We start from the raw sequence: 45,868 nt of genomic DNA on the forward strand, positions 1-45,868 counted from the left end.
AATTCTACAGACTTGTCAAGTGTTTTATGCAAAAAAAATGGGGGAATCAATAAAAATTAATGATACTAAAAATGAGTAATCACAGGAACTAGGGAGTTTCCGTGAAATCTCTAATTATAAGAGGGGGAATGTATGTGGAATCATTTACAAAACTAATATCTCAAATTGATGGATGGATATGGGGGATACCACTTATCGTTTTACTATTTGGAACACATTTATTTTTAACATTTAGGCTAAAATTCATTCAAAAATATATATTTAAGGCTATAAAAATTTCAGTAACAAAAGACGATTTTGGTGATGGAGATGTAAGTCAATTTAGTGCTTTAACAACTGCACTTGCGGCGACTATTGGAACTGGGAATATAGTCGGCGTTGCTACAGCGATTGGTCTTGGAGGTCCAGGTGCAGTTCTTTGGGTTTGGTTAACAGGAGTTTTTGGAATAGCTACAAAATATTCTGAATCTTTACTATCAGTTAAATACCGTGTTAAAACTAAGGACGGTAGTATGGCAGGTGGACCTATGTATGTTCTTGAACATGGACTTGGGCAGAAATGGGCAGGGGTATTATTTGCATTATTTACAAGCATAGCAGCTTTTGGTATTGGATGTATGGTACAAGCAAATTCTGTATCATCACTAGTATATGAAACATTTAAGGTGCCAACATGGATTACTGGACTTGTAATAGCTATATTAGTTGCGATCGTAATATTAGGTGGAATAAAGAAAATAGCTAAGGTTTGTGATATTTTAGTTCCATTCATGGCAATATTTTATGTCCTTGGATGTATTGTACTTCTTATATTGGGATATAAAACAATTGGAAGTACAATAGTATTTATATTCAAGGATGCATTTTCACCTCAAGCTGCAACTGGTGGATTTGCCGGGGCAGGAATTATGATGGCAATGAGATATGGTGTTTCAAGGGGGCTTTTCTCAAATGAATCAGGTCTTGGTAGTGCACCAATTGTTGCAGCTGCAGCAAAAACAAGAAATCCTGTTAAACAAGCTCTTGTTTCTTGCACAGGGACATTTTGGGACACAGTTGTTGTGTGTGCTATGACAGGTATAGTTATTGTAAATTCTGGTTTGTGGCGGGAGGGGTTAAAGGGCGCTGCGCTTACTAAAGGAGCATTTGAAGCAATACCTGTTATAGGGCCTATAATTTTAACAGTTGGACTTATTACATTTGTATTTTCAACTATATTAGGATGGTCATACTATGGAGAAAAGGCAATTGAATATTTACTCGGTAAAAAAGCAATTGTTCCTTATAAAATACTTTGGGTTATATTTGTTTTTGTTGGCTCAGTATTCTCACTTAATTTAGTTTGGGATTTAGCAGATTTGTTTAATGGATTAATGGCTATCCCAAATTTAATTGCTTTAATATTACTCAGTCCTGTAATTGTTAGTGAAACTAAGAAATATTTATGGGATGATAATCTTGATGGAATAGATAATGATCCAATAAAGGTAATCGATGATAAAGGGAAAGTTGTTAATGAAGAAGTGAAAAATATTCAAATGTAATCAAATTTTATATTTATAATAGAGAAGCTCCTAACATGCTAAATGATAGGAGCTTTTACAATTTAAATCAGTTAAAGTTTATTAAATGTTAACATGTAATAAGTTTTTAATAGAGATTATATATATATATTGTGATAAAATGTAATGTATCAGATTTGAGAGGGGATAAACATGAATTTAGTGAAAAAGATATTTCAAGATTGGATATTACCAATATTTGCAGCAATTATAATAGCATTTATTATAAATAAGGTTATTTTCTTTAATGTCACTGTTCCGACTGGGTCAATGCTGCCAACAATACATCTAAATGATAAGATTTTAGTAACAAGAGTTCATAACAAAGATAATCTTAAACTTGGAGATATAGTAGTATTTCACTCAGATGAACTAGGTGAAGATTTAATAAAGAGACTTATTGGGTTACCAAACGATTTAGTAGAAGTTAAAGAAGACGGATCTGTGTACATAAATAATAAAAAAATAGATCAAAGTTATGTAAAATATCCAGGTGGTAAAACAGGAAAATATAAAGTTCCGGCAGATTGCTACTTCTTTATGGGAGATAATAGAATTAATTCCTTGGATGCAAGATACTGGGATAAACCATTTATACCGGGAAAAGATATAATGGGTAAAGCAAGAATTGTAATTAGTCCTTTTAGCAGATTTGGCAAATTAAAATAATAAAATAGCAGAGTATAAATGCAAGTTTATATATTTGCTATTTTAATTTTTTGAAAATTCATTATAAACCAATTTATATTATAATTTGTTTTTTAGTAAACAATAATTTAATATAAAACACCCCTTAAAAAGCTATTGTAGAGGCTAACATAATCTTATAACATATTTGGTAAAAAACTATTAGTATTTTTTTGAGAATTAGGAAACAATATATATACATGACAAAATAATAAAACCGAATAAGAATATATTTGTACTTTCAAAAGTCACAATATAGTATTAAATTGACCACATAATTATGGTATTAAGTCATGAAAAATGAAGTAATGTGTAGATATTTAAGTAAGAAACCAATATAGTATGAAAATTTCGTAAAAAACAACAAGTTTTACATTTAGATATTTTTGTAACATATGGTATTATAAATTTAATTAAAATATAAAGGAGGTACATCTTATGGATAATAAATTGTCAAAAGGTGCATACGGTGGCGTATCTGGTAAAGACTACGTTCCTTATGTTTCTAGTGGTTCCAAATCTGGTGGAAACGTTGTCGTATTAATAATTGGTATTTTTTTAGCTGCTTTGTTCTCAGCGTCTACTGCCTATTCAGGTATGAAATCAGGGCTTACAGTTGCTGCTGGTATACCGGGTTCTATAATAGGATCAGCATTTATAGCTGCATTTGCTAAGCAAAAGGGTATACTTGGTAAAAATTTATTACAAGGTATGTCAAGTGGTGGAGAATCTGTCGCTAGTGGTATAATATTTGTTTTACCCGCAATTCTTTTAATAGGTGCTAAAGTTACTTTTCTCGAAGGTTTGGTTGTTGGTGTGGCTGGAGTTTTATTCGGTATAGGAATAGCTTCTCTTGTTCATAATTACTTAATGGTTGAAGAACATGGTAAATTAATGTACCCTGAATCAATGGCTATATCTGAAACACTTGTTGCTTCAGAAGGAGCTGGAGAAACAATGAAGTACATGGGAATTGGTTTTGGAATAGCAGGCATTATAACTGTTGTAACTAGTTCTTTTTTGAATGTAGCTAACAACGTTATAAGTTATGTGAATGAATCTTTTTACAAGTGGAAATTTGAAGTCGAAGTTAATCCTCTATTATTAGGTATAGGATTTATAGTTGGCATAGATGTTTCATTAACTATGTTTGCTGGTTCCATATTATCTAATTTCGGTATTATGCCTTTAATAGGATATTTCGTTAATCTTGGAAGAAACGGAGCAACCGTATGGAATGATCCTAGCGTTGCTATAAATGCTATGCAAGTTAAAGATATAGCAGGTAGTTATGTGAAATATATCGGTGCTGGCATGATGCTTTCTGGTGGTTTTATAGGCGCTATAAAGCTTATACCTACAATAGTAGCTTCTATAAAGGAAACTATGAATGCTAAGTCTTCAAATGGTACTGGTAGTTCATCTGCTGGAAATGTGATATTACTTAGTGGTATAGTAATAACTTTTATAGGAGGATTCATGATATCAGGTGGTAATATATTTATGGCAATAACCGCTTCTATTTTATCATTATTCTTATCGCTCTTATTTGCTATAGTTTCTGGTCGATTAACTGGTACTATAGGAACTTCAAATCTTCCTGTATCTGGCATGACTATAGCTTCTATAGTTATTGTAACATTGTTATTTGTTGTAATGGGATGGAAAAGCCCTGCAAACAACAAATCATTACTTTTATTTGGTACATTTATAGTTACTGTTATATCTGTAGCAGCTGGTTACTGTCAATCACAAAAGGTTACTTTTATAGTTGGTGGTGACAAAAATGAAATGCAGAAATACTTCGCTATAGCTGGTATAGTTGGTACTGTTGTAGTTATTGGTACTATATTATTACTTTCAACTAAACTTTCAATGACTGGAGATAACGTTCAGTTTGCATTGCCTCAAGCTAACTTAATGGCAACATTAACAGCTGGTATAATGTCGGGTGAATTACCTTGGGTTATGGTAATCACTGGCATTGTTATGGGAATTGTTTTATATATATTAAAGCTTCCTGTAATGACAATTGCTATAGGATTCTACTTACCGATAGCTACAAATTCTATAATATTAATAGGTGCATTAGTTCGTGTATTTATAGAGAAAACTTCTAAATCTAAAGAAGATAAAGAAGTTAAAATTGCTAATGGTATAGGATTATCGTCTGGTCTTGTTGCCGGTGGTTCAATACTCGGGCTTGTAGGTATAGTACTTCAAGTGACAGGTGTTTTAAAAGGAAATGGACCAAGTGGATTTTCTGCGTCTAATGGAATGGCATTCGTAATATTAGCAGTTCTAATAATTGCTACTATAATACCTATAATGAAAAGTAAGGTAAAAGATGCTAAAAAATAATGAAGATGTTTTAAATATAATATTTATAATTTTTGATGAATTAGAGTATGAAGTAGACAAAGAAAATATTGTTACTATACTTGAAAAACAAGATCATAAGATCCAAAGGTTCTTTAGGAAACTTAATTTCAAAATTCCAGAGTATAAAAAAACTTCTTTAGATGAATATGGAAGTTGTGTGTTTTTACAAATAGATGGCAAGAAAACTGTTAAAGATATTGGAGAAAATCTAGAAGCAAAGTATGGTGATAAAGCTCACCCACTTTATGAAAGATTATTGTTGTTCTTAAACCATATCAATGTTAATTGTCACTATATAGAAAAAACAAATTTTTAAACAAAAGATGGCGCTACATTGTAGCTGCCATCTTTTGTATTCAAAAAGCTTAGAATCAAGCAAGAAGACGTATAACTAATTAAATATACAGATAAATTGTGATTCTACTTTTAGGCTGCAAAAATAGACACAAAAACTATTTAATGTTATAATTTAACTACGGAATAAAACATTAGATTAAATAATAAATATAAAAATATAAGTTAAGAGCCGTTATGGCTCTTAACTGTTTTTAGGAGACATTTATATTTAATAATAAAAACAAAAAAATCTACTTTAATAGATTATTAAGAGAGGGGAAAGAATATGGAATTAAATAAATTAATTGATGACATGAAAGAGGATATTATTAAATCAACACAAGAAATTATAAAAATTAAAAGCGTAGAAAGTGAACCTAAACCTGGTATGCCATTTGGCGAGGGCGTAGCTAAATCATTAGAGTGTGCTTTAGGTGTTGCAAAGAGATTAGGACTTCATACAGTTAATGTAGATGGTTATGTAGGATATGCAGAATATGGCACGGGTGAAGATTATGTTTTAGCACTAGGCCATTTGGATATAGTTCCTGAAGGCGATGGATGGATTTACCCACCTTATGGCGCAGAAATTCATGATGGAAAAATGTATGGACGTGGAACTACGGATGATAAGGGACCAATAATGGCAACACTATTTGGTTTGAAAGCAATAAAAGATGCAAAATTACCTGTATCTAAGAGAATTAGAGTTTTGTTTGGTACTAATGAAGAAACAGGAAGCAAGGAACTTGATCATTACTTAGAAAAAGAAAAACCACCAGTTGCTGGTTTTACACCAGATGCTGATTATCCAATAATTAATGGAGAAAAAGGTATAACTATTTTTGATATTGTAAAAGATTTTAGTAACATCAAAAAAGGTGAAAACGTTATAAAATATATCAAAGGTGGTCAAGTTTCTAACATGGTACCTGATTATTGTGAAGCAGGAATTATTTCTACTAATGCGAATGTTATAGTTAAATTATTAAGGAATTTTATAAAAGATACCAATTATAAATTATCTGCAGTGGTTAATACAAATCTTATAATAATTAAATCTATAGGTGAAGCAGCTCATGGAAGTACACCAGAGTTTGGTAAAAATGCAATAATGCAATTATTACAATTTCTAGGAACCATAAATCTTGACTCAAATGATGCATCAGAATTAGTGAAATTTTTAAATGGAAATATAGGAATGCAGACGCATGGTGAGTCTTTTGGTGTTTGCCTTGAGGATAGTATTTCAGGAAAGTTATCATTTAATGTTGGAGTTATAAATATGGATAAGAATTCTGCTACGGTAACATTAAATTTAAGGTATCCAGTAACAAAAAAATTAGAAGATATGATGACTCCATTTAATGAAAAAATAAAAGGGACTGGATTAAGAGTGGAGAAATTTGTACATCAAGAGCCATTATATTTTCCACCAGATAGCCCAATTATAAAAACACTCCAAAAGGTATATACTGAGCAAACTGGAGAAAAAGCTACATTAGTATCTATAGGTGGTGGTACTTATGCTAAAGAAATGCCTAATATTGTAGCGTTTGGACCAATGTTTCCAGGAGAACCAGATACTATTCATAAACAAAATGAATATATTACAATAGATAATTTAATTAAGAATGCTAAAATATATGCTCATGCATTGTATGAACTCGCAAAATAAATATATTCTTTATTTTAAAGGAAATGTATCTTAGTAAATAATAAATAACCTTTAGACCTATGTCTTATAAAATAAGATGTAGGTTTTAGTGTTCTTATAATGCTGAATTTTATAAAACAAATTACTTATCTATTTACATAAAATCGTAGAATTAAGCTGGACATAGAGGTATAATAAAATATTATACTACAAGTAATTTATATTATATTGTATAAATAAGTTAAACAATATAAAAACTATAAAAAATATAGATTTTTAGCGAGGGATAATTATGAAAATACAAGATATTAAGATGGGTAAAATTAGTACTCCTTTGAAACATGGATATAATGTAGGAAAAAGAATACTTACATTTTCCGATGAAATAGTTATAAAAATGATTACAGATACAGGCGAAGTAGGCTATGGTAGTGCTGCGCCAACACCATTTATAACTGGAGAAACAGAAAACTCAATTATTGGAGCTATAAATTATATTAAACCTGAAATTATAGGCTTAGATATTGAAAATCTTGAAGAGATTATGAAGGTGCTTCATAGTTCTATTTATGGGAATAATAGTGCAAAAGCTGCTATTGATATAGCTATTTATGATTTGCTTTGTAAAAAATATGGAATTCCACTTTATAAATTTTTGGGAGGATATAAGACTTCACTAACTACAGATCTTACTATAGTAAATGATACAGTGGAGCAAATGGTAGAAAAATCTTTACAAGCTGTAATGGATGGGTATACTTGTTTAAAGGTAAAAGTAGGGAATCATGTAGATTTTGATATAGAGAAAATTAAGGCGGTTAGAAAAGCAGTCAGACGTGGAACAAAGATAAGGGTAGATGCTAATCAAGGTTGGAGACCTAAGGAAGCTGTAAGTATAATCAGAAAATTTGAAGATTTGGGGCTAGACATTGAGTTTGTCGAGCAGCCAGTTAATGCTTGGGATATAGATGGATTAAAATATGTTACAGATAATGTTGCAACAAAGATTCTTGCAGACGAAGCAGTTTTTGGACCATCAGATGCTTTTAAGATAATTGAAAAAAGAGCAGCGGATCTCATTAGCATAAAGCTTATGAAGTGTGGAGGCATTAATAATGCAATAAAGATATATAACATGGCAGAAAATATGGGTATAAGGTGTATGATGGGGTGTATGCTAGAAAATAGAATAGGAATAACCGCAGCAGCTAGTTTTGCAGCGTCAAAGTCAAATTTGGTTAAATCAGATTTAGACACTATGCTGTTTTTTGATAAGTGTGCAATAGTTGGTGGTGCATCTGTGGAAGGGAATGCTATAACTATTAACGATGCTCCAGGTCTTGGTATCTCAGATATCATTGGATGGAATGAAATTTTTTAGATAAGTGATGTAAGAACATGAAAATAAATATTATGATATTTATTATTTATTTTGGAGTTAATTATAACAAAAAAACAAGTGAATGAGGTGGTAGTTTTGAACAATAATGAATATGATGTAGATGATAATTCTGTGGAAATAGAATTAAAGAAGCAGCTAGAATTTAATATAGAAGAAGAAAAATTAAAGTCCATTGTTGATATCATTAGTGAAGAAATTTTAAAATATATTGAAAAGAGAAAAGAAATTACAAAATATATATTGGAATATAGAAAAAAAGTAATTGAAGACTATAGAGATGATGAAGATATGGTAATAGAGTATTTTGATCATGAGATATATGTGAAGGAAGAAGCGTTTAAAACTATTGATAGAAGACTTAAGGAGTTAACTGCACTTAAAAGTTCCCCTTATTTTGGAAGAATAGATTTTTCTGAAGAAGATTATGGTATAAATAAAATGTATGTAGGAAGATTCGGAGTTACTCCAGAAAATACTTATGAACCTTTAGTGGTGGATTGGAGAGCTCCAGTTGCATCTCTATTTTATACTGGGGCTTTAGGAGAAGCGTTTTATGATGCTCCCAAAGAAAAAGTAGCAGTGAATATTTTAGCTAAAAGGCAATATATCATAAAGAAAGAAAAGCTTACTGGAATGTTTGACTCAGCACTAGATATAAAGGATGAAATACTCCAAATGGTACTTAGTGGAAATGCAAATGAAAAGCTCAAAGATATAATAATGACAATACAAAAGGAACAGGATGATTTAATAAGACAACCAAGAACAAAAACTATTGTAGTTGATGGGGTCGCTGGTAGCGGTAAAACTACTATTGCGCTTCACAGGGTTGCATATTTACTTTATAATTACAGAAAAATACTTGAAGATAAGGTTCTAATATTAGGACCCAATAATGTATTTATAGAATATATATCAACAGTCCTACCAAGTCTTGGTGAATCAGGGGTTAAGCAAACAACCTTTAGAGACTTTGCTTTTGATATTTTAGAACTTAAAGAAGTAATGAGTCTAAAGGAATACATGGAAAAAGTGCTTAGTGGAGAAAAGGAATTTGCAAAGGACATAACATATAAAAATTCTATAGATTATAAGAACTTTATTGATATAGCCGTAGAAAAATTGGATAATGAATATTTTAAAGCGGTAGATTTAGTGTTTATGGATGAGCTAATATTATCTAAAGAAGATATAAAAGAAATGTTCCATAATTATTATAAAGCTATGCCTTTATTTAGAAGAAGTAAGAAAATCAGAAGAATTATTTATTCTAAAATTAATGATGCTAGGGATATGAGAGTTAGAGTTATACAAAAGGAATATGAAAAGAATGTGTTTGCTTTATCTGCAGAGGAAAAGGATTTAAAAATAAATGATTTAGATTTTAATAGAAGACTTAATATTCGTGAAGTTATAAAAGAAGTAATTCTGTTAAAAAGAACCCTTACTTGGCTGGATAATGGAAACTGTGTTGAGTTATATAATAATATTAATGGTAATAAAAGATTAACTGAAAATGATTTAGGTGGTATCTTATATTTCAAGATTAAGCTTGAAGGAACAAAAATTACGGAGCAAATAAAACATGTAGTAATAGATGAGGCTCAGGATTATAATGAACTTCAGTTCTTAGTTATTAAGGAATTAACAGGGTGCAGTTCTTTAACTATAGTTGGTGATAGCAATCAAAGATTAATACCATATGATGGGAATTTGCCTATGCACAATATAAAAAATATACTTCCCGATTGTACTGCTCAGGAGTTTAGATTAAATACTAGTTATAGATCTACAAAAGAAATTATGGAGTACGCTAATAAATATTTAGATGCTGATCCCATTGTCCCAATAGTAAGAAATGGCGAAGCGGTAAGAGAAATATTAATTTCAAGTACAGATGAATTTAAAAAATTTGTACTTGATAAGATTGATGATTTTAGAAACAAGACTTACGAGAACATTGCAATTATCTGTAAAGATATAAAAGAATCAGAAGATATATTTGAGATAATTAATGGAGATGCAAATATAAAAATTATAGATAAGGAAAATGATGTATATCATAGTGGGATTGTAGTGTTACCATCATATTTTGCTAAAGGACTTGAATTTGATGCAGTTATTATGGTCTTAGATGAGCCTAAGGATGTCAGTGAGCATAAAGCAGATAATGCTTTAAGTGAATATAAACAAGAAGATAAACTTAGGTATGTGATGGCAACTAGAGCATTACATGAACTCCAGGTGATTAAGAAAAACTTTTAAATTTTATTAAGAGGAATGTTAACAAAAGGATATAGTGATATATCCTTTTAATTGTTACATCCTCTAAGAAAAATTGATAATCTGTGGTTAACAGTATAAATCATTTTGTAAGTTCATCCCAATTTTCAACCATTTCATTTAATTCAATAAGTGTGCTAGCTTTATCTTTACTGGCTATAGATCCACGAAGACTAGCAAGGTTTAAACTTATATTATACATTTCATCTCTTTCAACGCTATATTGTATTCGGGGTATAATTTTTTTCCAAGCAAAATCGATATTAGCGACATCTTGCTTAAGTTTATCCCAATTTTCAACTTTTGCATGTTCTATCGATAGATTTACAAAAGAAATTACATCTTCTGAAGGGTTATGAGGTTTTTTAAAATAGTTACCTCCAAGCATTATTAATATAAAAATCGTTAAAGTAACTATAGGTATAGAGTAAGTTATAAATTTTTTCATATGTTAAGTTACTCCTTTATATTTTATTTTTTAGTTTATTTTATATGATCGTTATAAAGATCTATATGTAAGCCACTTGTTTTATTATATGTGGCTAAAAATACTTCAGATATATCAGTAATATTTTGGCTTTTTAGTTTATTCATTAACCATTTTTGATTTCTATTAATAGTTATTAAATTATCTTGTACAATGGAGCCGTCATATATAACTTCATAATCAATACAAGCAGTTGAGGTTTTAATGTTAAAATCCTTTGGTGTAACTGAATCACTTTCAGTATTTTTTAAAATGGATAATATACCATCTTTTTCTATTATTGCATAAGCTACATCGCTTATGTCAAAAATACCTTTATCTCTTAATTGTGCTAGAAGGTCACCTATGGTATAACGGTATTTTTTCATAGCCTTTTCAAGTATTTTTCCGTTTGTTATAATAATGGTGGGCTCACCGTCTAGAAATTTTTCAGCAGTTTTTGATTGGAGAGTTATAAATTGAAGAATTAAACATAAGACAGTCCATGTAACTAAACCTACCCAATGGGGCCAAGCTCTACTAGTTAAATCTGTAGTTAAAGTAGAGGCCGTGGAACCTATAGTTATACCAACTACATAATCAAAAAAAGTTAGTTGGCTAACTTGTTGTTTCCCGAGCACACGAGTAAATATCAATAACGTAAAAAATCCGATGACCCCTCTTATAAGTACCATTAAACCCTCATTCATAATAACACCTTCTTTGATTGTAGTATCTCCATATTTGTAATTTGTATTTATGTTGGAACTATAATTATTATTTTTATACAAATATAAAGGTGTGAATAGCAAAGAAAATATTACTAAGTATATTTTTTTAAAAAAATCACAAAATACTATTGAAATTTAAATAAATTCTGATATAATAAAGCTAACAAAAGAAATTAAACGTATTCAAATATTTTAAAAATTATATTTCTGGGATATTCGTCAAGCTCTTATTTTCAACCTACAATATTTATACGGGAGTTCAAGATCTAGATGTGAATTTGGCTTATAAGACCAATTTTTAATTGGCAAGGACTGTTACGCATCTCTGAGGACACCCACCTATCATAAAGATAGGTGTAAAAATTGGGGCAACGGTATTTTGGATTAATGATTTTAAAATTTTGATTAATTTATAAAGAGATAGAAATATCTCTTTTTTTAGTGTCTCATAAATTTTATTTTAATTTTTTATGTTATAATTAATGTAAATAAGTAACACATTTTAAAGAAGCGGTAAGAACACAATGTTTTGTAAAGAGGTGTGATAAAATGAAAGAAGATAAAGTTCTTGATATGATAAAGACTAACCCAATTGTTATAAAAAACATCGAAAATCCTAGTGATGAGATGAAACTTATGGCAATAAAGAAAGATGGTATAATGATACGTCACATAAAAAATCTTACAAGTGAAATGGAAGATTTAGCAATAGAAAGTAATCCGCGAGCAATTGAGTTTATAAAGGAACCAACTTATAATATGAAAAAATATGTTGTATCAAAGCTATGGAATACTCTAGAATTTATTAAAGATCCTTCAGAAGAATTGATAATAATAGGTATGAATCAAAAAGGATATGCAATAAAATATGCTAAAAATCCAAGTGAAAAACTTCAGAAAATAGCTATTGAAAAAGATTATGATTCTATAAAATATATAGAAAACCCAAGTGAAGAGATACAATTTTTAGCTATAAGAATAAACTATGTTGCTTTAAGGTATATAAACAATGCTACATTAGATGTAGAATTGTTGGCAATACGCGAAAATGAATCAACTATAAAATTCATTGAAAATTTAGATGATAATAAAAAGATATTGTTTTTAAAAAGCAACGCCTTAGTAATGAAATATATTATTAATGATTTTTCAAGAGATATTATAGAGAGGGCTTTTAAAGAGGTGCTATCTAAAGAAAGTGTACCAGAAAAATATGTAAGAGATTTTATAAATTGTGATAGTATCAATGAGAAATATGGCAATATATCTATGGATAAAATTGTTTTTATTTATAAATATGGTAGCAAAACATGCAAAAAAATAGCAGTTGATGAAAAACTGAATATGATGTAAGAAGGGATGGACTAATGAATTTAAAAGATACAATGTTAAGTGTAGAACTTGTTATAGAGACGAATGAAGTACCTTTAATTGTAGGTGAGAGTGGTATTGGAAAAACAGCCCTGGCGAAAACACTTTCAAAGAATAAAGGTTGGAGCCTGGTTATTATAGATGGTAACCTTTTAAAAGAAGGAGAAATAGGAGGGCTTCCAACAGTTGAGGATTATAGTTTTAAAGATATAAGTGGCAGGTCAGTTCGATCAAAAAATACAGTTTATGCGGTTCACACAAAACTACAGGAGATAGATAAATTAATAAATGATGGAAAAGAAGTGTTTTTATTTATTGATGAAATAAATCGTTGTGAGCACACAGTGCAACAGGAGCTTATGAACCTAATATTAAATAGAGAGATAAATGGATATAAGCTAGATAATAGAGTGAAAATATTAGCAGCAATGAATCCTTCTAGCAAGTATGGTGAAGATTTTGATTATCAAGTAGTTGATATGGATGCCGCGCAAGAAAATAGATTTGTTTTATTACATATGGAGTGTGACTCAAAAGCTTGGATTTCATGGGCTATAGAAAACAATCTAGAGCAAAAGGTTGTAGAATTCATATCTACATTTCCAGAATATCTACTAAACAATCAAAAAGATGAGCAAATAAGAGCTACACCTAGAAGTTACGAGCGGGTTTCTAAAGTTTATAAAAAATACAAGGATAATAAAGATACGATTCCTAAAAGAATATTTCTTAATATAATAAAAGGAAATTTAGGTAATAGAATAGCGAATGAGTTTATGTCATTTACCCAGGAAGATAATGAGCCTCTAATTTCTTTTGATGATGTGTTTGCAGGTGAGGTATTATCACAAGAAATAATTGTTAAGGTGAAAAATGAAACCCATACTAGACTATATTTAACAGCAAAAAACATCATTTATACATTAGATAATAAAGTGATTCTAGACAGTGATATAAAGAGATTTATAGAATTATTGGGTATTTATCCAGTAGATTTAGGCGTAGGAATTATGCAGGATATTAAAGAAAGTAGTAATAATGTTTATAAACTGTGTTTGGAAAATGAAGCCTTCGTTGAAATGTATTTTAAGGCCTATAATCAAATAAAAGGCTAGGTGAAATTATGGGAAAAAAATTTGAAATCCTTAAAAGTGAACTTTATGATGAAATTTCTAATGTGAAAAGTATAAGGGATATGCCAAGCAATTTTTCGAAGGAGTTCTTGAAGCTCGTTACAATGGTTAATTTTATGTTAATAGAGGATAAGGACAATTTTTATGGATATTTTCTGCTTCAAATGTCTAGAGAGGTAAAATATGATATAAGCTCTCCAACGGCTGTGAACTTTAAATTATCTAGATATGTTATTTATTTTAATCCTTATATTTTTTTAAACCTTACAGCAGAACAGATGAAAAGCAGTATAAAACATGAGATTTATCACATATTATCATTTCATTTAAAACGTGCAAGAGGCCTTAAAACAAAATATAGCACCTTAGCTATTAATATGGCTATGGATATAGTGGTAAATCAATATTTAGAGTATCTTCCACCATTTTCTATAACAATAGACAGTATAAATTCAAAGTATAGATTAAATCTTAAGCAATATATGGGCATGGAATATTATGCAAAAGAGATTCAGAAAGCTTTGAATCTATTAGAGGAAGATGATGAAAATCAAGAGGATGACTCTAAGGATAAGCATATAGAAAAAGAATATGATGCTAGTAAAACTCATGACTTATGGGAAGAATCTATAGAAGTAGACGAGGAAACTCTCGAAAATTTTACGCAGAAATATGCGCTACTATCAGAGAAAGGCAAAGTACCTCTTTATCTAGAGGGGATTTTGAAGGGACTTTCGAGCGAAAAAGGTGAAATTCCTTGGAATTTATATTTGAAAAAGATTATGGGAACATTAGAAAGTGATAAAAAAAAGACTGTTGCAAGAAGAAGTAGGCGACAACCTAACAGATTAGATCTAAGAGGAGAACTTCGGGGGCATACTGCTAGAATTACATTGGCTATAGATGTAAGCGGTAGTATAAGTGATGAGGAGTTTAAGGGAGCAATAAAAGAAGTTTTTAATATAGTGAAAACTTATAAACATGAAATAACCTTGATTGAATGTGATACGAAAATAAGGCAGGTATACAAGGTAAAATCAATTAATAGTGTAAGAGAGCGATGTACTAGTCGTGGTGGTACAAAATTTACACCTGTGTTTAAGTATGTAAATAGTACGGATACTAATATACTAATATATTTCACAGACGGAAAAGGTGAAGAAAAATTAGAGGTATTACCAAAGGGTTATAAAACATTGTGGGTTATATCAGGACGTGGTGATAAACTGTCATTAAAAGAACCTTTTGGGATTATTAAAAAACTAAAGCCTGTAGAGATAATAGAAGATACGGAGGAAAGATTAGATGTAATGGTTGATGGATTTTCTGCGAATAGTCATGAACCAATTTACTAGAGACGATTATGCAAAGTTAAGAGCCGATACATTAGAAGCTGTAAATTACTACAGCCCCTTAGCCTTAAAGTTATTTGATATATTCAAGAGCAGATATTTGACATAGCGCTACTAAATGGAATTTGTATTTGGTAAAACCACTTGTACCCTCTGCTAGAAGTGCCGTGCCTAGTCCAGTTGCAATAATTGGTTTGGCCGAAGCATTTATTAAATTCTCGTGTGTTGTACTAGTAATCTTTCCAATATTTCCGCCAGGCTCTATTATTTTCCTTAACGTGTCTATACAACATTCATCGTCTTTTGTTTCCTCTAATGCTTTAATAATTTGTGCTATATTATCTTTATTATCAGTTTCGAATCTAATGTCTTCTATAGCGCATAATGAGATTATGGTGTTTCCAAAGAGAACAAGTGAATTTGTTACTCCCGTTGAAACACTACTAGATGATGGAACGGCATTTTCAGTTCCATTTGCTGTTATTTGAACCTTTATTTTTAAATTTTGTAATTGTTGCAATACAACATTTAATGCTTTTATGCAACAGTAACAACAACAGTTGCTCATGAAAATCACCCTTTTTTAATATATTATAGAATCTGTTATAGAATCTATTATAGAAAACAGGAATATAGTATAAGTATATTTAACTGTATATCTATATAGTTCTGATAATAGTATAGTTTTTATTCCCTAAAGGGTGACAGAAACAAAGGAAAATGATATTAGAGTTTGAAATGTGAGGGTTTATGTATTTATTATGCAAAATGCAAGAGCTTTATGTTATTATGAAAGATATAATTAAAGTTGTTACTTAAAAAAATTAATTAATAAATAAGTTAAAGGCGGATATATATGAGAAATTTAAAGATGATATTAGAATTCGATGGAAGTAGATATAAAGGATGGCAAAAACAACCGGATAATGATTTAACAGTTGAAGGTAAAATTGAAAGTGCTTTATCTAAAATGGTAGGGGAAACTATAGAGGTTACAGGTTGCGCTAGAACAGATATAGGTGTGCATGCAGAGAGCTATGTGGCGAATTTCCATACCGAGTGTGATTTAAGTATGGAAGCTATTATGGATTATCTTAATGGAGAATTACCCAATGATATAGTGGTGAAGTCTATAGAGCGCGCAAGTGAAAAATTTAATTCAGGATATAATATAAAATCAATTACTTATGTGTATAAAATAAGTAATAGTGAATTAAGAAATGTGTTTAATAGAAAATATGTTTATAACTCTGAGAGAATACTTAATTTAGAAGAAATGAGAAATACTGCAGAATATTTAGTGGGGACTCATGACTTTGCGTATTTAGCTACGGCACCTACAAACATTAAGTCTACTATAAGAACTATTAATTATATTAATATAATAGAATTAGAAAAAGATATGATTGAGATAGAAATTAGTGCTGATGAATTCCTCTGGAATATGGTAAGAATTATTGTGGGTAGTATTTTAGAAGTAGGTAAAGGAAATATAAAACCGATTGATGTTGAAAATTTATTAATTGAAACAGAAGCATCAGCATATATACCAATGGCTAAAGCTAAAGGATTGGCGTTAAGAAGCGTTGAATACTAAAATTCTCCTACGTGCTTTGTATAAGAACTAAAAACTAGAAATTCAATTAACAAATTCTAATCTTTTGATTATATAAAATTCTCTAACACTCACATTCGGCGTCCTGCCTCAGGTTCGCTAGCCTGACCTCCTGTCAGACTTACGAGGATTTTATATTCTCAAAAGAAGAATTTATAAATTGAATTTCAATAGTTTTGTCGTTTCTTATTCCAAGTCATTTCGGAGATATATTATATATTAACAAGTTTGATAATTTCATAATGAGAGAACCTTGAGGTTATAATTGAAATTTTCACCTCCAATATATTTAATATGAGAAAGCCGGTAGAGTTAAACAATATGAGTGTTAGAGTAGCATCATTATAGGTGAATAGAAAAAAGATAATACTAAGGAGTTATTCCTAAGGTGTTATCTTTTTTTCTGTTTGATGTACTAATTAAGCTGAACATAATTAGAGAGATTTGCATATTCTGAGTTTAGAGGATTAAGATTGGAGCTTAAAAAAAGTAATTTTAGAATGAAAAGTATGAATTAAAGGCTTGAAAATGTTTACAGTATATAGCTGTAAACCCTTTGATAGACAGACATTAACGTGTGTCTATTTATTTTTTAAATACATATTGACATAAGATATTTATGGGATTATAATATATTTCGTAAGCTAAATATACGTACACGAAACAATTGTATACGAAATATATTCAAGGTGGTGATTAAGTGGAAACATTGAATGAAAGTATAGAAGTTGCAAGACTTTTTCAAGAGGTTATGCAGTTATTTAAACATAGCATGACTAAAGTATTGTGTGATACAGGTATGTCTGCGCCTCAAGGAATGGTTTTAGGACTTTTAAGTAAAAAAAAGAAGATGAAGATAACTGAACTTAGCAATGAGCTTTGTCTATCAAATAGTACAGTTTCTGGAATTATAGACAGGCTTGAAAAGCAGAAAATGGTAGTGCGCGAAAGAAGTGAGAAGGACAAGAGAGTAGTTTATGTAAGTATAGCGCCAAATTTTGAAGACATGCATAAAACTTTCCATAAACAGTTTGAAAAAAATCTTGCAGACGTAATGAGTAAAGGAAATGCACAGGAGATTCATAAAATATTTGAGGGCTTAGACGTACTAAAAAAACTTCTAAAAGACCAAGAAAAATAAAACAATAACAATGAATGGAGATGATACTTTTGATTAAATTATTTAGATTTCTTAAACAATACACAATACACATAATTGCAATAGTTATATTAATTTTTATTCAGGTACTTGCGAATCTTTATTTGCCAACATTAATGGCAGATATAATAGATAAAGGTATAGTTCAAAAAAATGTAGTTCAAAACATTTCATTCCTAGGATATAGTGGAACTTATAAAGGGACAGATTATATTATGAGAATAGGTGCTATTATGCTGATAATTTCAGCGGGTGGGGTTATATGTTCAATTATAGCGGCATTCCTATCCTCAAAGACTTCTGTTGGACTTGGTAGAATTGTTCGTAATAAATTATTTGCTAAAGTCGAAGGTTTTTCGCTACATGAGTTTGATAAGGTTGGTACAGCTACTCTTATAACAAGGACTACGAATGATGTTACTCAGGTTCAAACAGCAACCGTAATGATTTTTTCAATCATGCTTTTTGCACCTTTAACTGCCATAGGTGGTATTGTTATGGCTTTAAGAGAAGACGCAACTTTAACTTGGATTTTTGCAATTGTAATTCCGCTTCTTGGAATTATAATTGGAATAACTCTTAAATTCGCTATGCCGTTATTTAAATTAATGCAAGTTAAAATAGATAAATTAAATCTTGTACTTCGTGAATCACTTACTGGTATTAGAGTTGTACGTGCATTCAATCGTATAAATACTGAAAAGGTCAGATTTGATGATGCTAACACTGATCTTATGAATAATGCTGTAAAAGTAAATAAAATTATGGCTTTTTTATTGCCAATAATGATGTTTATCATGAACGTTACAACAGTTGCTATTATTTGGTTTGGTGCTAAAAGAATAGATACTATGGATATGGAAGTTGGTTCATTAATAGCATTTATACAATATGGAATGCAAATCTTATTCGGATTCTTAATGCTTGCTATGGTATTTATAATGATACCGAGGGCACAAGCATCTGCAATAAGAATAAATGAAGTATTAGAGATGCAGCCGGAAATCATTGATCCAAAGAATACTAAATTAGCTGACACAAAAAGTGGATATGTTGATTTTAAGGATGTAACATTTAGCTACCCAGGAGCAGACCAGCCAGCTATTAGTAATATAACATTTAGTGCAAGGCCAGGCGAAACAACAGCTATTATTGGTGGTACTGGTTCTGGTAAATCAACTCTTATAAACTTAATACCACGTTTTTATGATGTTACTAGTGGGAAAGTATTAGTTGATGGGGTAGATGTTCGCGAAATGTCTCAGGAAAGCCTAAGATCTAAAATAGGTTTTGTTCCTCAAAATACTGTACTCTTTACTGGAACTATTGCAGAAAATATTAAATATGGTAAGGATAATGCTACGATAGAGGAAATTAAACATGCAGCTACAGTAGCACAAGCGACTGACTTTATTAATGGAATGAAAGAAGGGTATGATCACCATATTGCCCAAGGTGGTACAAATGTTTCAGGTGGACAAAAACAACGTTTATCTATAGCTCGTGCTTTAGTTAGGCAACCAGAAATATATATATTTGATGATAGTTTTTCAGCACTTGATTTTAAAACTGATGCAAAATTACGCGCAGCACTTAAAAAAGAAACATCAAAGTCTACAGTAATAATTATTGCCCAAAGAGTTGCGACAGTTATGGATGCAGATAGAATTATAGTAATAGATGATGGATTAATTGCAGGTATGGGAACTCACAAGGAACTTTTAACTAGTTGTAAGATATATCATGAAATTGTATCTTCACAGCTTTCAGAGGAGGAATTATCATGAGTGAAAAAAAAGGAAATAACGGACAAAGAGGGGGCATGGGTGGTGGACCAATGGGATCTTTTGCAGGGCCTAAAGTAAAAGCCAAAGACTTCAAAGGTACATTGAAAAGGCTTCTAAGTTACTTGAAACCACAAAGAACCAATTTTATATTAGTTTTTATATTTGCAATCTTCAGTACAGTTTTTACAATAGTAGGACCTAAAATTTCAGGAAAAGCTATAACTAGATTAGTTGAAGGTATGATGAATAAATATGGATTGCTTCAGTTGCATGCTCAGCAAGATAAAATAGCAGCTGTGATAAAAGCTAATCCAGGGGCCGCAAACAGTCCTAAAGTAATAGGTGGTCTTGACCAAATTAAGGCTGGAATTTCTAAAATAATGGATATAAATGGTGGAAAAATAGATTTCACATATATTCGAAACATTATTCTTTTATTACTTGGGTTATATGTAATAAGTACAATTTTTGGATTCCTTCAACAATATATAATGGCTGAAGTTGCACAAAAAACTGTATATAATTTACGTAAAGAAGTTGAAGATAAGTTATCTAGATTGCCACTTAAATTCTTTGATTCAAAAACTCATGGTGAGATATTAAGTCGTGTAACAAACGATGTTGATAATATATCAACAACGCTTCAACAAAGTCTTACTCAGCTTATTACGTCTATTGTAACAATCATTGGTATTGTTGTTATGATGCTTACAATAAGCCCTCTAATGACATTAGTTGTAATTTTAACATTACCATTATATATTGTTGTGACAGCTTTTGTAGCAAAGCGATCTCAAAAATATTTTGCGACGCAACAAAAGGAAATTGGAGAACTTAATGGTCATGTTGAAGAGATGTATACTGGTCATAAAATTGTTAAATCTTTTGGACATGAGAAAGACTCAGTACAAGAGTTTAGAAATATTAATGACAGGTTATACAATGCAGGCTGGAAAGCTCAGTTTATATCTGGGGTAATAATGCCTATGATGAGATTTGTTAGTAATATAGGTTATGTAGTAGTTTGTGTTGTTGGTGGATATTTAGCAACACAAGGAAAAATTACAATAGGTAATATTCAAGCCTTTATTCAATACTCTAATCAATTTACTCAGCCAATAGTTCAAACTGCAAATATTGCTAATATTATTCAATCAACAGTAGCATCTGCTGAACGTATTTTTGAATTATTAGATGAAGTTGAAGAGATTGAAGAAACTGCGGACTCTAAGGTAATTGAACTTCCAAAGGGCGAAGTTAAGTTTGAACATGTTGATTTTAGTTACAAAAAAGAGGAAGCACTTATTAAAGATATGAATATAGATGTAAAGAGGGGTCATACAATTGCAATTGTTGGACCAACTGGTGCTGGTAAAACTACACTTGTTAACCTGCTTATGAGGTTCTATGAGATAGATGCTGGTAAAATTTCTATTGATGGAGTTGACATAAGAGATATAAAACGTGGAGAGTTACGAAGTATGTTTGGTATGGTACTTCAAGATACTTGGTTATTTAATGGTACTATAATGGAGAACATTGCTTATGGTAGAGAGGGAGCAACAGATGAAGAAGCTATGCAGGCAGCAAGAGCAGCTCATGCACATCACTTTATTAAGACTCTTCCTGATGGTTATAATACAATATTAAATGAAGAAGCTTCTAATATATCACAAGGACAAAAACAGCTTCTTACTATAGCAAGGGCAATACTTGCAAATCCAACTATTATGATACTAGATGAGGCTACAAGTAGTGTAGATTCAAGGACAGAAGTCTATATACAAAGAGCTATGACGGAACTTATGCAAAATAGAACAAGTTTTGTAATTGCACATAGACTCTCTACAATTAAAGATGCAGAGTTAATTTTAGTTATGGATAAAGGAAGTATTATTGAGACGGGGAGTCATAATGAACTTCTTGCTCAAAACGGATTTTATGCAGATCTTTATAATAGCCAGTTTGCTGGTGCAAACTTAGATAATGAAGTAATGTAAATAGACAAAAATAAAATTTTAAATATCTTATAGAAGAGACTTTTCAAATATCTTTTTTATAAGATATTTTTTTATTTATAAGATAAATAAGATAAATAAGAATTAATTATATAAGAAAGAAAGCTATTCTTAAAATTCGGGCTGTATTTATAGGGTAATAGTTGTTATTATAAAACAATAAAAACGCTTGTATATGACAATTTCATTATATTCTTTATACGCAGAGTTTGACGAAAGTTGCGATTGAATTATAGTATTAAAATACTGAAACTAAAAGGAAATTATGTATACTTGTAGAAATATATATATACTAAGGATAAATAGAGTTATGTTATTATTAAAATCATTATTTAAATCATTTTAAAAAGGGGATATGCATTATGAAAAATATAATGCCAAGTATAGGGTTGGATTATAGCGATGATAATGTCAATAAAATTGAATATATAGAAAAATATAATTTGGAAAAAGAATTAAATGAAAGAATTACAAAGCTTGAAGATGAACTTCAATATACTAAGGAATGTCTTCAATCATCAAATGAAGAACATCTTGTTTACAATGAAGAATTAATGAGTGCAAACGAAGAATTTAAATCAATAAATGATGAATTACTAAGAATTAATACACAGTATCAATATAAAAATCAAGAGTTAAAAGATTTATATAATGATATGACCAACTATTTAAACAGTACAGATATTGGAACTATTTTTCTTGATGATAATTTATGTGTAAGAAAATTTACACCAAGAATTACTAAAGAGATAAATCTTAAGGTTCAGGATATTGGTCGTCCCATGCATGATATATCAAACAATCTTATCAATGATGACTTAAATATTGCCGTATTTGAAGTACTTAATAGTCATAAGTTATATGAGAAGGAAATTGAAAGTAAAAATGGAAGTTGGTATTTATTGAAATGTGCACCATACTGTACAACTGAAAATTCAATTAAAGGGGTAGTCATATCTCTTGTAGATATAACAAACAAGAAATTACTAGATGAAACAATTGTATCGGAGAATTTAAAGACAGAGTTTTTTAGTAATCTGTCTCATGAACTGAGAACTCCTCTAAATATAATTATATGTACCTTGCAGCTTTTGGATACATATATAAAGAATGGTGAACTTGAAGATAAAGAAAGGAAGTTTCAAAAGTATAGTGGCATAATGAAACAAAATTGTTATAGGCAATTAAGACTGGTAAATAATATAATTGATATTACAAAACTTGATGCAGGCTTTTTTGATCTAAATTTACAGAACTGTAATATAGTAAATATTGTTGAGAGTGTTACTATGTCAGTAGCAGAATATATTAAGACTAAATCTATTAAATTAGTTTTTGATACAGATATAGAGGATTGCATAATGGCTTGCGATCCAGAAAAGATTGAAAGAGTGTTACTAAATCTACTTTCCAATTCAATAAAGTTCACAAGGCCAGGTGGAAGTATGAGTGTGAATATGTATGATAAAGGTAAAAACATTATAATATCTATAAAAGATACTGGCATAGGCATTCCAAAGGATAAGTTGAATATTATTTTTGATAGATTTAGACAGGTAGATAGGTCACTTACACGAAAACAGGAAGGCAGTGGTATAGGTCTTTCCATAGTAAAATCCCTTGTGGAGTTACATGGGGGTACAATTTCAGTAGTCAGTGAATATGGAAGGGGAACAGAGTTTATTATTGTACTTCCAATAAGAGCACTTTCTAAAGAAAATGAGTTATGTGGAGTGTTCGAGGCTGAACAACAAGAAAGGATTGAGAGAATACATATTGAGTTCTCTGATATCTACTCATTAAATTAGACAGACATATGTGCATGTCATTAAAATATATTAAAGACTATTATATTCTGGTTATAAATAATTTGGTATAATAAGATATAATAATGTGTACATAAATCTGATAATGGAGGGCTATTATGAAACAGAACAAGAACAGTGATACAAAAGTAGGGATTGAAAATTATGGTAGTAATGCTACTAAAATAGATACATCAAAAACAAATTTTTCAATTGTTGGCATAGGGGCATCTGCAGGAGGGTTGGAGGCTTTGTCAGTTTTCCTTCGTAATGTACCTGAAAATAGCGGATTGGCCTATGTTATAATACAGCACATGGAGAAGAATAGTAAGGATATTTTGGTGGATTTACTTCAGAGTGACACTAATATGAAAGTTGTACAGGCCTATGAGAACATATCTGTTCAGCCAGGAGAGGTCTATATAATTCCACCAAACAAGGACATGACTATTAAGGATAATGTGATACATATTTCTGATTATATGCATACTCATACTCTACATTTTCCTATAGATTTGTTTTTTCGATCACTTGCCAGTGACAAGGGGAATAGGAGTATTGGTGTTATACTCTCAGGTATGGGTAGTGACGGTACAGTGGGGATTAGAGAAATCAAGGAAAAAGGAGGCGGTGTCTTTATTCAAGAACCGTCCTCTGCTAAATATGATGATATGCCTCGTAACGCTATTAAGACAGAATTAGCAGACGTTATATCCACCGTAGAGATAATGCCTTCAAAAATTATTTGCTATATTGAACACAAGCAAAACATGGTTGTGGTTGACAAGGACCAGACAGATAAACAAAAGGGTTACTTTGACAATATTATAGCCATGTTACGATCACATACAGGTCATGATTTTTCTTCATATAAAAAGAATACTATACAGCGTAGGATTGAGAGGTGTATGGGAATTCACCAATTTGATGATATAGCTACATATGTGAGTTTTTTAAAGAAAAATCCTCATGAATTGGAATTGTTATTTAAAGAATTTTTAATTGGAGTTACCAATTTCTTTCGTGAACCTATGGAGTGGGAATTGCTAAAAGACAAAGTTATACCGGCTCTCTTAGTTCAACGTTCACCAACTGATACGGTTAGAATTTGGATATCTGGCTGTTCTACTGGCGAAGAAGCTTACTCTTTAGCAATTGTCTTTAAAGAGGTGATAAACCAATTAAAGCCTTTCAAAGACTTTTCTATTCAGATTTTTGCTACGGATCTAGACTCTGAAGCTATTGATAAAGCACGGGAGGGAGTTTTCTTTGCGAATATTACAAAAGATATGTCAAGCGTTCGCCTGAATAAGTATTTCGTTAAGGTGGATCGTGGTTATCAAGTTATTAAGGAAATTCGTGATATGGTCATTTTTGCTCAGCAAAATATGATTAAGGACCCTCCATTTACAAAGGTTGATATAATGATTTGTAGGAATCTACTTATATATTTGACTCCAGAAATTCAGAAAAAGCTTATTCCTCTTTTTCATTACAGTCTTAATAGTGGTGGATTTTTATTTTTAGGAAGTGCAGAGTCGGTGGCGAACTTTACCGATCTTTTTAAACCACTTGATCTTAAATCGCAAATTTATCAAAGGCTTAGGCCTTTAATTCAGAAGGAGCCCATAGAATTTCCTAACTCATTTGCACCATATCAACCGGAAGCGAACCAGCCGTCGGAAGAGGTTCAAAACATGCAGTCGATGGCAGATAAACTGGTTTTAAAGTATTATTCACCGGCTGCAGTACTTGTTGATGGCAAAGGCGATATCCTCTACATTACTGGGCGAACGGGTAAATACCTGGAACCAGCTGCCGGTAAGGTTAATTGGAATATTTTTGCCATGGCACGTGAAGGGTTAAACTATAAACTGAATGACGTTTTTTACAAGGCTGTTAGGGGAAAAGAAGTGGTTACTTCAAAGAGCGCTGTTGTGCTAAATGAAGGTGGAGAGATTAGGGTAGATATCACAGTAAATCCACTCAAAGAGCCAGAGACTTTGCGAGGGATGGTAATGATTGTTTTTACAGACGTAGCAATACCTACTGTATGCGAAAAAACAAGTACAAATGGACAAATCCCTTTCAGTAATAAGCGTGAGGGTGAACTGGAGCAGGAGCTACTACAAGCTCGACAAATGTGGCAAGCTACCAGTGCAGAAATGCAAATATCCCAAGAAGAATTCAAATCAAGTAATGAGGAATTGCAATCATGCAACGAAGAACTTCAGTCGACGAACGAGGAGCTTACTACAACCAAGGAAGAAGTACAGTCTTCAAACGAAGAGCTGAAGACAATCAATTATGAACTACGGGACAAATTAGATGGTCTATCACTTGTCACAAACGATATGAAAAATTTGATGGATAGCACGAAGATTGCCACCTTATTTTTGGATAATGAGTTACTTGTTAAACGCTTTACAAGTCAAATGTCTGTAGTCTCAAGGCTTATATCCAGTGACGTTGGAAGGCCAGTTACTGACATCGCGTCAGATCTTATTTATCCTGAACTGACGGAGGATGTTAAGCGGGTGCAGCGTACGCTGATTACAGTTGAGAAACAGGTCATGTCTCGCGATGGTAGTTGGTTTAATGCATGCATTTTGCCTTATCATACATTGGAGGATAAAATCGATGGTGTAGTCATCACTTTTGTAAATATCACTAAATCCAAAACCTTAGAGGCGGATCTTAACAAATCAAAAGTGGTTTTGCAAAAGCATATTGAAGATCAAGATGGTGAGTTGTTACTGCTAAAGGATAGATCAACTGATGAAGTACAACAAGGCCATAACGAAGTTGCTGCATCTACTGATAAGCCACAGTAAGTTATAAATATTTCATCTCTCAAGGTATAAATATAAGTAGTTTTACACATAGTAATAACAATATTTATAAGTGAGAGGTGAATTTATTGGATATAATTTCATTAATGAAAAAAGTTAAGAAGAGAGAAGATGTTGTAGATATACAGGAGGCATTTAATATATATAGTCTTCTAAGAGCAAGATATGTCAGTACTCAAACAGTTCAATTATTTAAGAACTTTGTTCATGATGTAGATTGGGAAGTAATTCTAGGTGGATTTCAGAAAAACTTTGAAAATCAAATAAACAATTTAGAGAAATTAGGAGAAAAGTTTCGTATAATAATGCCAAACAGACCTCCGGTAGATGTGAAGTTTGCAACCCGGCTTAATGATATAACGGATGATTATATATATAAAAAGATATACCATGATCTTGTGGCGCAGCTTATGTCCCTTAGCCATGCGGTTCGTTCAACCAGTACGAATGATAATTTAAGAAATATTATCATAGAAGATTTAAAAATTCATTTTCAGGATTTTGATACCCTTTATAAGTTTGGTAAATTGAAAGGGTGGGAAGAGACATACCCTACTTACAAAACTGCTACTGTTCAGGAAAAAGAACAACTTTCTACGTCAGAGGCGTTTCATATTTGGGATCATATTGTCATGAGGTATGAACAAATTGAACTCATTAGCATATTTTCAAGTTTTGCTCATGATACTGAGTTTAAAGTAATACTTGAACATGGGTTATATATTTATAATAAGCAGGTTAATAAGCTTGAAAAGTTAGCGCTAAAGCTTAACATACCGTTGCCCAATAGATCGGCACTACCAGTATCGAGTCCCATAGATCCTGAAATGATTACGGATAAATTTATGTACAGAATTATTTTAAGTTGGCAATTATCTGCATTAGATGCTCACCTTAGAGCAATAATTGAGACTATTAGGAACGAACCATTGCGTAAGTTATGGACTGATATGCTTGATGCTGAACTCTCGTATTATGACAAATATCTTAAGTATGGAAAAATGAAAGGCTGGACAAGGATAGTCCCAATATATGGGGAACCAGTTACATAAAATTTAAAAAAGTATATATTACGCGTAATATATACTTTTTTTGCTCACTTTAAAATAACCTTATACTCTTTAAGCCAAGTGTTTACTTGAATTAAATATGCTATAAGTTGAGGTCCTGTCATAAGTTGTCCATACCAAGGATTCTTATATGCATTACCACCTGAATCAACTATTTCCTTAACATGTTTTTGGTCTATTAGCTGTAATAGCGGTGAAGATTTATCTCTTAGTATATTATTCATTAATTTTTGAACAGCCAAAGTATAACCTGGGTTATGAGTCTTTGGATATGGACTCTTTTTTCTCCAAAGCACGTCATCTGGAAGAAGTCCTGTAAGTGCTTCGCGTAAAACCCCTTTTTCACGTCCTTTATAATACTTCATATCCATAGGGATATTATATGCATATTCTACAAGTCGTTGGTCCGCAAAAGGAACTCTTACTTCAAGGCCGCTTGCCATACTCATTCTATCTTTTCTTGTAAGAAGTGTTATCATGAACCACTTTATATTTAAATAAAATAACTCTCTCATTCTATGCTCTCTTTGGCTTTCACCAGGAACACCTGGAACTTGCCTTAAACTTTCGTTATATTTATCTTGAACATACTCTTCTATTGGAAGATTTTGAAGATCAGGGGATAGTATACTTTTTCTATCACTTACGAATTTTGACCATGGGAATGTAGTTGCATTTATATCCTCTTCACGTCTAAACCAAGGATAACCACCAAAGAGTTCATCAGCACATTCACCTGAAAGCGCAACTGTAGAATTTTTTCTTACCTCTTTGCAAAAAAGATATAATGAGGAGTCTACGTCAGCCATACCGGGTAAATCTGTAGCAATAACAGCCTCTTTAAGATATGATGCTAGCTCAGGTGTATCAATTAATATATCATGATGATTAGAGCCAATATAGTCTACCATCTTATAAATCCAGTCTGCATCTGTATTTGGTTGAAATTCTGTAGGTTTAAAAAACTTTCTATTATCAACATAATCTACAGAATAAGTGTTTAAGTTGGGCATATTATTTTTTTTAAAGTAGGTGGAAGCAACAGCTGAAATTATACTTGAATCAAGTCCACCAGATAAGAAGGTACATACTGGGACATCTGCCACTAGTTGTCTTTCTATTGAATCTACAAGTAATGAACGTACATGCTCTGCAGTTGTGGATAAATTCTCATCATGGGTTTTAGCGGTAAGTTTCCAATACTGCGTAATTTTAATACCATCTTTATTATAAATTAAGCTATGAGATGGAGGTAATTCTTTTATATTTTGAAATATACCACTACCAAGAGGTCTTGCAGGCCCAAAGCCAAAGAGTTCAGTAAGACCTTGTTTATCAAGAATTGGTTCTACCAATGGATGAGCTAAAAGAGTCTTTATCTCCGAACCAAAAATCAATGAATTATCTTTAATTGTATAAAATAGAGGCTTAACCCCTAAAGGATCTCTTGCTAAAAATAATGTTTCATTTGTCTCATTCCAAACTCCGAAAGCATAAATGCCGTTTATATGTTTAACACATTCGGCTCCCCAGAAAATAAAGGCTACTAGAAGCACCTCAGTATCAGAATATGAGGTAAAACTAAATCCATTATCTTTTAGTATTTTCCGTACATCTTCTGTATTATAAAGTTCACCATTATACACGATAGTATAAGTGTCATTGCCTATTTTTTTTGTCATAGGTTGTGTTCCACCTTCTGGGTCAACGACCACAAGGCGTCTATGACCTAAAAGTGCATGTTTTGAAAAATGAAAACCGCTGGCATCAGGTCCTCTTTGTTTCAATGTATCGGTCATTTTAAAAAGAATTCTATTATCATTTTCAATATTAGCGTATAGATTAATCCATCCTGCAATACCGCACATTTTATCATCTCCTAAATTTAAATAACATTGTCATATATATGGTATGTAATTTAGTTTGAATGGTGTATATAATAAATGGATCTACAAATTTATAATTGATACTTGTACTTATAAACATACTGTGTTAAACTAGTAAATAATTAAATAATAAACTACCTAGGGTAGAGGTGCTGTGTCTATTAGTACTTATTCGGAGCGTGCATGTGAGGAGGAATAAGAAAAGGAGCTATGGCCGAAGAAAATATATTTGGTAAAATTATTTTCTGGTTTTACACATAATATGTGTAGGGTTGTCACTGATTTATTAGTGGAGAGCTACAAGGTACACGAAGTTTGTGTAAAAATATATATTTTATGCAGCAAGGGTGTTCCTTTGCTGTATTATTTTTTTTTGGAGACGTACGTTAACAGTACGAAAAAAAATTTAATAATAGTTACATATTAAGGAATACATAAAAGCTGTAAATTCTATTAGGAGTGATTTAATAATGGCAGTAATTGTTCAAAAATATGGAGGTTCATCTGTAGGTACAACAGAGAAAATTAAGGGGATTGCACAAAGCATAATAAAAAGAAAAAATAAAGACACGGATTTAGTAATAGTAGTATCGGCTATGGGAGACACTACAGATGATCTATTATCATTATCAAAAGGGATAGGAGAAGACCCAGATAAAAGGGAATTAGATGCATTAATCTCAACTGGAGAAATAATTTCAAGTGCATTACTTGCTATGGCAATTAAAGGACTTGGATATGATGCAATAAGTTATACCGCATACCAAATTGGAATTAAGACTAGTGGACAATATGGTAAGGCGTTAATTGAGGACATACATGGTAATAAAATTAAAAAAAGTTTAAAAGAGGGTAAAATTGTAATAGTTGCTGGCTTCCAAGGAATAAATGGAGAAGGTGACATTACTACACTTGGTAGAGGTGGCTCTGATACCACAGCGGTTGCACTTGCTGTAAAGCTTAATGGAAGATGTGAAATATATACTGATGTTTCTGGTATATATAGTGTAGATCCTAGAGCTTATAGTCAGGCAAAAAAACTAGATGAAATAGAATATGAAGAGATGCTTGAACTTGCAAGTTTGGGAGCTCAGATAATGCATTCAAGATCAATAGAGCTTGCTCAAAAATATGGCATACCTATATATGTAGGATTAAGCGACAGTGATATTAAAGGAACTGTAATTAAGGAGGTAAAAAACGTGAATATGGAAAGTAAACCAGTAACAGGTATTGCGACAAGTGATGATGATGTGGCAGTAACACTTAAGAATATACCTAAAGATGTAAATATATTGTCTACTATATTTGAAGCTATAGGAAGTAAAAGGGTTAATATAGATATGATAAGTCAATCATCACCAGTAGATGGAATGGTGAGTGTGTCATTTACAATTCCTAAAGAAAGCTTAAAGGATAGTTTAAAAATTATAGAAAAATTAACAGTTGATAATAAAATTATAGTTGATGAAGATATAACTAAATTTTCTATGGTGGGGCTGGGGATGAAGACAACCTCTGGAGTAGCTGCTAGAATGTTTAGGGTCTTTAGTAAAAACGATATTGAGATTAAAATGATTACTACATCAGAAATAAGAATTACTTGTGCAATTAAAACTAGCGATAAACTAAAGGCTATAAAGGTTGTTGCAAAAGAATTTAACCTATAAATAATATATTGATAAAAGGAGAGGTTTATGTGAGATTTTTCGGTAACATAAAAAATGATAATAATATGCTAAGTATTGCTGGGGTCAGTGCAAAGGTCTTAGCTCAGGAATATGGTACACCTTTATACATAATGGATGAACAGCTTATACGAGATAATTGTAGAAGATTCTATAGATCATTAAAGGCTAAGAGTGAACATAATAAGGTAGCTTACGCTGGAAAAGCATTTTTAACTATTGCAATGTGTGAAATTATAAAAAGTGAAGGCTTATATTTAGATGTGGTTTCAGGTGGCGAATTATATACTGCTTATAAGGCTGAATTTCCACTTGAAAATGTATTTTTTCATGGCAATAATAAAACAATTGATGAGATTAAAATGGCAATAGAACTTGGCGTAGGAACTTTTGTTGTAGATAACCTTCATGAAATGAAAATTATTAATGAAAATGCAAAGGAAAAAGGTGTTATACAACGGGTTATTCTTAGAGTAACACCTGGTATTGAAGCTCACACCCATGACTATATAAAAACTGGACAGATTGACTCGAAATTTGGATTTACTATATTAAATAACGAGCTTGAGGAAGTTATAAGGACTGCTTTAGGTTTATCAAATATAAAGCTAGCAGGACTTCATTGTCATATAGGGTCTCAAATTTTTGAGTTGGAACCTTATAGAGAAGCAACAAATATAATGACAACTTTAATTAAACATATAAAAGAAAAGTTTAATTATGATATAGAAGAATTAGATTTAGGTGGAGGATTTGGCGTTTATTATGATGAAGGTGATGAACCTAAGGAAATAGAAGAGTTTTGCTCAGTAATACTTGAGGCAACTGGAGCTCAGTGCAAAAAATATGGAATAAAACTTCCTATTATTGTTATTGAGCCCGGTAGGTCTATTGTAGCTAATGCAGGTATTACGTTATATACTGTTGGAGCTATAAAGGATATACCTGAGGTTAGAAAATATGTGGCAGTTGATGGTGGAATGACAGATAATATAAGACCAGCATTATATAATGCACAATATCAATGTCTACTTGCTAATAGAATAAGTGATCCATGTACTGAAGTAGTTACAATAGCAGGCAAGTGTTGTGAAAGTGGGGATATACTCCTTGAGGGAGTTAAGCTACCAAAGATAAATAGTGGAGATCTTATGGCTGTGTTATCAACTGGTGCTTATGGTTATTCAATGAGTAGTAATTATAATAAAATACCTAGGGCTCCAGTAGTTTTAGTTAATGAGGGTATTCACAAAATAATATGTAAAAGACAAACATACAAAGACATGATTAGTAACGAAGTATGTTTATAGATAACAAAGTATCAAATTATCCAGCGTATCTTGTAATATATAATCTTTGAGTTCAGGATATTTTAATAAAGATGTTGATAGTATGAAAAAATCAAGGAAATCCATTTTGGGTTTCCTTGATTTTTATTTCAGTAATTCATATATTTATTTTCTTTTCCTAATAAAGTTATTTTTAATTCTAAGAACCAAATCGCATATAAAGGTTCCAAGTAATGAAATGAATGTGTATATAAAACAGTAAATTAAAAAACTTGAATTAAATATAGTAAAGGTTGATATTAAACAGCATACAAAGGTAATAAATAAAATAACTAACCTCTTTTTAAATATAAATTGCATCGCTATAGATATTGCAAATATTAATAGGGGTAAAGTAAATAGGACCAAACCCATTGGGTCAACATTATTTAAATTAAGCATTTTGTAAAATACCCCCTTTAATTTTTTATGCAATAACTATACACCTATATAATCTCTATCAATTGTCATAACAGCATTATAATAAGGATAAGATTTTTTTAGTGCTTTATTAATGTCATCTTCGAGTTTAAGTTCATCACTTTGTGAAAATTTAGGATTGAAATCAATTACGACATCAAAGATTAAATTTTTATGATCGCCTTCGCCTACAATTCTAAAGTCATGAATTGATTTTATTATAGAAAAAAATTTTAATATACTTAAAAGTTCTAAGCGAGTTGAGTTAACTTCTTTATCAGTTGTATTTATAGGGTCCATGTGGATAACTAAATATAGGCTAAATTCATCAGAAATATCTTTTTCAGCTTTGTCTATAATTTCATGGATCTTAACTATAGATATATCACAAGGTACTTCAGCATGAATAGATCCCATACATCTGCCGGGACCATAGTTATGGATAACTAAATCATGGCAACCTGTAATATGATCAAAGGATAGTAATTTTGATTGAATTCCTTTTACCAGTTCCATATCAGGAGCTTCACCAAGAAGTGGGTTCATAGTTTTTCTTATAAGTGAGTATCCAGCATATATTATTATAAGGGATACCAGTATACCTATGTACCCATCTAATGGAAAATCAATCCAAATAGATAAAAGTAGTGATAGTGCGACGCAACTTGAACTTACTACATCACTTAATGCATCAGTTGAAGATGCTTCTAGGGCTGAGGAGTTTATGGCTTTACCCATAACCTTATTAAACTTACTAATCCAAATTTTAACACCTATTGAAACTAATATCAATAAAAAGGGTATAAGAGTAAAGATTACCTTTGATGGATGGATTATTTTATCAAAGGAGGTTTTAATAAATTCAAAACCTACTAAAATTACTATAAAGGAGACTATAAGACCAGAAATATATTCAAGTCTTCCGTGACCAAAAGGATGCTCTTTGTCTGCTGGTTTACTAGCTAGTTTAAAACCTAGAATTGTAATAACTGATGAAGCAACATCTGATAAGTTATTAAAGGCATCCGCTGTAATTGCTATACTATTTGATATTATTCCTATAATTAGTTTTGTAGCAAAAAGAATTAAATTTAATATAATTCCAACTAATCCACCTAGGTAACCATAAGCATCTCTTACTTTTTTATTAGCAGTATCATGATAATTTTTTACGAATTTTGATATTAAATAATTTGATAACATATTTACACCTCTGATTATATAGTATAATTTAAAAAATTGAATTTAAACATATTTCTTATAATTAATTATAGCATTTATTTAGTTTTTATAGAAATATTATGAAAGAAATTTGTTATACTAATAAAGGAGATAAGCAAAGTGCTTATATACATAATATTCATTGGAGGAATATAATATATGAATAAAGAATTAGAATTTGCCCAAAATCTTATTGATTATATTTATGATAGTCCAACAGCATATCATGCTGTTGCAAGAGCTAAAGAAGATTTATCTAAGGCAGGCTTTATAGAGATTAAAGAAGAAGAAAAGTGGGAGCTTAAAAAAGGTGGAAAGTATTTTGTGACTAAAAATGATTCTGCACTAACTGCGTTTGTAGTTGGAAAGGGAGAAATTGAGGAAAGTGGCTTTAAAATTATTGGAGCACACACAGATTCACCAAGCTTTAGAATAAAACCAAGCCCGGAAATGGTAGTAGATAATATATATGTGAAATTAAACACAGAAGTTTATGGTGGACCTATATTAAATACATGGATGGATAGGCCACTTGCAGTAGCAGGGAGGGTAACTTTAAGAAGTAAGGATATTTTGCACCCGAAAACGAAACTTGTAAATATTAGAAGACCAATTATGATAATTCCTAATTTAGCTATTCATATGAATAGGAATATTAATACTGGTATTGAACTAAATAAGCAAAAGGATCTATTGCCATTACTCTCAATGGTTAATGAAAATCTAGAAAAAAATAATTATCTTATTAGTGCCATTGCAAAAGAATTATCAGTAGATCTTAAACAAATTATTGATTTTGATTTGTTCCTTTATGAATATGAAAAAGGATCAATTATCGGGCTTAATAATGAATTTATATCAAGCTCAAGGTTGGATGATTTAGCTATGGTACATGCTGGGATAAGTGCGATATCTAGGGGGTCAGCTGTCCAGGCGACAAATGTAATTGTTTGTTTTGATAACGAAGAGGTGGGAAGCTCAACAAAGCAGGGTGCTGACTCAAATATGCTAGTTGATATTTTAGAACGTATCACAATTTCTCTGGGTAAAAATCGTGAAGACTTTTTTAGAGCTATATCTAAATCATTTGTAATATCTGCAGATAATGCACATGCTGTTCATCCTAATAGTCCAGAAAAAAATGACCCAACAAACAAACCGTATATAAATAAAGGTCCGGTTATAAAAATTAGTGCGAGTCAAAGTTATACAACTGATAGTGATTCAGATGCAGTTTATGAATTGATTTGCGAAAAGGCGGGCGTGCCGATTCAAAAATTTGTTAATCGTTCTGATGCTAGAGGGGGTTCAACTATAGGGCCAATATCTTCAACACATTTAAATATACGCTCAGTAGATATGGGAAGTCCAACTTTGGCTATGCATTCAATAAGAGAATTAGGTGGGGTAATAGATCATTTTTATGTAACAAAATCTTTTGAAGAATTTTATAAAATATAAGATTAAGTGAATAACACACACCAATATAAAAAACTCACAATATTTAATTGCGAGTTTTTTATTATTTTTACTAATAATTGAACACTTAGTTGGGGATAATAATTTCAACTAGTTCTAAAACTTTACAATATTATTAATAAAAAGTATTAAAGGGGTGTTTATAATGCCATATGTTATATTAGGGGCAATAGTTACAATAAGTATTTTAATTTATATAGTTGTAAGAAAAAATTTAAATCATTACGAAGAAGAAAACCTACTAAAAGATATACCAACCATAAATGTTAATAGAGAAGAGTTAGAAAAACATGCATTTGAAATAGCAAGGCATTACTCTGACGTAAAAAATACTAATTGTAAAAAAAAGCTTATTAGTAATTTAGATGGAAGTTACGCAAAAATTTTACAAGGGTACGAGAAGATAGACAAAGAAGGTAAAAATAAAAAAGAGGTGTTACCTGCTGCAGAATGGCTTTTGGATAATCTTTATTTAGTAGAAAAAGAATACAAAAGTATAAAATATAATATGCCACAAACATATTATAAAGATTTACCAGTAATTTACAAGGGAGTTATGAAAGGATATCCAAGAGTGTACCATATTGCAATCGAAATAGTATCTCACACTGATGGTAGAATGGATGAACATGTAATTGAAGACTTTATTCGCGCATACCAAAAGAATGCTCAACTGACGTCTGGCGAACTTTGGGCTATACCTATAATGCTCCGGATAGCTTTAATCCAGAATATTAGTAAGATAACTGAAAAAATCGTTAAAGCAGAAGAGGATAAAAAAGAGGCAGAAGTAGTCGCAGAGAGGTTAATTAATGCTTTTAACGAAGATAAAATTATTTTAGAATTATCACTTTTAAATAGGCAAAAGACTGTATTCACTTCGCACTTTACAGAAAGATTACTCAAGCTGTTAAGGGACAATGGCATTGATTCCAAGGAGGTTTATGATTTTATAAATGAAAGACTTGGAGAGAAAGACACAAGTTCAGAAAAAATCATAGTATTAGAGCATCAAATAGAGGCTAATTTTGAAATTTCTATGGCAAACTCTATTAATAGTATAAGAGTTATTGAAGGCCTAAATTGGAAGAAATATTTTGAAAATTTAAGTCCCGTAGAGATTATTTTAAGAGAGGATCCTGCACATATTTATAAAGAAATGGATTTTAAGTCAAGAGATAAATATAGACATGAAATAGAAAAATTATCTAAACATACAAAACTTGCAGAATCTTATATAGCAAAAAAAGCAATTGAATGTTGCTATGATAGTGAAATGCCAGAAAATAATACTTATAAAAAACACGTAGGTTACTATCTAATAGATGATGGAATAGGTGATTTAAAGAAAAAAATAGCATATAAAAATACTGGTATAGAAAAATTTATAAACATCAAAAATAAAAATATAGATAATGTTTATATAAGTACTATTTGTGTAGTTACTTTATTAATAGCGGGTTTAATTATTGCAAGTAGCTTATTAAATGATAATGACAAAGATTTATGGAGATATATATTGGCTGTATTTGTTATATTGGTACCATGTAGTGAAATAACAATATCAATTTTAAACTGGAGCATAAGCCTGCTATGTACAACGTCATTCATTCCCAAAATGGACTTTGAAGAGGGAATACCAGAAAAATATAGTACGGTAGTAGTGATTCCAACGTTATTAAATAATACTTCTAGAGTAGTTGAATTGATAAAGGACTTAGAAATATACTATTTAGCAAATTCACAAAGTAATTTATTTTTTGCATTGCTTGGCGACTTTAAAGATAGTGATACTGAGGATGAAGCATCAGATAAGGCGATAGTTGATGCTGGTTTTTTTGAAATAGAAAAATTGAATAAAAAGTATTGTACTCCAGATAAAAAGATATTTTTCTTTTTTAATAGAAGGAGACAATACAATGAAAAAGAGAATAAATGGATAGGATTTGAGAGAAAACGTGGAAAACTTATGGAGTTTAATGAATTCTTAAGAGGTAAGCAGAATACTAGTTACAATGTAATAAGCAGTAAAGCAGAGGATCTCAGAATGGTTAAATACGTTATTACTTTAGATGCAGATACAAAACTTCCAAGAGATTCTGCGAAAAAATTAATAGGTGCCATGGCGCATCCACTTAATAATGCTGTTATAGACAATGATAAAAAGAGAGTAAGTAGGGGATATGGTCTAATGCAACCAAGAATAGGGGTTTCTATTCTTAGCGCAAACAAAACCATATTTTCAAAGATTTTTTCTGGTGAAACAGGTATAGATATTTATACTACTGCGGTGTCTGATGTGTATCAAGATTTATTTGGTGAAGGTATTTTTACTGGTAAAGGTATTTACAATGTAGATGTCTTTAACTATATGTTAAAGGATGAAATACCTGAAAATACTGTATTAAGCCATGATTTGTTAGAAGGTTCATATGTTAGGACCGCATTAGTTACTGATGTGGAATTCATAGATGGATATCCATCTTATTATAACGCTAGTTCTAAGAGGTTACACAGGTGGACTAGAGGGGATTGGCAATTATTACGCTGGCTTAAAAAGTCCTCACCATTAAGCAAAATATCTAAATGGAAGATATTTGACAATTTAAGGAGAAGTTTACTTGCACCGTCCGTTATAATTTTGCTTATACTTGCTTTAGGTGGGGTATTGCCAGATAGTACGGATAAGTGGGTTATTGCAGCTTTTGTAGCTATTTTAGCACCTATACTTTTTGACGTAAGCGAAGCTGTAGTTTCTCCAGTTTTGGGGGTGAGTTTATCTGGAAAAATCGAAAATAGCAAGATGGCTATTGAGCAGGTATTTTTGATTTTTTGTTTTATACCTTATCAAGCATATATGATGGTTGATGCTATAATTAGAACCTTATACAGAGTGCTAGTAAGTAAAAAAAACTTATTAGAGTGGCAGTCAGCAGCTGATGTTGAGGTGAAAGTTGGGAAGAAACTTAAAGATTATATTGAGGCTATGTGGGCTTCAAGTGCAATTTCAGTTTTAATTTTAATTGTATCATTTAATGCAAGCATCAGTATTGGACTTCTTAGCATACCTTCTTGTGTGATTTGGATCTTAAGTCCTGTAATTGCATATGTTATAAGTCGTGATAGTGAGTCTGAATCTTTTGAAATTTCCATTGAAGAAAAGAATTACTTAAGAAAACTTAGTAGAAAAACTTGGGCGTATTTTGAGGATTTTGTAAATGATGAAAGCAATTGGCTTGGGCCAGATAATTACCAAGAAGATCCACCAAATGGAGTAGCGCATAGAACTTCACCAACCAACATGGGGATGGAATTAACCTCAAATTTAGTTGCATATGATTTAGGGTATGTTGGAATTATTAAGGTAACAAGCAGAATAGATAAAATTATGACTTCAATGGAAGGTATGGATATGTACAGAGGTCACTTTTATAATTGGTATGATACTAAAACTAAGGCGCCACTTTTCCCTAGATATGTGTCTACTGTGGATAGTGGTAATTTAGTTGGGTACCTTTGGGTGGTTGAAGAGGCGTTAGATGAATATTTGAGGGATTCAGTATTTAAGCCTGCTCAAGTTAAGGGATTGGAAGACACTATGAGGCTTGCATCTCAAGAGGTAGGAGTATCCAAAGATGTTAAGAATTTATATCAGGGCATATTAAATAAAATAGCTAGTGATACAATAGACTTTAATTGTTGGAAAACTATACTTAGGGATTTATCAAATAAGCTTGTAGAAGTTGGGAAAAATGAATATTGCATGGAATCATATTGGAATAAAAAACTAAAAGATGATGTAGGTGGGTATTTAGAGGAAATAAGTGAACTATTTCCTTGGTTTGATTATGCCTTTGAAAAAGATTCTGATTTAGAACTTACTAAGTCTATGAGGGATTTACTTGAGGGAGCAACAATAATTAGTATCCCAGAAAAAATAAATAATATATTAAATATTCTAGATGACAAATTGAAAAATGATAAATCGTTGTGGGCATTAAAAGATTTGTTACAACAAACAAAAGAAAAAACTCAATTTGTTATTAGCAAAATAGAGGGCTTAAAGGAAAGACTAAATTCTATGGCGGATGCTACTGATTTTAAGATGTTATATGATGAGGAGAGGGAATTGTTTAGAATTGGATATGATGTGGAGAATGATAATCTAGGTAAGAGTTATTATGATCTTCTCGCTTCTGAGTCAAGGCAAGCCAGCTTCGTTGCTATTGCAAAGGGAGATGTTCCTAAAAAACATTGGTTTAAACTTGGAAGAGCTATGAGTACCATGGGGAAAAGCAAGGGCTTAGTTTCCTGGAGCGGAACAATGTTTGAGTACATGATGCCATTACTTATAATGAAAAATTATCCAGGCACGATGCTAGATGAAACTTATAATGCTGTAATCGGTGCACAAAAGGAATATTGCAGTGAAAGAGGGGTACCTTTTGGTATATCTGAATCTGCATTTTATAAATTTGATATAAATTCAAATTATCAATATAAAGCTTTTGGAGTAGCTGGAGTAGGATTAAAGTCGGGACTTGAAAATGAATTGGTTATTTCACCATATTCAACTGTTATGGCACTCCAAATTGATTTTAGAGGAGCTTATGATAATCTTAAAAGACTTACGAATGAAGGCCTTGAGGGGAATTATGGATTTTATGAAGCTATAGATTATACTAAAAATAGAATGTCTAAAGATGATCCTAAGGCTATAATCAAGTGTTTTATGATTCATCATGAAGGTATGAGTTTGATGGCTTTAGATAATGTATTATTAAATAATATTCTCCAAAAAAGATTTCATGCATTACCAAGAGTGAAAGCTACAGAGTTATTACTTCAAGAGAAAGTTTCTAAGAGAGTAGTATATGATAGGGAACGTAAATTTAAGGTAGTAGATACTTCTGTAGGAAAGCAAAAGATTATAGTAAGAAAATATACTACAGCAAAAACGGAAACTCCGGAAACACATTTAATTTCAAATGGAAATTATTCGTTAATGATTTCTAATAGTGGATCAGGGTATGCTTTGCGTGATAAAACTATGATTTACAGATGGAAGGAAGATGTTACAAAAGATAATACAGGTATGTTTGTTTATATCAAAGATTTTGATGAAAATGAATTCTTTAGTGCGGCTTATGAGCCTTGTAAAAAGGCAAGTGATAGCTATGAAGTAACATTCGCATTAGACAAGGCTGAGTTTGCAAGAAGTGATAAAAATATTGCCACCCGTATGGAAATTACTGTGGCTACAGAGGATGATTCAGAGGTAAGAAGATTATCAATTACCAACAAAAGTACCAAAAGTAAAATTTTAGAGATAACAAGTTATTTTGAGGTAACTCTAGCTCATTACGATGCAGATATAGTACATCCAGCATTCGGAAATTTGTTTGTTAAAACTGAGTATGTTGATAATCCTAGTTGTATTATTGCAACGAGAAGACCGAGGTCTAAGGGTGAGAAACAGCCATGGCTTATGCAAACCGTCGCAACTCAGGGAAATGTTATTGGAATCATTCAATATGAGACTAGCAGAGCAAATTTCATAGGCCGTGGGGAGAATACAATAGAGCCTATAGCAATGAGGGTAGATTCAGTATTATCTAATACTGTTGGAGCGGTGCTTGACCCTATAGTAAGTATAAGAAGAAAAGTTAAAATTAAACCTGGTGAAACCTGTATTATAGCATTCACTACGTCAATAGCTAATACAAAGGAAGAAGTAATAAGCTTAGCTAAAAAATATAGTGAATTTCATAATATAAATAGGGTATTTGAACTAGCTTGGAGTCAAACTCAGGTAGATATGAAATACTTAGGTATAAAATCTACTCAGGCAAATTTATATCAAGTTATAGCTTCCAAAATTTTATTTTTAAATTCTACATTTAGACAAAGAGAGAAGTATATAAAAAATGTAAAAAAAGGACAATTCACTCTTTGGGGATATGGTATTTCAGGAGATTTACCTATAATTCTTCTAATAGTTCGCGCGAGCAAAGATAAAGATTTAGTTCGCCAACTTATAGATGCTCATGAATACTTAAGCCTTAAAGGATTAAAAGTAGATTTAGTGATAATAAACCTTCAAACGACCTCATATGATCAGCCGCTACAAGCTGATATTAAGGATTTAGTAGGTGGAAGTCACTTAAGAGAAAAGGAAAACAAACCCGGTGGACTATTTATACTTAATAAGGCTAATATTATAGACGAAGATATAGAGCTATTAATAGCTATAGCTAGGTTGGTTATAGATTCATGTAAGGGAATGTTAGTATCTCAAATTCAAAATAATAATAAGAGATTAGAGAAGGTACCATTACTTCAAACTTTGAAAAATGAATTCACGGTTAAGGATCATAAGTTTAATATGAAGCCATTAGAGCATTTTAATGGACTCGGAGGCTTTGATGTAGAAGGTGAAAATTATACCATTCTACTTAAAGACTTTAATAATACCCCAGCACCATGGATAAATGTAATTTCAAACGGTAATTTTGGGTTTCATATATCAGAATCTGGATCAGCTTATACTTGGAATAGTAATAGTCGGGAAAATAAAATTACTACTTGGTCCAATGATTGGGTAAGTGATGAATGCTCAGAAGCTATATATTTGAGAGATGACAACGATGGAAATATATGGAGTATTACACCTAAACCTATAAGGGATGGTGGAGAATACTTAATAGAACATGGTTTTGGGTATTCGAACTTCAAACATGAGGTCTTTGGAATTATGGGTGAAGTAACAATGTTTGTTCCCATGGAGCATAATGTTAAGTTATGCAAGATAAAACTAAAGAATAATAGTGATATAGCTAGAGATATAAGTATAACTTATTATGCCGAACTTGTTATGGGCGTAGTAGCTCAGCATACTGCTCAGCATATAGTTACTTATATTAATGAAGAAGAAGAATATATGTATGCAACAAATTGTTATAATCAGCATTTCGGTAAATTAAAGTCTTATTTAAAGCTATTTGGAGGTGCTGAGCAAAGCTTTACTGGGGACAGAAGTGAGTTTTTAGGAAGAGGTGGAAGTGCTCAAAATCCAGAGGTTCTAAAAAGAATAAGACTTTCGAACAATGTTGGAGCGGGCCTAGACCCATGCCTCGCAGTTACTTCGAAAATTCATTTAGAGCCTAATATGGAAATAGAATTAATAGCAATGCTAGGTGAAAATGAGAATTTAGATAATATTTCAAAAGTCGCAAAGGAATTTGAAGATTTTAAAAAAGTGGATACTGAACTAGAAAATGTTAAAAAATATTGGAACAGGATACTTCATACAATTCAGGTTAAGACACCAGATAAGAGCATGGATTTAATGCTTAATGGATGGTTAATGTACCAAACTATAGTATGTAGATTATGGGCAAGAACTGCTTTTTATCAATCTGGTGGAGCATATGGATTTAGAGATCAACTCCAGGATGTTATGTCACTAAGCATGATTGAACCAAGCATGACAAGAAAACAAATTTTGTATAGTGCTTCAAGGCAATTTGTTGAAGGAGATGTACAACATTGGTGGCACCCGGTTGTAGATAGTGGAATAAGAACAAGATTTTCCGATGATTTATTATGGTTGCCTTATGTCACTATGGATTATATAAAAAATACAGGTGATTTTGATATTCTTAATGAACAAGCGGAATATTTAATGGATACACCACTTGCAGAAGGCGAAGATGAAAGATATAACATTTCAGGAAGGGCAGATTTTACAGGTAGTATATATGAACATTGTATAAAAGCTATAGAAAAAGCCCTTAAATTTGGACCTCACAATATCCCTCTTATGGGAAGTGGAGATTGGAACGATGGAATGAGTACTGTGGGTAATAAGGGAAAAGGTGAAAGTGTGTGGCTAGGTTGGTTCTTATATGATATATTAGAAGATTTTTCAAAGGCTTGCACATATGAAAATGATGATGAAAAACTTAAGAAATACAAAGATATGCAAGAGTATATAAGAACAAATCTAGAAGAAAATGCATGGGATGGCAATTGGTATAGAAGAGCATATTTTGATGATGGAACGCCACTTGGTTCATCGCAAAATGAAGAATGCAAGATAGATTCTTTATCTCAGTCCTGGGCAGTAATATCTGGTGCCGCAGATAAAGAAAGAGCGACAGAAGCTATGAAGTCATTAGAACGTTATTTAATAAAAGAAGATAATGGAATGATACTACTATTGACTCCACCTTTTAGTAAATCTTCTTTGGAGCCCGGTTATATTAAAGGGTATGTTCCTGGAGTTAGAGAAAATGGTGGGCAATATACACATGCTGCGACTTGGGTAATCCTTGCTTTTGCTAAACTCTATAAGGCTGATACAGCAGTAAAACTTTATAACATGATAAATCCTATAAATCATACAAAAACTCTGCAAGAATGTGAGAGATTCAAAACAGAGCCATATGTAATGACTGCTGATGTATATGGAAAGGAACCTCATGTAGGAAGGGGAGGCTGGAGTTGGTATACTGGAACTTCAGGATGGATGTATAGAACCGGAATAGAAGCTATTTTAGGTCTTAAATTAAAGGAGGGAAAAGGATTTACTATTAAGCCTTGCGTTCCAGAGGAATGGCTAAATTATGAGATTATTTATAAAAAGGATAATTATGAATATGTAATTGAGGTTAAACGTATTGGAGACAAAGGAACATGGCTTGATGGTAAGTTATGTTGTGATGGGTTTGTTCCATTTATTGATGGGATCCATAAAGTTGAGGTTATAATTTAAAAAAACAGATGACTTCTAAAACGAAGTCATCTGTTTTAATATTTTATAGATTTAAAAAGTTAAAAGTTTTTATGAAGATGATAGTCTTTTTTATAAAAGAAATTAGTATTCTTCATCAAAAAGTTCTTCTCCACCATAGTAGGTATAATCAAATTCCACATTAGATATATTCATAGCAACTATCGGGTCAGTTACTGGGTCTGGAAGCATAGTAGAATCTGTTTCGGAATAAGACCTTATATCTGATGGTTCCTGATCATAAAAATCTCTTTGGTGTGGTGCATATTCTCTTATTTGATCTTTCATTTTCGTACCTCCCTTTATTTATATAGTAGGAATATATATTTATATTATATATTGATGTTATATAGTGTTCCACATATGAGAAAAAAAATGAAGGTAATATTAGGAACATTATTTATAAAATAACTGCATATAATAGATTTGATTAGGAGAAAATAAAATTGTATAAAAAAGAGGAAATTATAAAAGAATGTAGAATATATATAATGACTATCAATAAATAACCGTTATGAATAAACAAGCATAATTGGCAGTTGTTGATTTCTAAATTTAAAGGAGGAATAATAATGACTGAATTAAGACAAATTTATAAATGTGAAATATGTGGTAATATAGTTGAGGTAGTTCATAATGCTGGAGGTACTTTAGTCTGCTGTGGACAAAATATGATTCTTCAAGCAGAAAACACTACAGATGCAGCAGTTGAAAAACATGTTCCTGTATCTGAAAAAATAGAGGGTGGAATTAAAGTTAAGGTTGGAGCAGTAGAACATCCATCACTTGAAGAACATCATATTGAATTTATTGAAGTACACACAGAAAACAAGGTATATAGAAAATTTTTAAAACCAGGTGAAAAACCAGAAGCTGAATTTAAATTAGAAGAAGAAGTGTTATTCATACGAGAATATTGCAATTTACATGGTCTTTGGAAAGCATAAAATTGCATTCTATTGACAATTTAATAGAATAAGTATAATGTTATTTAAAGAGATTTAAAATATATTATAATGTTATAGTCGTTGATGAGAAGCAAGTAAATTTAAAAACAAATTTTTAGAGAGTCGTAGAGGGTGTGATTACGATAATTATGTTTAAATTGAATGGGTCTCTAAGATTCAGGATGAAGTATAGTAGTCCTTGACGTAAGCCTTACGTTATAGAGGTAGGATATCATTAGTGTATCTGTTTGAGTAGAAGCCTTAACATAGTTTCTAAGTATTAGGTGGTACCGTGTATATTCGCCCTATGGATTTATCCATAGGGCTTTTTGTACGTCCAGCATGTTAGCTGAGCCGATAGGCTGAAAGAAGCCTATGTCGCCTAACCAACGGGAAGACAACCTGAGAGCAAGGGATTTACTGGCAACGGTAGGGTC

29 protein-coding genes, 1 other RNA gene and 1 riboswitch are annotated in these 45,868 nt (G+C 31.4%); of the genes, 23 read left to right on the forward strand and 7 right to left on the reverse strand.

All coding sequences use genetic code 11. The annotated features are described in order from the left end of the window. Positions 1-134 precede the first annotated feature (134 nt). The 7 genes from KPL37_RS12525 to KPL37_RS12555 all read left to right on the forward strand — a co-directional run bounded on the left by KPL37_RS12525 (position 135) and on the right by KPL37_RS12555 (position 10,291). Positions 135-1,544: an alanine/glycine:cation symporter family protein gene (locus tag KPL37_RS12525; RefSeq protein WP_425514038.1), complete on the forward strand. Its 1,410-nt coding sequence runs from the start codon at positions 135-137 to the stop codon at positions 1,542-1,544. Between the two features lie 171 nt (positions 1,545-1,715). Next, complete coding sequence (lepB, locus tag KPL37_RS12530) at positions 1,716-2,231, forward strand: signal peptidase I (protein ID WP_216149867.1); 516 nt, start codon at positions 1,716-1,718, stop codon at positions 2,229-2,231. Positions 2,232-2,687: 456 nt separating this feature from the next. Next, positions 2,688-4,610, forward strand: coding sequence for an OPT family oligopeptide transporter (locus tag KPL37_RS12535; protein ID WP_216149869.1), 1,923 nt, complete (start codon positions 2,688-2,690; stop codon positions 4,608-4,610). Continuing rightward, on the forward strand, positions 4,597-4,947 hold the full coding sequence (locus KPL37_RS12540; RefSeq protein ID WP_216149871.1) for a PqqD family protein: 351 nt from the start codon (positions 4,597-4,599) through the stop codon (positions 4,945-4,947). The genes KPL37_RS12535 and KPL37_RS12540 overlap by 14 nt, the downstream gene beginning before the upstream one ends. A 306-nt stretch (positions 4,948-5,253) precedes the next feature. Further along, on the forward strand, positions 5,254-6,645 hold the full coding sequence (pepV, locus tag KPL37_RS12545; RefSeq protein ID WP_216149873.1) for a dipeptidase PepV: 1,392 nt from the start codon (positions 5,254-5,256) through the stop codon (positions 6,643-6,645). A gap of 271 nt (positions 6,646-6,916) precedes the next feature. Next, positions 6,917-8,005, forward strand: a complete 1,089-nt coding sequence (locus tag KPL37_RS12550; protein ID WP_216149875.1) for a dipeptide epimerase — start codon at positions 6,917-6,919, stop codon at positions 8,003-8,005. A gap of 87 nt (positions 8,006-8,092) precedes the next feature. Further along, a complete protein-coding gene (locus KPL37_RS12555; RefSeq protein WP_425514039.1) occupies positions 8,093-10,291 on the forward strand; it encodes a HelD family protein in 2,199 nt (732 codons plus the stop codon). 100 nt (positions 10,292-10,391) lie between these two features. Here the strand turns inward: KPL37_RS12555 and KPL37_RS12560 are convergent, their stop codons facing one another. Together KPL37_RS12560 and KPL37_RS12565 are read right to left on the reverse strand one after the other, a co-directional pair. Beyond that, positions 10,392-10,757 carry a DUF4363 family protein gene (locus tag KPL37_RS12560; RefSeq protein WP_216149877.1) on the reverse strand — a complete coding sequence of 122 codons (366 nt, stop codon included), beginning with the start codon at positions 10,755-10,757 and terminating at the stop codon, positions 10,392-10,394. A 35-nt stretch (positions 10,758-10,792) separates the two neighbouring features. Then, positions 10,793-11,485, reverse strand: a complete 693-nt coding sequence (locus tag KPL37_RS12565; protein ID WP_216149879.1) for a DUF421 domain-containing protein — start codon at positions 11,483-11,485, stop codon at positions 10,793-10,795. Positions 11,486-11,707: 222 nt separating this feature from the next. Here KPL37_RS12565 and ssrS point away from each other — a divergent pair. The 4 genes from ssrS to KPL37_RS12585 all read left to right on the forward strand — a co-directional run bounded on the left by ssrS (position 11,708) and on the right by KPL37_RS12585 (position 15,365). Next, positions 11,708-11,896: non-coding RNA, 6S RNA (gene ssrS / locus KPL37_RS12570), on the forward strand. 159 nt (positions 11,897-12,055) lie between these two features. After that, positions 12,056-12,859, forward strand: coding sequence for a hypothetical protein (locus KPL37_RS12575; RefSeq protein WP_216149881.1), 804 nt, complete (start codon positions 12,056-12,058; stop codon positions 12,857-12,859). Positions 12,860-12,873: 14 nt separating this feature from the next. After that, positions 12,874-13,992 (forward strand): ATP-binding protein, encoded by a 1,119-nt coding sequence (locus KPL37_RS12580; RefSeq protein ID WP_216149883.1) that lies wholly within the window; start codon positions 12,874-12,876, stop codon positions 13,990-13,992. A gap of 8 nt (positions 13,993-14,000) precedes the next feature. After that, positions 14,001-15,365, forward strand: coding sequence for a vWA domain-containing protein (locus KPL37_RS12585; RefSeq protein ID WP_216149885.1), 1,365 nt, complete (start codon positions 14,001-14,003; stop codon positions 15,363-15,365). A 70-nt stretch (positions 15,366-15,435) separates the two neighbouring features. Here KPL37_RS12585 and KPL37_RS12590 read toward each other — a convergent pair whose 3' ends face one another. Further along, a complete protein-coding gene (locus KPL37_RS12590) occupies positions 15,436-15,930 on the reverse strand; it encodes a hypothetical protein (RefSeq protein ID WP_216149887.1) in 495 nt (164 codons plus the stop codon). A 288-nt stretch (positions 15,931-16,218) separates the two neighbouring features. On the opposite strand from KPL37_RS12590, the gene truA reads away from it, so the two are divergent. From truA to KPL37_RS12625, 7 genes are all read left to right on the forward strand, one after another. Next, a complete protein-coding gene (gene truA / locus KPL37_RS12595; protein ID WP_216149889.1) occupies positions 16,219-16,959 on the forward strand; it encodes a tRNA pseudouridine(38-40) synthase TruA in 741 nt (246 codons plus the stop codon). Positions 16,960-17,677: 718 nt separating this feature from the next. Beyond that, a complete protein-coding gene (locus KPL37_RS12600) occupies positions 17,678-18,118 on the forward strand; it encodes a MarR family winged helix-turn-helix transcriptional regulator (RefSeq protein WP_216149891.1) in 441 nt (146 codons plus the stop codon). Between the two features lie 29 nt (positions 18,119-18,147). Further along, positions 18,148-19,923, forward strand: a complete 1,776-nt coding sequence (locus tag KPL37_RS12605) for an ABC transporter ATP-binding protein (RefSeq protein ID WP_216149893.1) — start codon at positions 18,148-18,150, stop codon at positions 19,921-19,923. Further along, the gene (locus tag KPL37_RS12610) at positions 19,920-21,923 is read left to right on the forward strand and encodes an ABC transporter ATP-binding protein (protein ID WP_216149895.1); all 2,004 of its coding nucleotides are present in this window, start codon (positions 19,920-19,922) and stop codon (positions 21,921-21,923) included. Before KPL37_RS12605 ends, KPL37_RS12610 begins: the two co-directional genes overlap by 4 nt. 380 nt (positions 21,924-22,303) lie before the next feature. Next, the gene (locus tag KPL37_RS12615; RefSeq protein ID WP_216149897.1) at positions 22,304-23,749 is read left to right on the forward strand and encodes an ATP-binding protein; all 1,446 of its coding nucleotides are present in this window, start codon (positions 22,304-22,306) and stop codon (positions 23,747-23,749) included. A 116-nt stretch (positions 23,750-23,865) separates the two neighbouring features. Continuing rightward, on the forward strand, positions 23,866-26,580 hold the full coding sequence (locus tag KPL37_RS12620) for a chemotaxis protein CheB (RefSeq protein ID WP_216149899.1): 2,715 nt from the start codon (positions 23,866-23,868) through the stop codon (positions 26,578-26,580). 104 nt (positions 26,581-26,684) lie between these two features. Continuing rightward, on the forward strand, positions 26,685-27,650 hold the full coding sequence (locus KPL37_RS12625) for a DUF3231 family protein (protein ID WP_216149901.1): 966 nt from the start codon (positions 26,685-26,687) through the stop codon (positions 27,648-27,650). A gap of 44 nt (positions 27,651-27,694) precedes the next feature. On the opposite strand, the gene asnB is transcribed toward KPL37_RS12625, so the two are convergent. Continuing rightward, positions 27,695-29,536 carry an asparagine synthase (glutamine-hydrolyzing) gene (asnB, locus tag KPL37_RS12630; RefSeq protein ID WP_216149903.1) on the reverse strand — a complete coding sequence of 614 codons (1,842 nt, stop codon included), beginning with the start codon at positions 29,534-29,536 and terminating at the stop codon, positions 27,695-27,697. 154 nt (positions 29,537-29,690) lie between these two features. Continuing rightward, a riboswitch (Lysine riboswitch) is annotated at positions 29,691-29,862 on the forward strand. 162 nt (positions 29,863-30,024) lie between these two features. Here asnB and KPL37_RS12635 point away from each other — a divergent pair. Together KPL37_RS12635 and lysA are read left to right on the forward strand one after the other, a co-directional pair. Next, positions 30,025-31,224, forward strand: coding sequence for an aspartate kinase (locus KPL37_RS12635; RefSeq protein WP_216149905.1), 1,200 nt, complete (start codon positions 30,025-30,027; stop codon positions 31,222-31,224). Between the two features lie 29 nt (positions 31,225-31,253). Then, a complete protein-coding gene (lysA, locus tag KPL37_RS12640; protein WP_216149907.1) occupies positions 31,254-32,552 on the forward strand; it encodes a diaminopimelate decarboxylase in 1,299 nt (432 codons plus the stop codon). Between the two features lie 144 nt (positions 32,553-32,696). On the opposite strand, the gene KPL37_RS20390 is transcribed toward lysA, so the two are convergent. Together KPL37_RS20390 and KPL37_RS12650 are read right to left on the reverse strand one after the other, a co-directional pair. Further along, positions 32,697-32,972 (reverse strand): DUF2651 family protein, encoded by a 276-nt coding sequence (locus KPL37_RS20390; RefSeq protein ID WP_216149909.1) that lies wholly within the window; start codon positions 32,970-32,972, stop codon positions 32,697-32,699. 36 nt (positions 32,973-33,008) lie between these two features. After that, on the reverse strand, positions 33,009-34,193 hold the full coding sequence (locus tag KPL37_RS12650) for a cation diffusion facilitator family transporter (protein WP_216149911.1): 1,185 nt from the start codon (positions 34,191-34,193) through the stop codon (positions 33,009-33,011). Positions 34,194-34,370: 177 nt separating this feature from the next. On the opposite strand from KPL37_RS12650, the gene KPL37_RS12655 reads away from it, so the two are divergent. Then, entirely contained in the window at positions 34,371-35,672 is a 1,302-nt protein-coding gene (locus KPL37_RS12655) for a M18 family aminopeptidase (protein WP_216149913.1), read from the forward strand. 163 nt (positions 35,673-35,835) lie between these two features. Next, entirely contained in the window at positions 35,836-44,466 is an 8,631-nt protein-coding gene (locus KPL37_RS12660) for a glycoside hydrolase family 94 protein (protein ID WP_216149915.1), read from the forward strand. 102 nt (positions 44,467-44,568) lie between these two features. On the opposite strand, the gene KPL37_RS12665 is transcribed toward KPL37_RS12660, so the two are convergent. After that, positions 44,569-44,772 carry a hypothetical protein gene (locus KPL37_RS12665; protein WP_216149917.1) on the reverse strand — a complete coding sequence of 68 codons (204 nt, stop codon included), beginning with the start codon at positions 44,770-44,772 and terminating at the stop codon, positions 44,569-44,571. Between the two features lie 284 nt (positions 44,773-45,056). On the opposite strand from KPL37_RS12665, the gene KPL37_RS12670 reads away from it, so the two are divergent. Then, complete coding sequence (locus tag KPL37_RS12670) at positions 45,057-45,431, forward strand: desulfoferrodoxin (RefSeq protein ID WP_216149919.1); 375 nt, start codon at positions 45,057-45,059, stop codon at positions 45,429-45,431. Positions 45,432-45,868 lie beyond the last annotated feature (437 nt).

The sequence above is a fragment of the Clostridium frigoris genome (assembly GCF_018861865.1).
GTDB classification, from domain to species: domain Bacteria; phylum Bacillota; class Clostridia; order Clostridiales; family Clostridiaceae; genus Clostridium_AD; species Clostridium_AD frigoris.

Bases quoted from the DNA above. Each gene is read 5' to 3' on its own strand.
- KPL37_RS12550 (WP_216149875.1), top strand. From the start codon at position 6,917: ATGAAAATACAAGATATTAAGATGGGTAAAATTAGTACTCCTTTGAAA.
- KPL37_RS12560 (WP_216149877.1), bottom strand. From the start codon at position 10,757: ATGAAAAAATTTATAACTTACTCTATACCTATAGTTACTTTAACGATT.
- asnB (WP_216149903.1), bottom strand. From the start codon at position 29,536: ATGTGCGGTATTGCAGGATGGATTAATCTATACGCTAATATTGAAAAT.
- KPL37_RS12590 (WP_216149887.1), bottom strand. From the start codon at position 15,930: ATGAGCAACTGTTGTTGTTACTGTTGCATAAAAGCATTAAATGTTGTA.
- truA (WP_216149889.1), top strand. From the start codon at position 16,219: ATGAGAAATTTAAAGATGATATTAGAATTCGATGGAAGTAGATATAAA.
- KPL37_RS12565 (WP_216149879.1), bottom strand. From the start codon at position 11,485: ATGAATGAGGGTTTAATGGTACTTATAAGAGGGGTCATCGGATTTTTT.
- KPL37_RS12665 (WP_216149917.1), bottom strand. From the start codon at position 44,772: ATGAAAGATCAAATAAGAGAATATGCACCACACCAAAGAGATTTTTAT.
- KPL37_RS12575 (WP_216149881.1), top strand. From the start codon at position 12,056: ATGAAAGAAGATAAAGTTCTTGATATGATAAAGACTAACCCAATTGTT.
- KPL37_RS12635 (WP_216149905.1), top strand. From the start codon at position 30,025: ATGGCAGTAATTGTTCAAAAATATGGAGGTTCATCTGTAGGTACAACA.
- KPL37_RS12620 (WP_216149899.1), top strand. From the start codon at position 23,866: ATGAAACAGAACAAGAACAGTGATACAAAAGTAGGGATTGAAAATTAT.
- KPL37_RS12655 (WP_216149913.1), top strand. From the start codon at position 34,371: ATGAATAAAGAATTAGAATTTGCCCAAAATCTTATTGATTATATTTAT.
- KPL37_RS12625 (WP_216149901.1), top strand. From the start codon at position 26,685: ATGAAAAAAGTTAAGAAGAGAGAAGATGTTGTAGATATACAGGAGGCA.
- KPL37_RS12615 (WP_216149897.1), top strand. From the start codon at position 22,304: ATGAAAAATATAATGCCAAGTATAGGGTTGGATTATAGCGATGATAAT.
- KPL37_RS12540 (WP_216149871.1), top strand. From the start codon at position 4,597: ATGCTAAAAAATAATGAAGATGTTTTAAATATAATATTTATAATTTTT.
- lepB (WP_216149867.1), top strand. From the start codon at position 1,716: ATGAATTTAGTGAAAAAGATATTTCAAGATTGGATATTACCAATATTT.
- KPL37_RS12580 (WP_216149883.1), top strand. From the start codon at position 12,874: ATGAATTTAAAAGATACAATGTTAAGTGTAGAACTTGTTATAGAGACG.
- KPL37_RS20390 (WP_216149909.1), bottom strand. From the start codon at position 32,972: ATGCTTAATTTAAATAATGTTGACCCAATGGGTTTGGTCCTATTTACT.
- KPL37_RS12660 (WP_216149915.1), top strand. From the start codon at position 35,836: ATGCCATATGTTATATTAGGGGCAATAGTTACAATAAGTATTTTAATT.
- KPL37_RS12670 (WP_216149919.1), top strand. From the start codon at position 45,057: ATGACTGAATTAAGACAAATTTATAAATGTGAAATATGTGGTAATATA.
- KPL37_RS12585 (WP_216149885.1), top strand. From the start codon at position 14,001: ATGGGAAAAAAATTTGAAATCCTTAAAAGTGAACTTTATGATGAAATT.
- KPL37_RS12610 (WP_216149895.1), top strand. From the start codon at position 19,920: ATGAGTGAAAAAAAAGGAAATAACGGACAAAGAGGGGGCATGGGTGGT.
- KPL37_RS12535 (WP_216149869.1), top strand. From the start codon at position 2,688: ATGGATAATAAATTGTCAAAAGGTGCATACGGTGGCGTATCTGGTAAA.
- pepV (WP_216149873.1), top strand. From the start codon at position 5,254: ATGGAATTAAATAAATTAATTGATGACATGAAAGAGGATATTATTAAA.
- KPL37_RS12650 (WP_216149911.1), bottom strand. From the start codon at position 34,193: ATGTTATCAAATTATTTAATATCAAAATTCGTAAAAAATTATCATGAT.